52 protein-coding genes and 1 riboswitch (2 of these 53 running past the window's edge) are annotated in these 57,671 nt (G+C 45.5%); of the genes, 42 read left to right on the top strand and 10 right to left on the bottom strand.

The features are described from left to right. Positions 1-11: the final stretch of a hypothetical protein gene (locus tag IGI82_RS17715; protein ID WP_015510628.1), read on the top strand. The gene continues 289 nt to the left of window position 1, outside the view; the window shows 11 of its 300 coding nt (coding positions 290-300); its start codon lies off the left edge, out of view; its stop codon occupies positions 9-11. Positions 12-146: 135 nt separating this feature from the next. On the opposite strand, the gene IGI82_RS17710 is transcribed toward IGI82_RS17715, so the two are convergent. Further along, positions 147-659 (bottom strand): type 1 glutamine amidotransferase domain-containing protein, encoded by a 513-nt coding sequence (locus IGI82_RS17710; protein WP_010748853.1) that lies wholly within the window; start codon positions 657-659, stop codon positions 147-149. A gap of 124 nt (positions 660-783) precedes the next feature. Here IGI82_RS17710 and IGI82_RS17705 point away from each other — a divergent pair, with 124 nt between their 5' ends. The 3 genes from IGI82_RS17705 to IGI82_RS17695 all read left to right on the top strand — a co-directional run bounded on the left by IGI82_RS17705 (position 784) and on the right by IGI82_RS17695 (position 2,725). After that, a complete protein-coding gene (locus tag IGI82_RS17705) occupies positions 784-1,335 on the top strand; it encodes a hypothetical protein (RefSeq protein ID WP_334203805.1) in 552 nt (183 codons plus the stop codon). Between the two features lie 182 nt (positions 1,336-1,517). Next, a complete protein-coding gene (locus tag IGI82_RS17700; protein WP_060791861.1) occupies positions 1,518-1,961 on the top strand; it encodes a hypothetical protein in 444 nt (147 codons plus the stop codon). A gap of 8 nt (positions 1,962-1,969) precedes the next feature. Continuing rightward, positions 1,970-2,725 (top strand): DUF6681 family protein, encoded by a 756-nt coding sequence (locus IGI82_RS17695; RefSeq protein ID WP_005230266.1) that lies wholly within the window; start codon positions 1,970-1,972, stop codon positions 2,723-2,725. 56 nt (positions 2,726-2,781) lie between these two features. Here the strand turns inward: IGI82_RS17695 and IGI82_RS17690 are convergent, their stop codons facing one another. Beyond that, positions 2,782-3,189: an Hsp20/alpha crystallin family protein gene (locus IGI82_RS17690; RefSeq protein WP_005230267.1), complete on the bottom strand. Its 408-nt coding sequence runs from the start codon at positions 3,187-3,189 to the stop codon at positions 2,782-2,784. Between the two features lie 174 nt (positions 3,190-3,363). Between IGI82_RS17690 and ispE the strand changes: the two genes are divergently transcribed. Further along, on the top strand, positions 3,364-4,215 hold the full coding sequence (ispE, locus tag IGI82_RS17685) for a 4-(cytidine 5'-diphospho)-2-C-methyl-D-erythritol kinase (RefSeq protein WP_005230268.1): 852 nt from the start codon (positions 3,364-3,366) through the stop codon (positions 4,213-4,215). A 171-nt stretch (positions 4,216-4,386) separates the two neighbouring features. Here the strand turns inward: ispE and IGI82_RS17680 are convergent, their stop codons facing one another. Further along, on the bottom strand, positions 4,387-4,566 hold the full coding sequence (locus tag IGI82_RS17680) for a hypothetical protein (RefSeq protein ID WP_005230269.1): 180 nt from the start codon (positions 4,564-4,566) through the stop codon (positions 4,387-4,389). A gap of 306 nt (positions 4,567-4,872) precedes the next feature. Here IGI82_RS17680 and IGI82_RS17675 point away from each other — a divergent pair, with 306 nt between their 5' ends. From IGI82_RS17675 to thiT, 7 genes are all read left to right on the top strand, one after another. Next, the gene (locus IGI82_RS17675; protein WP_034696266.1) at positions 4,873-5,832 is read left to right on the top strand and encodes a metal ABC transporter substrate-binding protein; all 960 of its coding nucleotides are present in this window, start codon (positions 4,873-4,875) and stop codon (positions 5,830-5,832) included. 12 nt (positions 5,833-5,844) lie between these two features. Then, positions 5,845-6,525: a metal ABC transporter ATP-binding protein gene (locus IGI82_RS17670; RefSeq protein ID WP_005232967.1), complete on the top strand. Its 681-nt coding sequence runs from the start codon at positions 5,845-5,847 to the stop codon at positions 6,523-6,525. Next, positions 6,498-7,328: a metal ABC transporter permease gene (locus IGI82_RS17665; protein ID WP_005230272.1), complete on the top strand. Its 831-nt coding sequence runs from the start codon at positions 6,498-6,500 to the stop codon at positions 7,326-7,328. The genes IGI82_RS17670 and IGI82_RS17665 overlap by 28 nt, the downstream gene beginning before the upstream one ends. A gap of 151 nt (positions 7,329-7,479) precedes the next feature. Next, on the top strand, positions 7,480-8,304 hold the full coding sequence (purR, locus tag IGI82_RS17660; RefSeq protein WP_005230273.1) for a pur operon repressor: 825 nt from the start codon (positions 7,480-7,482) through the stop codon (positions 8,302-8,304). 179 nt (positions 8,305-8,483) lie between these two features. Then, positions 8,484-9,857 carry a bifunctional UDP-N-acetylglucosamine diphosphorylase/glucosamine-1-phosphate N-acetyltransferase GlmU gene (gene glmU / locus IGI82_RS17655; protein WP_005230274.1) on the top strand — a complete coding sequence of 458 codons (1,374 nt, stop codon included), beginning with the start codon at positions 8,484-8,486 and terminating at the stop codon, positions 9,855-9,857. Between the two features lie 115 nt (positions 9,858-9,972). Next, positions 9,973-10,947 carry a ribose-phosphate diphosphokinase gene (locus tag IGI82_RS17650; RefSeq protein ID WP_005230276.1) on the top strand — a complete coding sequence of 325 codons (975 nt, stop codon included), beginning with the start codon at positions 9,973-9,975 and terminating at the stop codon, positions 10,945-10,947. A gap of 181 nt (positions 10,948-11,128) precedes the next feature. After that, a riboswitch (TPP riboswitch) is annotated at positions 11,129-11,230 on the top strand. A 52-nt stretch (positions 11,231-11,282) separates the two neighbouring features. Further along, a complete protein-coding gene (gene thiT, locus IGI82_RS17645; RefSeq protein ID WP_015510621.1) occupies positions 11,283-11,855 on the top strand; it encodes an energy-coupled thiamine transporter ThiT in 573 nt (190 codons plus the stop codon). Positions 11,856-11,910: 55 nt separating this feature from the next. On the opposite strand, the gene IGI82_RS17640 is transcribed toward thiT, so the two are convergent. Then, a complete protein-coding gene (locus tag IGI82_RS17640) occupies positions 11,911-12,699 on the bottom strand; it encodes a hypothetical protein (protein WP_010748859.1) in 789 nt (262 codons plus the stop codon). Between the two features lie 231 nt (positions 12,700-12,930). Here IGI82_RS17640 and IGI82_RS17635 point away from each other — a divergent pair, with 231 nt between their 5' ends. The 18 genes from IGI82_RS17635 to gor all read left to right on the top strand — a co-directional run bounded on the left by IGI82_RS17635 (position 12,931) and on the right by gor (position 33,002). Continuing rightward, entirely contained in the window at positions 12,931-13,647 is a 717-nt protein-coding gene (locus tag IGI82_RS17635) for a class A sortase (RefSeq protein ID WP_005230283.1), read from the top strand. A gap of 75 nt (positions 13,648-13,722) precedes the next feature. Continuing rightward, complete coding sequence (locus IGI82_RS17630; protein ID WP_438842583.1) at positions 13,723-15,387, top strand: patatin-like phospholipase family protein; 1,665 nt, start codon at positions 13,723-13,725, stop codon at positions 15,385-15,387. Next, complete coding sequence (locus IGI82_RS17625) at positions 15,380-15,595, top strand: YdbC family protein (protein WP_005230288.1); 216 nt, start codon at positions 15,380-15,382, stop codon at positions 15,593-15,595. Before IGI82_RS17630 ends, IGI82_RS17625 begins: the two co-directional genes overlap by 8 nt. A gap of 27 nt (positions 15,596-15,622) precedes the next feature. Beyond that, entirely contained in the window at positions 15,623-16,507 is an 885-nt protein-coding gene (locus IGI82_RS17620) for a YicC/YloC family endoribonuclease (protein ID WP_010748861.1), read from the top strand. A gap of 13 nt (positions 16,508-16,520) precedes the next feature. After that, entirely contained in the window at positions 16,521-16,802 is a 282-nt protein-coding gene (locus IGI82_RS17615) for a hypothetical protein (protein WP_005230307.1), read from the top strand. A gap of 124 nt (positions 16,803-16,926) precedes the next feature. Then, complete coding sequence (gmk, locus tag IGI82_RS17610; RefSeq protein ID WP_005230308.1) at positions 16,927-17,541, top strand: guanylate kinase; 615 nt, start codon at positions 16,927-16,929, stop codon at positions 17,539-17,541. Between the two features lie 5 nt (positions 17,542-17,546). After that, entirely contained in the window at positions 17,547-17,852 is a 306-nt protein-coding gene (gene rpoZ, locus IGI82_RS17605) for a DNA-directed RNA polymerase subunit omega (RefSeq protein WP_005232977.1), read from the top strand. A 128-nt stretch (positions 17,853-17,980) separates the two neighbouring features. Further along, positions 17,981-20,383, top strand: coding sequence for a primosomal protein N' (gene priA, locus IGI82_RS17600; RefSeq protein WP_128432790.1), 2,403 nt, complete (start codon positions 17,981-17,983; stop codon positions 20,381-20,383). Positions 20,384-20,393: 10 nt separating this feature from the next. After that, positions 20,394-20,885 (top strand): peptide deformylase, encoded by a 492-nt coding sequence (gene def, locus IGI82_RS17595; RefSeq protein WP_005230314.1) that lies wholly within the window; start codon positions 20,394-20,396, stop codon positions 20,883-20,885. Beyond that, a complete protein-coding gene (gene fmt, locus IGI82_RS17590) occupies positions 20,878-21,831 on the top strand; it encodes a methionyl-tRNA formyltransferase (RefSeq protein WP_010748863.1) in 954 nt (317 codons plus the stop codon). Before def ends, fmt begins: the two co-directional genes overlap by 8 nt. Continuing rightward, a complete protein-coding gene (rsmB, locus tag IGI82_RS17585; RefSeq protein ID WP_438842582.1) occupies positions 21,821-23,179 on the top strand; it encodes a 16S rRNA (cytosine(967)-C(5))-methyltransferase RsmB in 1,359 nt (452 codons plus the stop codon). The genes fmt and rsmB overlap by 11 nt, the downstream gene beginning before the upstream one ends. Before the next feature lie 14 nt (positions 23,180-23,193). Then, positions 23,194-23,934 (top strand): Stp1/IreP family PP2C-type Ser/Thr phosphatase, encoded by a 741-nt coding sequence (locus IGI82_RS17580; protein WP_005230317.1) that lies wholly within the window; start codon positions 23,194-23,196, stop codon positions 23,932-23,934. Further along, on the top strand, positions 23,931-25,934 hold the full coding sequence (pknB, locus tag IGI82_RS17575; RefSeq protein WP_438842581.1) for a Stk1 family PASTA domain-containing Ser/Thr kinase: 2,004 nt from the start codon (positions 23,931-23,933) through the stop codon (positions 25,932-25,934). Before IGI82_RS17580 ends, pknB begins: the two co-directional genes overlap by 4 nt. 229 nt (positions 25,935-26,163) lie before the next feature. Then, entirely contained in the window at positions 26,164-26,631 is a 468-nt protein-coding gene (locus IGI82_RS17570; protein ID WP_005230319.1) for a CtsR family transcriptional regulator, read from the top strand. Positions 26,632-26,636: 5 nt separating this feature from the next. Then, the gene (locus IGI82_RS17565; protein ID WP_010748867.1) at positions 26,637-29,117 is read left to right on the top strand and encodes an ATP-dependent Clp protease ATP-binding subunit; all 2,481 of its coding nucleotides are present in this window, start codon (positions 26,637-26,639) and stop codon (positions 29,115-29,117) included. A gap of 269 nt (positions 29,118-29,386) precedes the next feature. After that, entirely contained in the window at positions 29,387-30,307 is a 921-nt protein-coding gene (locus tag IGI82_RS17560) for a peptidase U32 family protein (protein WP_074934236.1), read from the top strand. Positions 30,308-30,320: 13 nt separating this feature from the next. Next, positions 30,321-31,562, top strand: a complete 1,242-nt coding sequence (locus IGI82_RS17555) for a peptidase U32 family protein (RefSeq protein WP_008381725.1) — start codon at positions 30,321-30,323, stop codon at positions 31,560-31,562. A 93-nt stretch (positions 31,563-31,655) separates the two neighbouring features. Then, positions 31,656-33,002 carry a glutathione-disulfide reductase gene (gor, locus tag IGI82_RS17550; RefSeq protein ID WP_428215340.1) on the top strand — a complete coding sequence of 449 codons (1,347 nt, stop codon included), beginning with the start codon at positions 31,656-31,658 and terminating at the stop codon, positions 33,000-33,002. 118 nt (positions 33,003-33,120) lie between these two features. Here gor and IGI82_RS17545 read toward each other — a convergent pair whose 3' ends face one another. Beyond that, entirely contained in the window at positions 33,121-34,476 is a 1,356-nt protein-coding gene (locus IGI82_RS17545; RefSeq protein ID WP_260663563.1) for an aldehyde dehydrogenase family protein, read from the bottom strand. A 211-nt stretch (positions 34,477-34,687) separates the two neighbouring features. On the opposite strand from IGI82_RS17545, the gene IGI82_RS17540 reads away from it, so the two are divergent. Then, the gene (locus tag IGI82_RS17540; protein ID WP_438842580.1) at positions 34,688-35,476 is read left to right on the top strand and encodes a helix-turn-helix domain-containing protein; all 789 of its coding nucleotides are present in this window, start codon (positions 34,688-34,690) and stop codon (positions 35,474-35,476) included. 75 nt (positions 35,477-35,551) lie between these two features. Here the strand turns inward: IGI82_RS17540 and IGI82_RS17535 are convergent, their stop codons facing one another. The 4 genes from IGI82_RS17535 to IGI82_RS17520 all read right to left on the bottom strand — a co-directional run bounded on the left by IGI82_RS17535 (position 35,552) and on the right by IGI82_RS17520 (position 39,675). After that, on the bottom strand, positions 35,552-36,538 hold the full coding sequence (locus IGI82_RS17535) for a polyprenyl synthetase family protein (protein WP_164890366.1): 987 nt from the start codon (positions 36,536-36,538) through the stop codon (positions 35,552-35,554). An 11-nt stretch (positions 36,539-36,549) separates the two neighbouring features. After that, positions 36,550-37,110, bottom strand: a complete 561-nt coding sequence (locus IGI82_RS17530) for a Gx transporter family protein (RefSeq protein ID WP_005232987.1) — start codon at positions 37,108-37,110, stop codon at positions 36,550-36,552. A gap of 10 nt (positions 37,111-37,120) precedes the next feature. After that, positions 37,121-37,528, bottom strand: coding sequence for a NusG domain II-containing protein (locus IGI82_RS17525; RefSeq protein WP_010748871.1), 408 nt, complete (start codon positions 37,526-37,528; stop codon positions 37,121-37,123). Positions 37,529-37,734: 206 nt separating this feature from the next. Beyond that, the gene (locus IGI82_RS17520) at positions 37,735-39,675 is read right to left on the bottom strand and encodes an NAD(P)/FAD-dependent oxidoreductase (protein ID WP_438842579.1); all 1,941 of its coding nucleotides are present in this window, start codon (positions 39,673-39,675) and stop codon (positions 37,735-37,737) included. Between the two features lie 270 nt (positions 39,676-39,945). Here IGI82_RS17520 and pplA point away from each other — a divergent pair, with 270 nt between their 5' ends. The 3 genes from pplA (at position 39,946) to menA (ending at position 43,190) form a co-directional block, all read left to right on the top strand. Then, a complete protein-coding gene (pplA, locus tag IGI82_RS17515) occupies positions 39,946-40,884 on the top strand; it encodes an extracellular electron transfer flavoprotein PplA (protein ID WP_016608361.1) in 939 nt (312 codons plus the stop codon). 263 nt (positions 40,885-41,147) lie between these two features. Further along, positions 41,148-42,224 carry an FAD:protein FMN transferase gene (locus tag IGI82_RS17510; protein WP_005230331.1) on the top strand — a complete coding sequence of 359 codons (1,077 nt, stop codon included), beginning with the start codon at positions 41,148-41,150 and terminating at the stop codon, positions 42,222-42,224. 12 nt (positions 42,225-42,236) lie between these two features. Then, positions 42,237-43,190 (top strand): 1,4-dihydroxy-2-naphthoate polyprenyltransferase, encoded by a 954-nt coding sequence (menA, locus tag IGI82_RS17505; RefSeq protein ID WP_347483139.1) that lies wholly within the window; start codon positions 42,237-42,239, stop codon positions 43,188-43,190. Positions 43,191-43,526: 336 nt separating this feature from the next. Here menA and IGI82_RS17500 read toward each other — a convergent pair whose 3' ends face one another. Beyond that, entirely contained in the window at positions 43,527-44,489 is a 963-nt protein-coding gene (locus IGI82_RS17500) for a biotin--[acetyl-CoA-carboxylase] ligase (protein WP_142974312.1), read from the bottom strand. Between the two features lie 433 nt (positions 44,490-44,922). Between IGI82_RS17500 and rpoB the strand changes: the two genes are divergently transcribed. The 8 genes from rpoB to IGI82_RS17460 all read left to right on the top strand — a co-directional run. After that, positions 44,923-48,540 carry a DNA-directed RNA polymerase subunit beta gene (gene rpoB, locus IGI82_RS17495; RefSeq protein WP_008381746.1) on the top strand — a complete coding sequence of 1,206 codons (3,618 nt, stop codon included), beginning with the start codon at positions 44,923-44,925 and terminating at the stop codon, positions 48,538-48,540. An 87-nt stretch (positions 48,541-48,627) separates the two neighbouring features. Continuing rightward, entirely contained in the window at positions 48,628-52,278 is a 3,651-nt protein-coding gene (rpoC, locus tag IGI82_RS17490; protein WP_301388535.1) for a DNA-directed RNA polymerase subunit beta', read from the top strand. A gap of 243 nt (positions 52,279-52,521) precedes the next feature. Next, positions 52,522-53,988 (top strand): BglG family transcription antiterminator, encoded by a 1,467-nt coding sequence (locus IGI82_RS17485; protein ID WP_438842578.1) that lies wholly within the window; start codon positions 52,522-52,524, stop codon positions 53,986-53,988. 2 nt (positions 53,989-53,990) lie between these two features. Then, positions 53,991-54,488, top strand: a complete 498-nt coding sequence (locus IGI82_RS17480; protein ID WP_005230355.1) for a PTS sugar transporter subunit IIA — start codon at positions 53,991-53,993, stop codon at positions 54,486-54,488. A gap of 16 nt (positions 54,489-54,504) precedes the next feature. Further along, on the top strand, positions 54,505-54,819 hold the full coding sequence (locus IGI82_RS17475; RefSeq protein WP_005230357.1) for a PTS fructose transporter subunit IIB: 315 nt from the start codon (positions 54,505-54,507) through the stop codon (positions 54,817-54,819). A gap of 46 nt (positions 54,820-54,865) precedes the next feature. Continuing rightward, complete coding sequence (locus tag IGI82_RS17470) at positions 54,866-55,945, top strand: PTS fructose transporter subunit IIC (RefSeq protein WP_252708839.1); 1,080 nt, start codon at positions 54,866-54,868, stop codon at positions 55,943-55,945. Positions 55,946-55,962: 17 nt separating this feature from the next. Next, complete coding sequence (locus IGI82_RS17465; RefSeq protein WP_252708838.1) at positions 55,963-56,817, top strand: class II fructose-bisphosphate aldolase; 855 nt, start codon at positions 55,963-55,965, stop codon at positions 56,815-56,817. A 21-nt stretch (positions 56,818-56,838) separates the two neighbouring features. Beyond that, a protein-coding gene (locus IGI82_RS17460) for a ketose-bisphosphate aldolase (RefSeq protein WP_252708837.1) crosses the window boundary here: on the top strand, positions 56,839-57,671 show its 5' portion. It continues 67 nt past the right edge of the window; 833 of the gene's 900 nt are visible here — the first part of the coding sequence; it begins with the start codon at positions 56,839-56,841; the stop codon falls past the right edge of the window.

Below are 57,671 nucleotides of genomic sequence, written 5' to 3'. Positions count from 1 at the left end.
CTGACGAGTAACGGGGAAAGAGCCATTCACTGAAAACTGAAAAGCTACGCAAGAAAAAACCGCTCAGCTGCAGCTCGATCGATACGAAGGATCGAACGCTGCAACTGGCGGCTTTTTTTCTCTAAGAAACCAAGTCTTATTCGTGGTTAATTCAATGCCTCGGTAATGGCTTGATTGAAGGCATCTAGATCATCTGGGTTTCGGCTGGTGATCAACCGATAGGTTTCGTCGATCACGACGGGCTCATCTTTGACGGTGGCACCTGCGTAGGCTAAATCTGGTCGCACAGAATCATAAGCCGTCAAGGTCAAATCTTTTGTCAGTCCTGTTTGGATAAACAGTTGTGGGCCGTGGCAAATGGCAAAGACGGGACGATCAGATGTCAAAAAGTCTTTCGTCAATGACACATAGCGCTCATCGGTCCGTAATTGGTCAGGGGAGAAACCGCCTGGGATCAACAAAGCATCAAAACTTGCAGGATCGATCGTATCAATGGTCGCATCGACGGTAAATGTTCCACCTTGTTTGCCTTCGACGGTCTCGGCGCCTTCATTACTAATAACGACTACTTCGTGTCCAGCCGCTTCCAGTGCTTCTTTTGGTGACGTCAACTCAACATCTTCAACTAGATCAGTGACAATAACAGCAACTTTACTCATTCGATCTCCTCCTTATTACTTGATGAACAATTTGTTCACCTGCTATTATTTATGCTAACGAAGATTTTCGCTGTTGACAAATCATCTGTTTGTCCGCAGCTTGAAAAAGAAAGAAGGCAACGCCATGGCAACGATCCAACTATTTATCTCTGATACCCCCCTTTGCTTTGAAAAAGCGGAATTCACTTTTATGGAAGAAACATTTGTCATCGAGAAACAGCAATTATTTGAAAAAGTTGATGCGGTGATGCATCAGGAGGTATCCTCGGCCTTGGTTTCATTGGTAGAAAAAGCCCTTTTGACGCTAGAAGCGATCGGGGAAGAAGAGGATTATTTCGACCTGCTTTATTTGACCTATGAGAATACCCGCCATTCCCTCAGCGGACAGCAATTACTCGCGCAGCCGTTTCCAGCTGTAGAAGCAGCCTTGCAGCCAGTCTTTGATGAGTTGGCAGAACCGATCGTAGAAAAGTTTTATGAGGAGCTGACCAATCAGCTAGAAGAAGTTGCTGATGATGAACTGTTTAGTTCTTATTATCTGGATGAGGAAGAAGCGGTGATCCAAATCGATGCCCCGATCCAACATGAAGAAGTGATCGCTTTGCCTACCCTTTTACGGGATTACCATGGCACGTTGCGGCTGACCTTTGAAAAGTTTTATGAATACCTTGTGTAGCGGCGGCAACTGCCGTCGTTGTTTTTTTGTGAAAACAGTTACATGTTTAGTTTTTTTTAAATCCTGCGACAGAAGCCTCTGGAATCTTGACCCTTTTGTCAGAAACGATTATAAAGGTAAGAAGAGGCTGAAGGAACCGAGGCTGCCAATGGGTAACATCGGGTAAGAAAAGGATGAGAATCATGCGAAAAGTCCCGCCTATTTTAAAACCAATTGCACTTTTAACGATATCAACGATCATTGCCACTGCCACCGGCGTGGTGAATTCAGGCAGCTACCGCCAACCAAGTCGTGCGACGGAAACGACAGAGACGACAGAAACGACCGAACAAGCACCAAGTGAAAGCACACCCTCTTCGATGACAGAAGACAGTCAAAATCAGACACCTGCTAGCACGGACTCACAACCGACGAACGATGACCAGCAGACAACACCGTCATCCAGCAGTGAACCAGCAACACCAGCAACGACTCCGTCTTCTTCGGTGCCTGCAGAAACGACGCCATCAAGCGATGCCAATGTTTCACCAGCACCATCGGAAAACAATCAGGAAACACCTTCTTCAAGTGAAGAGACCACGCCAGATCCACAAGGGATCATGGATGAGAATCAAGGAAATGAGTAGGTGAGAAAATGACGCTTATTTTAGATTTAATCAACGGCATCCATAAATTTTTGGGCTATCTCGATATCAGTCCTAAATATTTGAACCGTGCCTATACCATCCTCAGTATCATTCCAACGGCGTATATTTTGCGGATCGTCTACGGGATGTTTGCGAACCAAAACTATTTTCAAGCGATCCTTTATACGGTCGGCTTTTTGGTCTTAGTCTACTTCTGGGTACTGAATATCTTCTATTATTTCTTAAACAAAAATATGAAGTTCGATGTCACTCAGGCCTTTGTCAAAGTTTTACCAGACGAAGTCTTCAATATTGAAGGAGAAACCATCAGCACCACCGACATTGATCGTTTGACGACTGAAAAAGCGGTGATCCATTTTGAAGAAGACTATCAGCTGGTATTGGCGAATCATTTGCAGACCTTGATCGCTCAAGAAGAATTGGCGATCAAACCGTCATCCAACGGCTTTACGATCCCGAAAAACACCTTGTATCCTTACTATTTTGTCAAACAGCAAGGGGAAAATGAGTACGCATTGCAGATCGGTACTAGCTACACGGAGATGACGAAAGTCGGCACGATCCAATGGACAGGCAAACAGCCCTTAGAGCCAGTGGGCTTATTTATCACTGGCGGTGATTTTATCAAAAATGATGTGAAATACCATGAACCATACAGTTTGAAATTGTACGTCAAAAAAGAGATTTCTGAAGAAGAACCACAGACCTCAAGACAGGCGTATCGACGACAAGCACGCAAATAAGAAAAGGCAGTTCCCCCAGAGCGTTCTCTGAAGGGACTGCCTTTTTGGTATCTCGGTTATTCGATCGGAATATTTTTTGCGGGTGCATCTTTGTAGCTGGCTTTTGGTAACGTCAGGGTCAAAACGCCGTCTTCAAACACTGCTTTAATGGACTCGTCATCAATGTCTGTGATGGTGAAGGTCCGTTGATAGGCACTGCTAGAGCGTTCTTTGCGCAAATAATGTCCGAAATCCTCCTCGGTTTCCGTGGTCTCTGTTTGAGCCGCTGAAATCGTCAGCGTGTTGTTGACGTAACTGACGCGGATGTTTTCTTTCTTGATGCCGGGTAAATCTGCTTGAACGAGATACTTGTCTTCGTACTCTTTAATGTCCGTATTCATTTGCCGTTCTTGCCAAAAACTGTTCATTAATTTGCCTAATAGTTCTTCGCCGCCTGCGAAATCTCTTGGAATCAAATTTGCCATGTGGTTCCCCCGCTTTCTTTTATCTATTGAGTTGGTACTTCTATTTTACGAGGAACCAAGCCAAAGGGCAACCAAAATGGCAACAATCATAAAAACAAGAGAAATCACTCAACTATCTTATAAGAATCTGCTATGATAGAACTAAATAACTATCAGATGATTGGATGAATGAAGATGGAGATTATTGAAAAAGCGCCAGCTAAGATCAACCTCGGTCTCGATGTGTTAGAGAAAAGAACAGACGGCTACCATGAGTTGGAAATGGTGATGTCTAGTGTTGATCTAGCCGACCGTCTGATAATGGAAGAGATAGCAGAAGATAAGATCATTATAGAAACCAACAAAGCCTTTTTGCCGATCGACAAACGCAATAATGTCTATCAAGCCGCCAGTATCTTAAAAAAACGCTACGGCATAAAAAAAGGCATCCGTATCCGCATCACCAAGAATATCCCGGTGGCAGCTGGGTTAGGTGGGGGCAGTACGGATTGTGCGGCAGCGCTGCGGGGGATGGTTCGCCTCTGGGATTTAGACCTTTCCATGGCAGAGCTGATCGATATTGGTATGGAAGTCGGCACCGATGTTCCCTACTGTCTTTATGGGACCACTTCCCATATTGCAGGAAAAGGGGAGCTGGTGACGCCGCTGCGGCCGATGCCGCAATGTTGGGTCATCTTGGTTAAACCTCGTTTGAGTGTTTCAACGGGGAAAATCTTTCAAGAAGTCGAGCTAGACCAACTGCACCATCCAGATATCGCAGCATTGTCGGCCGCCGTCTTAGCCGAAGATTATCCAGCAATGATCGCTGCCATGGGCAATAGCCTAGAAGCCATCACGATCCCGAAGTATCCGATCGTCCAACAGATCAAAGATCGCATGATGAAATACGGCGCAGATGTTGCCTTGATGACCGGCAGCGGACCGACTGTCTTTGCTCTTTGTCAAAAATATTCGCGGGCACAGCGGGTCTATAATGCCTTAAAAGGATTCTGCGATGAGGTTTATCTTGTACGTACATTGAAATGAATGAGTCAAGGACACAGGCTGAATTCGCCTGTGTTTTTTTGTATGCCTTCTATTTCAATAGTAAAGAAAAAGGCAGCTGAAGTGGGGAAGGAAGCATCTAGAAGCTGCCCTACAAAAAAGTCCCCGACGAAAATAAGGCGTCGGGGACTGATTCTTTACGTAAAGCAAAGGCTATTCTTTTTGGTGCTGCTTCTTTGCGGATTTTTTCTTTTTGTCTTCTTCATACAATGGTTTGTCGATCGTTTTGCGGATTTCTTCGGTTTGCTGCGATGCAGGATCTTCTGGTAAGACGATTCGAGTCAACAAGTCGCTGTTGTTTACAGTTGGCGGCACAGTTACAAATTCGTTCATCTTCGTTTCCTCCAAGTGCTTTTAGGTTATTATCCTACATACTCTCTAATTTTTCAAGCTGGTACAGCAGGGGCGCATGGCGAATGGCGTAAAATATGGCTAAGTTCCTGAGAGAAGAATCCGCTTCAAATGAACGTTTTCTCCTATGTTTTCCGATTTATCTCGAAATAAAAGTTTTAAATCGTAAAACGTACGATTTGTCTTGACGAACCGGAAATCATTTGATAGAGTAACTTTTGCTAACAAAACGGAGTTGTTCCGTTTTAAAATAAAAAGAAGAGCCAGCAAATGGAAGGGGAAATCCCGATGAAAAAAATCTTACTTACTACAGCACTCCTTTTAGGGGGCGTGCTTCTTGGCGCTTGTGGGCAGCAAGAAGCGACAAGCCAATCGAGTGACACAGAGAAGCTGTCGATCGTCACGACGTTTTATCCAATGTACGAATTTACGAAAGAAGTCGTAGGCGATGCAGCAGAGGTCTCCTTGTTGATCCCTGCAGGAACCGAACCTCATGACTATGAGCCAAGTGCCAAAGATATGACCAAAATCATGGATGCAGATGCCTTTGTCTACAATAGTCCTGAGCTAGAAACTTGGGTCGCTAGTTTGACGGATTCCGTCGATCCTGAGCAAACAGCCGTGATCGAAGCGGCCAAAAACATTCAGTTGGTGGAAGGCACAGAGGAGGAAGATCATGACGCGCATGATCACGAAAGCGAAGACAGCCATGAAGGCCATGATCATACGTACGATCCTCATGTTTGGACCGACCCAGTCTTAGCGATCCAAGAAGTAGAAACGATCCGCGATGACTTGATTGCGAAGTTTCCTGAGCAAAAGGCAACTTTCACGGAAAATGCAGCTGCCTATATCGAAAAGCTTTCTGCTTTAGATGAAGCCTACCAAGCGGCGTTAAAGGATGCGACCCAACGAACCTTCGTTACGCAGCACGCAGCCTTTGGCTATTTGGCACGGCAGTATGATTTAGTCGAAGAATCGATTTCGGGCATTTCACCCGATCAAGAACCAACACCAAGTCGGTTGGCTGAGCTGAAAGAATATGTAGAAGAAAAACAAGTCAAAGTTATCTATTTTGAAGAAAACGCGTCATCGAAGGTGGCTGAGACCTTAGCGTCTGAAACAGGAGTGGAGCTGGCGGTCTTGAATCCATTAGAAAGCTTGACGCAAGAGCAGATGGATAACGGCGAAACATACCTGTCTGTAATGGAAGACAATTTGGCAGCATTACAAAAAAGTATTCACTAAGGAGGCGCCTGCGTGCGTTATATCGATGTAAAAGATTTGACCTTTTATTATGATGATGAGCCCGTCTTGGAAGACATTTCCTACTTTGTCGAAGACGGCGAATTCGTGATTTTGACTGGCGAAAATGGGGCGGCAAAATCTACTTTGATCAAAGCAACCCTTGGTTTGTTGAAACCTTCTAAAGGAGCAGTCACCTTGGCGACCAAAAATGCTGCTGGTGAAAAATTAAGCATCGGCTACATTCCTCAGCAGATTGCTTCCTTTAACGTCGGGTTCCCCAGCACCGTTTTGGAATTGGTCCAATCGGGCCGCTACCCAAGAGATCGCTGGTTCAAGCGCTTGACGAAACGAGACCATGAACATGTCCGCCGTGCATTAGATGCCGTCGGGATGTGGGACGTGCGTCATAAACGGATCGGCGAGTTGTCCGGTGGCCAAAAGCAGCGGATCAGCTTGGCACGGGTCTTTGCCACGGACCCTGATTTATTTATTTTAGATGAACCGACTACGGGGATGGATGAACAATCCCGCAATCTGTTTTATGAACTGCTACGGCACAATGCTCATGACCACGGCAAGTCGATTTTGATGATCACCCATGATCATGAAGATATCAAAGAATACGCGGACCGTCAGATCCGTTTAGTGCGGAAGGAGGATTCACCATGGCGTTGCTTTCATATGAATTCATGAGAAGAGCTTTTCTTGCGGCGATTTTTATTGCTGGTATCGCACCGATGCTGGGGGTCTTTCTAGTGATTCGGCGACAGTCATTGATGGCTGATACGCTGTCCCATGTCTCTTTAGCAGGGGTGGCACTGGGCTTCTTTCTAAATCTAAATCCGAGTTTGACGACGCTATTGATCGTAGTCATTGCCGCAATCATTTTGGAATACTTGCGAACACTGTACCGCAGTTATTCAGAGATCTCGATCGCCATTTTGATGTCTGGCGGCTTAGCGTTAGCCCTCGTCTTGATGAACCTTAGCGGGGGGAACTCCGCAACGAGTATCCAATCGTATTTGTTTGGGTCGATCGTTACGATCACACAAGAACAAGTCTGGATCTTAGGCTTTTTGTTTTTAGTCGTTTTTGCTTTATTCTTCTTATTCAAACGGCCCATGTACATTTTGACCTTTGATGAAGATACCGCCCATGTCGATGGCTTGCCTGTGCGAGTGATGTCGATGCTCTTTAATGTTTTGACGGGGGTGGCAATCGCCATGATGATCCCGATTGCGGGTGCATTGTTGATCTCTGCGATCATGGTTTTACCAGCTGCCATCAGTATGCGTTTAGGCAAGAGCTTCAATGCCGTGATTTTGATCAGTGTCGTGATCGGCATGATTGGGATGATGTCTGGTTTGACCAGTTCCTTTTATTTGGACACACCACCGGGTGCGACGATCACGCTGGTTTTTATCGCTCTTTTCTTAGTGATCAATTTGATCAAACGCATCGTGATCCTCGTCCAACGAAAACAACGCCTAAAATAAAGGGCTTTATGAAAAAGAAACGAAGAATTTTCGTTTCTTTTTTTTAAACTCTAATCAAAACCGAACAATATAAGCAATATTTTAGATAATGCTCGCATTTATCCCGAAAAAGCCTTATAATAAGGCGAATAAACTAAAGGAGTTGTCCGGTGTGAAAATACGTCGAAGTGAACGACTGATCGATATGACACATTACTTGTTGAATCATCCCCATGAATTGATTTCATTGTCCTTCTTTTCTAAACGATATGCCTCTGCAAAATCATCGATTAGCGAAGATTTATCTATTATCAAAAAGACCTTTAAAGAACGAGGAACAGGCATTCTTGATACCGTGCCAGGCGCTGCTGGCGGTGTTTTTTTTGTGCCTGAAATTTCTGAAGAAGAAGCGTATGCGTACGTCGAAGGGCTGGCAGAACGCCTGTCTGAGCAAGACCGTTTGTTGCCTGGCGGCTATGTTTATCTATCTGACTTATTAGGCGAACCGGAATTGCTGCGCCAAGTCGGCCGCATCATCGCTTCAAAATATTTAGGCGAACAAATCGATGCGGTGATGACCGTTGCTACTAAAGGAGTGCCGATCGCTCAAGCAGTCTCTTACTACTTGAATGTTCCCTTCGTGATCGTGCGTCGTGATTCCAAGATCACTGAAGGCTCGACCGTGAGTGTCAATTATGTCTCTGGTTCTTCAGAGCGCATCGAAAAAATGGAATTATCCAAGCGCAGCTTAAAGCGCGGCTCTAGAGTATTGGTGGTCGATGACTTTATGAAAGGCGGCGGCACGGTCAATGGGATGAAGAGCTTGATTGAAGAATTTGAAGCCGAATTAGTCGGTATTACGGTTTTTGCCGAAACGAAATTCAAAGGCAAGCGGGCCATCAGCGATTACAGTTCTCTGCTGTATGTTGAAGATGTCGATACCCAGACCAAAACGATCTCGGTAGTACCGGGAAATTACTTTGAGAAAAAAGCCTGATTTTTTGTGGCTCTTAGACTGGCGCAAGCAGCTGTTTTTTAAACGGCGGCCGCCAGTCTTTTTTTTGATTGGTCTAGGTGGGGATTCCTTAAATCGTTGAAATTTACAAGTACTTGGGCTAAACTGTTTATAGGAAATTCAATGAACAAAAATCGTTCAGATTGATAGGAGTGGAATACGTGGACGCACGTTTTGCAATAATTTTAGCGGCTGGAAAAGGCACGCGCATGAAATCGAAGTTATATAAAGTGTTACATCCCGTCTGTGGCAAACCAATGGTGGAGCACATCATGAATCGAGTGGTGGAAACAAATCCTGAAGAGATCGTGACGATCGTCGGTCACGGGGCAGAAATGGTCAAAGAGCAACTGGGGGATCGCACCAACTATGCTTTACAAGCCGAACAATTGGGTACGGGCCATGCTGTCGTTCAAGCCGAATCATTTTTAAAAGGCAAAAAAGGGACGACCTTAGTGATCAGTGGGGATACACCGTTATTGACGACGGAAACCTTGAATAACTTGTTCGATTACCACCAAGGGAAAAATGCGTCGGCGACGATCTTAACTGCGCAAGCGGCAGACCCAACAGGCTATGGCCGAATCGTGCGGGATCGTGTCGGTATCGTGGAGAAAATCGTTGAGCAAAAAGATGCGTCGATCGAAGAAGCGCTGATCCAAGAAATCAATACAGGGACGTATTGCTTCGATAATGAATTGTTATTTGACGCCTTGGCAAAATTAGATACGGACAATGCCCAAGGGGAGTACTACTTGACTGATATCATCGAGATCTTAAAGGAAGACGGCAAAATCATCGCTGCTTATCAAACCGAAGATTTTCATGAATCATTAGGAGTCAATGACCGCATCGCCTTAGCCGAAGCCAATCGCTTGATGCGTCAGCGGATCAATCGTCAGCACATGCAAAATGGCGTGACCTTGATCGATCCGGCAACGACTTATATCGACGAAGGTGTTGTGATCGGCTCAGATACTCTGATCGAAGCCGGTGTCACCATCAAAGGGAAGACGACGATCGGAGAAGACTGTGTCATTACGGCAGCTTCTGAAATAGAAGACAGCAAGATCGGCAACCAAGTGACGATCAAGGCATCGACGATCGAGGAGAGCATCATTCATGATGGCGCCGATGTCGGTCCCAATGCCCATCTTCGTCCCCATGCGGAAATTTTGGCCCATGCCCATATCGGGAACTTTGTGGAGGTCAAAAATGCGACGATTGGTGAAGGCACCAAAGTCGGACACTTGTCTTATGTTGGCGATGCGACCTTAGGCAAAAACATCAATGTCGGTTGCGGCGTAGTCTTTGTTAATTATGACGGCAAGAGCAAATTCAAAACGACTGTCGGCGACAATTGCTTTATCGGCTCTGGCTCCAATCTAGTTGCACCATTGACCATCGAAGAGGAAACGATGATCGCTGCTGGCTCAACGATCACCAAAGATATTCCTAAACACAGTATGGCGATTGCCCGCGCCCGTCAGGAAAATAAAGCGGATTACGCGAAAAAGTTGCCTTATCTAAATTAGAAATAGCGAAATGACTTGATTTCTTAAGGAAAAATGACTACTATTTATTAGGAAGAAGATTCTAGTAAAAGGAGTCATTTTTTTCTAGATGAACGCAAAGAAAGTGGAGGTTCTCATGTCAAATCATTATTTTGATCCAAGATTGAAGATTTTTTCTCTGAACTCAAATCGTCCTTTGGCGGAAAAAATCGCAGCTGCAGTAGGTGTTGAATTAGGTAAGTGTTCAGTCAAACAATTTAGCGATGGTGAAATCCAAGTGAATATTGAAGAAAGTATTCGTGGTGCCCACGTCTACGTGATTCAATCAACCAGCAGCCCTGTAAACGATAACTTAATGGAATTGCTGATCATGATCGATGCTTTGAAGCGCGCCAGTGCGAAGACGATCAATGTAGTAATGCCTTATTATGGTTATGCAAGACAAGACCGCAAAGCGCGATCAAGAGAACCAATCACCGCAAAACTTGTAGCAAACATGATCGAAAAAGCCGGTGCGAACCGCATGGTTACACTGGATTTGCATGCCTCACAGATTCAAGGGTTCTTTGATATCCCAGTTGACCACTTGATGGGTGCACCATTGATCGCCAACTACTTCTTGGAAAGAGGCATTCAAGGCGATGACGTCGTCGTCGTTTCACCAGACCACGGGGGCGTGACTCGTGCCCGTAAATTAGCTGAGTTTCTTAAGTCACCAATCGCGATCATCGACAAACGTCGTCCGAAAGCCAACGTAGCAGAAGTCATGAATATCATTGGTCATGTTGAAGGCAAAACTTGTGTCTTGATCGACGATATGATTGATACTGCTGGTACCATCACATTGGCTGCGAATGCGTTGAAACAAGCAGGTGCTAAAAGTGTTTACGCCTCATGTACCCACCCTGTCTTGTCAGGACCTGCCTTGGAACGGATCGAAGATTCTGCCATTGAGCATCTAGTTGTGACAGATTCGATTCACTTGCCAGAAGACCGCAAGTCGAAAAAAATCGATGAGATCAGTGTCGGTGCCTTGATGGGCGAAGCGATCAAACGAATCCATGAGAACAAACCAGTCAGTCCACTGTTTGAATCAAAATTATCAATTTAATCGTGTCTCATAAGCATGAGAACAACAGCCAATGGTCGGTCTTTAGTCGCTCATGGGCTGTTTTTTTCTGAGGAGTTTCAGGATGTTTTTAGAAAAAACGATCGCAGTCATGTTTCTTTTCACCAATTTATGGTATTCTTGAAAGTGACTTGCGAAATGCAAGCAAAAAATAAAATAGAATCTAATCACAAAGGGGAGTCTGCAAAGGCTGAGAATGAGAGTACTCTAAACCCTTCGTACCTGTTTCGATCATGCGAACGTAGGAATTGTGACGAGTTGAAGTGTCCAACACTTCTCCTTTGTGAATTGTGATGATTCTAAAGGAGGAGTTTTTTTTGAAACGAAAAATGTCGCTGCAGGTCTGGACGGAAGGAACGATGATCGCTGCGATTGGGGTCGTCTTGTCGTATATCCCGATCCAGACAGCCAATTCCAGTATCGACTTGTCTCTAGGTCTCGTGCCCTTGGTCTTGTATTCGTATCGTCGCGGAGTGCTGCCGGGAATGACAGCTGGATTTATGTGGGGCTTGCTGAATATCTTGATTGGTAGCGCCATGCGTAACTTTATCACCGTTCCACAGATTATCTTTGAATACCCCTTTGCCTTTGCTTTTGGCGGGATGGGCGGCTTGTTTGCTAATAAAATCCAGCAAGCGATCCGTCAAAACAGCAAAACCGTTACGTGGTATGTCGTCTTAGGGGGCATCGTGGCGGTGATCAGCCGTTGGTTTTGGCATTATTGGGCTGGGGTCTTTGTCTGGGGAATGTACGCACCGCCAGGACAAAGTCCGTATCTGTATTCCTTGATCTTTAATGGATCATCGGTCATTATCAATATCGTTTATGTAGGGGTCGTCCTAGGTCTCTTAGTCAAGGCAGCCCCGAAATTATTTGTCCCGAAAGCTTAGTTTTAGAAATGGAACCATCAAAAAATGTCTTGATGCTCTTTGAGAAAGAGAAGCATCAAGACATTTTTTTGTCGATAAAGCCAAACGCTAGATCTTCTTGGTCGATTTCCAACGACCAGCTTTTTTTGCTGGCTGAATAGCGTAAAACAGCGATTTGATCCAGCTCTTTTTGATTGACCAGCGTGTTTTTTAAGCCAGCATCTTCTGACAGATAGATCGGGATCGTATAGGTTCTGTCGATCAATTGTTCTTGTGTTAGACAAAAGACGATGCCTTCTTGCATGATTCCCCGCAATTCTTTCAGCAAATTAAAATCGAGCTTTTCCACCGGTGTTGCTTTTTTAAAAAAGGAGAGGCGATCATTGATTTTTTCTAAGACGATGCGGGTGATCCGATCCGCCAAGATCCGATAATATTCATCTAAATAGCGATAATAAACGCGGGAACGTGCATCTTTTAAGTCAAAGAAAACAAAGTTATTTTGCAGTTTGTAAAAGAAAGGGGAGTGGAGGTGTGTCTTCATGTGGCCAAAATATAACAACTCGGAGATCTCTAAAGGCGTCAATTCTTTGACCATCTCGTAATCATTAAAATCGATCCACTTCATTTCTTCGGCAACACGACCTTTGTTGACCTGCTGAAAAAACAGTTGGACGTCTTCCATTCCGCGTATCACTTTTAAGCCTGTATGACCGTCGAATTCGCCGAAATCACTGGAAGGATCAAGCAAGAGCAAATTCTTGGGCTGATGGACGATGCTCTTGTTAAAATCTTGGGGGGCAAGCCCGCGGGTCAAGACGGCATTGCTGGTTGTATCAATATGTACGTAAATCGTGTTAGACATGCCGATCGATCCCTCCTATATACTAAGTTCATTCTACAACAAAGCGCTGAAAATTGCTTGTATCTTTTCGTTTAAAGTTATATTACAAAATAACAGAAAAAACAATTTTTAAGTTCCCTTTTTCGACAAAAAAAGGCAAATCTTGTCTTTTCGTAAAAAAACTGGCCAAAATTGGCGTCTTTATGAGGATTTTGGTATGATAAAAGAAGAAACTAATGGAGACGAAAACCTATGAGAAAAAAGAAACGCAGACTTTCGAATTGGCTGAGCAATCTCTTTTTGCTTTTGCTGTTATTGATTGGTTTAGCATTGATTTTTAATAATCAAATCAAAAATTATTTTATTAAGCAAACAGGTGAAGCTTACGCAGTCGGCACCATTGATCGCAGTGATGTGGAAAAAAATATGGAAGCGGAAGCGACCTTTGATTTTGATGCCGTGGAGCCGGCGAGTTCAGAAGCAGTCTTACGGGCGCAGCTGAGCAACAAAGCCTTGCCAGTGATCGGCGGCGTGGCGGTTCCTAGTGTAGGGATCAATCTGCCGATTTTTAAAGGCTTGGCCAACGAGGCCTTGCTGTATGGTGCTGGTACGTTAAGTCCCACCCAAAAAATGGGGGAAGGCAATTACGCACTAGCCAGCCATCGCGCTCAATCGCCAGAGCTTTTGTTTACACCATTGGATGATGTCGCCATCGGGGCGGCTATCTATGTGACCGATCTGGAAAATATTTACACGTATACCGCGACTTCTTCTGTGCGGGTCGACCCGACCGATGTCTATTTGCTTGACGAAGTGGAAGGCCGTAAAATGATCACGCTGATCACCTGTGGCGAAATGGGCGGTGTCACCCGTCGTGTGATCCAAGGTGATCTGGAATCTGTAACGCCTGTCGACGAAGCAACGGATGAGATGCTGGCGGCATTCAACATGGCACAACGAACATTTTAATCAAAAGAATAGCTCGAGTGGTACGGCAGCTGGCGTGTCATTCGTCTATTCTTTTTTGCTTGAGGAGGCGTCTTGATGAAAGTGAAAAAACTGACTTCGATCGATTTTCTTGCACAAAGGGCAGGATTTCAAGAATGCCGACTCGTCTTTTCCTTTTTTGAGTCGCATTCAAAAGCGCGACGAGCCTTTCTAGCCGATATAGCGCAGCATGGCTGGCAGATCGACAGCCGTTACGGACGTCTTTACCTTGCTGGGCAGTTTGATTTTGACCAAAAGACACTGACTATCACCAATCTGCTGGTGGAAGCGGCCGCCGATTTTACTTGGAAACAACTGCTAGCCGTGACAGAAAGCTTTGCTCGCAGTCGTTTTGTAGCAGCTGTCTTGTGGCAGCTTCCTCATCGAACCCCTTTGGCTGAGTGGTTTATCCAGCAAGGGTATCAGGTGGTCCCTCAAGGGTATCAAAAAGCGCTAGCTTATCAGACGGCGCTGGTTTTAGGCGGTGGCGGTGCTCACGGGGCGTATCAAATCGGTGTTTGGCAAGCGCTGCAAGAACGGGGCATCACCTTTAAATGGATCACGGGAACTTCCGTCGGTGCCTTGAATGGCGCCTTGATTTTAATGAACGATGTGGAAGCGGCCGTCGATTTATGGGCAAATATCTCTAACGAGCAAGTATTGCACTATCCGCTTGCTTCGGTACGTGCCCAAACGCTGCGAGATTTGATGAATCAAGCCAATTCGCTGGTCCGCGAAGCGGTCAAAAGCAACGGTGCCAGTACCGAACCGTTGGCAAAGCTTTTGCAAAAGACCTTTGATCAAGAAAAATTCAGCCAAACCGCTTGTCGTTTGCTGATCTGTACGACTCGTCTGCCCGATTTCAAGGAGACGGTTTATGCCTTTGATCCATCCGCAGTAGAGGAAAACCTACATTGGTTGTTGGCATCCGCTTCATTTTATCCAGCGATGCAGGCGCAAAAAATTAACGACGCTTATTACATCGATGGCGGCTATCGCAACAACCTGCCCATCGATGTCGCTGTCCAGCAAGGGGCAACGGAATGTATCGCCGTGGATGTCCAAGGACCTGGCATCAATAAAAGGACGGTTGTGACGGAAGAAACTGCGCAGCTTTCGTTGGGGTCTCCTTGGTCCTTAGGCAGCTTTTTGGTTTTTGATGCCCAGCGTTCGCTGGATAATATGACCTTAGGCTATTTGGAAACCTTGAAAGTGTTCGGCAAATACCAAGGCCATTGGTATACCTTTGAAAGGACGGTTGATTTTCAGCCGTTATGGCGGGGCTTTTTGAAGGAGCTGCGCCAGACAGACCCGCTGCTTTATCAGGAACTAAAGAAAAAAGAATTTTGGAAAAAAATGCGTAAATTCTATCAACAGGATGTGCCATTTGAGCAGTGGGGGCGTATACTGATAGAGTGTACCGCGAAAGTATTGTATCTAGCGCCTACAGTGATTTATGAGCAGGAAACGATTCTAACGGCTTTAGCTGAAAAAATTGCGCTAAAGGCAGTGGAAGAAGCCGATGCCTGGTCGATCACCGAGTGGCTGAGCTATTATCGCGACCGTTTTTTTGTCTTGTCCGAGCAAAACCGCTTTTTCTTTTTTTATCGGACGCAGCAATTGAATCTGCCCGCCCTTCAGCAGATTCGTCGGCGTTACCCGCTGACTGCTTTAATGGCAGCGTATAGTCACTATCTTTTGAAAGGAGCAGAAAATGGATAAATTTTCGTATGAAATCGTTGAAGAGATCGCCGTGCTTTCGGAAAATCAAAGAGGCTGGCGCAAAGAATTGAATTTGGTGAGCTGGAATGGGCGTCCGCCAAAATTTGATCTGAGAGATTGGGGCCCAGAGCACGAGAAGATGGGCAAAGGCGTGACCTTATCCAATGAAGAATTCGCAGAACTAAAAAAAGCCCTGCTTTCCATGTAAGAAAGCAAAACGGTGAGGAGTGATCAAATGAAAAGTATGACTGGTTTTGGCAAAGGCAGTGCAGAAACGCCAGATGTGCAGATCGAAATTGAGATCAAAAGTGTCAATCAGCGCTTTTTGGACCTGCAGCTGCGAATGCCCAAACAATTGAATCCTCTAGAAGGTGCTTTACGGCAGTCGATCAAGCAGACCCTCCAGCGAGGACGAATCGAATTGTATGTGACGTTAAAAGAAAAAACCACAAATACGAAACAGATCGAGATCCAATGGGACTTGCTGGAACGTTTCATGCAGGAGATCGATACCGAAGCCAAAGACCGTTTTGACCTAGCAGAGCTGCCAAAAGCAGCATTGCTGGAACAATTCCTGCTCCATGAGGCCTTTCTAACGATCTCTGATCAAGAGCCAGAAGAAAGCACCTTGGCCGATGGCGTGATGGAAGCATTAGATCAAGCGCTGGCAGCGATCGATCAAAGCCGCTGGGTGGAAGGGCAAGGTATTTTGCAGATCTTGCAAGAAAACCAGCGACAGCTGCAGGAAAAGCTGACAGAACTCAAACAATTCGTGGCCCTCTATGAGGCGGACTACCAAGAACGCTTTGAAAAGAAACTGACTGCTTATTTAGGGGAAGAAGTCGATCGCGATCGTTTACTGACAGAGTTAGCGATTTTATTAGAACGCGGCGATATCCACGAAGAACTGGATCGTTTAAGTATCCATTTAACGACGATGACGGAGCTGCTGGCAGCTGAGACACCGATAGGTCGAGAGCTGGATTTCTTGATTCAAGAGATGAACCGAGAAGTCAATACGATTGGCTCAAAATCAAGTCCGATCCAAATCAAAAACAGTGTCGTCCAAATGAAGACGATCATTGAAAAAATCAGAGAACAAGTTCAAAACATCGAGTAGGAGGAATGAACCAATGAAATATTACGATATCACCTTTCACGAACTAAGCGGAAAAAATGTCATCAAGCGCAGTATTCCTTCTGACAAAGAGAATTTCTCTGCGTGGGAAGATGCTTGCGTAGCCATCGAGCCAGATTTTCTCCATCTATTAGTTGATGGCGTAGCTGTTTCTTTAAATCGTCGGTACATCGTACGTATCGATTGCCAAGAAGTGACGGATCCTACTGAAAAAGCGATCACCGCTAAAGACGAATTGGCAGGGGTCATCAATACCTTAAGCAACATGGGCTTTTAAGAAAGCGGCCAAAGTGTAGACTAGCAATTTCATGAAATTCCCATTATAATAAAGTAGTTCTTGAAAGTTGCTGAAAAAAAGTGCAAAATAGACGTTAAGCAAATGTCAGTGAAAGGACGTCATTATGTCAGAGCGAGGATTACTTATAGTTTTATCAGGACCTTCCGGAGTAGGGAAAGGGACCGTGCGCAAAGCAATTTTTGAGAGTGACGACAACGATTTTCAATATTCCGTTTCAATGACCACTCGTCAAAAACGCGAGGGGGAAGTGGAAGGGGTCGATTACTATTTCCGCACGCGTGAAGAATTTGAAGCCTTGATCGAAGCCGGTGAAATGCTGGAATACGCCGAATATGTCGGCAATTATTATGGAACCCCATTATCTTATGTCCAACAGACACTGGATCAAGGAAAAGATGTGTTTTTAGAGATCGAAGTGCAAGGGGCAAAACAAGTAAAAGACAAAGTTCCCGATGGTGTGTTTATTTTTCTGACGCCACCTGATCTGGCAGAATTACGCTCTCGTATTACAGGAAGAGGAACCGACTCTGCCGAAGTGATCGATGAACGGATGCGTGTCGCCCGTGAAGAAATCGAAATGATGGCTTTATATGATTATGCCGTTGTCAATGATGAAGTACCTAAGGCAGTCCAACGAATTCGCGAAATTATTTCGAGTGAACATTTTCGCGTTGACCGAGTGATCGGAACCTATATCAAAATGTTAGAGGAGCTGTAAGAAATATGATGTTAAAACCTTCAATCGATTCTTTGTTGGATCGTGTCAATTCAAAATATTCATTAGTGATCTTAGCGAGCAAACGGGCGCATGAACTTGATGCCGGTGCGCAAGCAACACTAGAAAACTTTGATTCAGTGAAAAGCGTGGGTCAAGCACTTGAAGAAATCGAAGCGGAATTAGTCGTTAATGATCCGCATCCAGAAATCAAGCGTGCCCGCTTGAAAATGGAACAAGAAGAGCGCAAAGCGCAAAAAGACCAAGAACAAAAAGAATTAGAAGCGCGTATCCGCGACGAACAAAAGCTATAGACAAAAGCAAGCTAGAGCACGCCTGTGTTCTGGCTTTTTCTTTTGAATGATGATGGTTAAATTTTTGTAAGGGGTACAGACAAACCCCCACCCATTTAGTAAAATAGAACCTAAAAGGAGGAGAAGAAATGGCGTACATAGCAGAAGTGATCGTGGATGTTCCCACGATGCAGACCGATCAGCCTTTTACCTATCTGATCCCATCAGAATTACAAGCCGCCATTGAGACAGGGATGCGGGTCGAAGTGCCATTTGGCAAGGGCGACCGCCATATCCAAGGGTTCGTCGTCGGCCTTTCAGAAGTTGCCGAACCGCAGCAGACCTTAAAACCAATCGTTCGTTTGTTGGATTTGTCGCCTGTCGTCAATGAAGAACTTCTCCAATTAGCCGACTACATGAAGGAAACGACCTTTGCCTTTAAGATCACTTGCTTGCAGACGATGCTGCCTAGTGTGATGAAAGCCGAGTACCAAAAGCAGATCGTTTTGCTGGAAGGAAATCATCCCATCAAAGAATATTTTCCCGAAAACGGCATCCTCAGCTGGCAAGACGCCGAAAGTGCCGGGCTGTTGCCGCAGTTGAAGCCTTTGCGGGAAGCCGCAGTAGTTGAATTGCAGTATCTCGTGAAAAATAAAAACAAAGCGAAAATGACCCGTTACATTGAACGCAAGATCGATCCAGCAGAAATCCCCGCCGTCCAGCAACAGCTGCGCAAAGGGTCCAAACGCAAGCTGGAAATCTTACAGATTTTGACAGAGGAAGCCCGCTTGCCGGTTTCCTTTTTTACCGAACAAGGGATTTCCACCGCGGCTTTGAACCAAGCGCAAGAAGCTGGTTGGCTGACCTTTACGGAAGTTGAAGCCTACCGCGATCCTTACAAAGACCGTCAATTTCAAAAAACGGTCCCGCTTGAATTAAATGAAGAACAGGCAGCTGCAGTAGCGCAAATCACTGCTTGTGCGGATAACCAAGAGGCACAGACTTTTTTACTGGAAGGGATCACCGGCAGTGGAAAAACAGAAGTCTATCTGCAAGCGATCGCCCAATTGCTGAAACAAGGCAAAACCGCGATCATGCTCGTGCCAGAGATCGCATTGACCCCGCAAATGGTCGAACGCTTTAAAAGCCGTCTCGGCGACGCAGTGGCTGTTTTACACAGCGGCTTGTCCCAAGGTGAAAAATACGATGAATGGCGTAAGATCGAACGTGGGGAGGCGCAGGTGGTGGTTGGCGCCCGCTCGGCGATTTTTGCTCCGTTGAAAAACATCGGGGTCATCATCGTCGATGAGGAGCACGAAGCCTCCTACAAGCAAGATGAAGCCCCTCGTTACCATGCGAGAGATTTAGCGATTTGGCGCAGCCAGTACCATCACTGTCCAGTGGTGTTAGGCAGTGCGACGCCGTCATTGGAATCTCGTGCCCGGGCGCAAAAAGAAGTCTACCGCTTATTGAAATTGAATCAGCGGGCAAAAACCAGTGCGCAATTACCGCAGATCGAAGTCGTGGATATGCGTACCGAATTTGCCAATAAAAAGTATCAAACCTTTTCTCGTCCGTTACAGGAAAAAATTACAGACCGCTTGGCCCGCAAAGAACAGATCGTCTTGCTGCTGAATCGGCGCGGCTACTCTTCCTTCGTGATGTGCCGCGATTGCGGGTATGTTTTGCCTTGCCCAAATTGCGACATCTCCTTGACGCTGCATATGGATACCAAAACGATGCGCTGTCATTATTGCGGACATGAAGAACACATCCCCCATCGTTGCCCCAACTGCAATGCAGACAAGATTCGGTATTACGGAACGGGCACGCAAAAAGTGGAAGAAGAGTTGAAAGAACTGTTTCCCGAAGCGCGGGTCTTACGGATGGATGTCGATACCACCCGCAAAAAAGGCGCCCATGAAAAAATCTTGACCTTGTTTGGGGAGAAAAAAGCGGATATTTTGTTAGGGACTCAAATGATCGCCAAAGGCTTGGATTTCCCTGATATCACACTGGTAGGGGTCTTGAATGCCGATACAGCCTTGAATTTGCCAGATTTTCGTTCAAGTGAACGGACGTTCCAGCTGTTGACTCAGGTCAGTGGTCGAGCAGGTCGGGCGGAAAAAACCGGCGAAGTGGTGATCCAAACATTCAACCCTGAGCACTACGCTATCCAATTGGCGCAGTCGCAAGATTACGAAGATTTCTATCAAAAAGAGATGTGGATGCGGCACCAAAGCGGCTATCCACCGTATTATTTCACCGTCAAAATCACCTGCAGTCATCCCGAAGAGCAAGTCGCAGCTCAGAAGATGTTTGCGATCGCGCGGGATCTGCAGCAGGAGCTGTCACCGCAGAGTATTTTGTTGGGGCCGGCACCCAGTGCGATTTTGCGGGTGAAAAACCGTTATTACTACCAATTGATCATTAAATACAAAAATGAACCGCAGCTACCTGCTTTGTTGACCCGTCTGTTGGATCAAAGTCAAATCGATCAGCGCAAAGGATTGTACGTGTCGATTGACCAAGAGCCGTTGAATTTTATTTAGAGGAGAAAATATGCGTTATCCTATTATTATCACCCCCGATGAACGTCTTCGTCGGCAAGCAAAACCCGTCAAAGTTATTACCGATGAGCTCGTTCAGCTACTAGACGACCTTTATGAAACGATGGTCGCTCATGACGGGATCGGTATTGCCGCACCGCAAGTCGGCAAAAATCTGCAAGTGGCGATCGTGGAAGTCGAAGAAGACGACCGCTTTGAAATGATCAACCCTGAGATCATCGCTTCTTCTGGTGAATCCCTTGATGTGGAAGGCTGCTTGAGTATTCCCCACACCTTTGGGACCGTCAAACGAGCAGACGAGATCACTGTCCGCTATTTCGACCGAGAAGGAGAGGAAATGGAAGTGGAAGCATTCGGCTACTTGGCGCGTGCGATGCAGCATGAGATCGATCATTTAAATGGCGTGCTGTTTGTCGACAAGCTCGTCGAACGCATTCCTGAAGAAGACTTAGAAAAGTATATGGAGGAACATGAAAATGACTAAAATCGTCTTTATGGGTACCCCGGCGTTTTCCGTCCCAATTTTAGAAGGCTTGCTTGAAGCTGGCTATGAAGTGGCAGCAGTCGTGACCCAGCCGGATCGTCCTGTCGGTCGCAAAAAAACCATCACTCCGACCCCCGTTAAAGAAGCGGCGATGAAGCATGGCTTGTTGGTTTTACAACCAGAAAAAATCAGTGGGTCACCAGAAATGGAGCAGATTCAAGCTTTAGCACCTGACCTGCTGATCACGGCAGCTTTCGGCCAATTTTTACCTAGTGCGTTACTAGAAGTACCAAAGCATGGCGCTATCAACGTTCATGCGTCCCTACTGCCGAAATACCGTGGCGGAGCACCTGTGCATTATGCCATCATGGAAGGGGAGCAAGAAACGGGTGTAACCATCATGGAAATGATCAAAAAAATGGATGCTGGCGGTATTTTTGCTCAAGCTCGCTTGCCGATCACGGCCCAAGATGATGTGGGGACGATGTTTGATAAGTTGAGCCTATTAGGCAAAGACTTGCTGCTGGAGACTGTGCCGAAAATCTTGTCGGGAGAGCTGCAGCCTGTCCCGCAAGAAGAAGCAAAAGTCACCTTTTCACCAAATATCAGCCGTGAACAAGAAGCCATCGACTGGCAGAAAACGGCGGTGCAAATCGATGCCCAAGTCCGAGGCATGCGACCATGGCCGATCGCCTTTACGACACAAAATGGCAACCGCTGGAAACTTTGGCAAGTAACACCGCTGGAGCAAACGACGACAGCCCAGCCAGGAACGATCATTGAACGGACGAAAAAAACGTTGCTGATCGCTTGTGGGGAAGGCACGGTATTGGCTATCGATGAATTGCAGCCAGCTGGAAAAGGCCGACAAGACATTGCTGCATTCTTAAACGGCAGTGGACAACAGATTCAAAAAGGGGATCAGGTAGGTACCTATGAAGCGTAATCTTGGAGACATACAATATACAGTGCGTTTTGTGGCACTAGAAGCGTTGTTGCGAATCGAAAAAGGCGGCGCTTATTCCAATCTACTGCTGCGGGAATTGATGAATCAAGGGCGTTTAAATGACAAAGACGGTCGCTTATTGACTGAATTGGTGTACGGCACCATCAGTCGTCAGCTTTTATTGGATTATTATTTGGATCGGTTTATTAAAAATGCCCGCAAAGTTGACCCGTGGGTCAAAACGCTGCTGCGGCTTTCCTTGTATCAGATGCTGTATCTCGATAAAGTACCCGCCCATGCCATCATTCATGAAGCCGTGGATATTGCGAAAGCCAAAGGCAATCCGGGAACTGGAAAATTCGTCAATGGCGTCCTGCGCACGATCCAACGACAAGGAGTGCCAGACTTGGCATTGATCAAAGACCCAATGGAACGTTTAGCAACGGAAATCAGTTTGCCCCTGTGGCTAACGAAGAAACTAGTCAAACAAATTGGGATCGAAGAAACCAGTGAGCTGGGCTATGCCCTATTTGAACCCAATCATGCCAGTGGTCGTATCGATCTGCAGCGCATCTCGCAAGCAGCAGCGATCGAACGGCTACAAGAAGAAGGCATCGACGCACGACCATGTGAGCTTTCCCCCTATGGGGTTGTGGCTGACAAAGGCTTTATGGCGGGCTCGTCCCTCTACAAAGAAGGTTTACTGACGATCCAAGATGAAAGTTCGATGCTGGTTGCCCCCGTTTTACAAGTAGCCCGAGACCATCAAGTACTGGATGCCTGCGCAGCACCAGGAGGCAAAACGACCCATATCGCTGCCTTCTTGTCTGCCGCAGAGGGCGGCAAAGTGACAGCATTGGATATCCATGCCCATAAGGTTAAGCTGATTCAGCAAAATGCCCAACGTTTAGGCGTCGAAGCAGTTGTGGAGACCCGCGTGATGGATGCGCGGGAGACGGCTCAAACCTTTGCACCCGAACAATTTGATCGCATCTTAGTGGATGCCCCTTGTTCTGGATTAGGGTTGATGCGCCGTAAACCGGACATCAAATACAGCAAGACGGAAGCCGATTTCCAACGCTTGCCGCAGATTCAGCGAGAGATTTTGGAAAGTGCCGCCCCAACCTTGAAAAAATCGGGTATAATGGTCTACAGCACATGCACGATTCTAGCGGAAGAAAATCAACAAGTCGTGGCAGCGTTTCTCGCTGACCATCCTGAATTTGAGCAAATGCCTCTTGCGGTAGGACCGCTGGCAGCCGAAGCGGTTCAAGAGGATATGTTGACGATCTATCCGCAAGATTTTATGACAGATGGCTTTTTTATCAGTTGTCTACGCAAAAAGTAACGAGGTGAAAGAAATTGGAGATTCGTTTTCAAACAGATGTCGGCAAACGTCGCAACACAAACCAAGATTTTGCAGCAACCTATGTAAATAAAGCCAATGTGACATTGGCCTTGCTTGCCGATGGCATGGGGGGCCACCGGGCCGGAGATGTCGCTAGCCGTCAAGCAGTCAGTGAGATCGGCACCGCTTGGGAACAGACAGAGCTGACAGACAGTGAAAAAACTGCCCAATGGCTGATCCAAAAAATCCAAGCGGAAAGCCAAGTGATTTTCCAAAAAGGACAAGAACAAGAAGAACTTAGCGGCATGGGCACCACGATCATTGCTGTGGCCTTATTAGGCGACCAGTTTACGATCGCCAATGTCGGGGACAGCCGTGCCTATCTTTTACGCAATCAAGTGCTGACTCAAATCACAGAGGACCATTCACTGGTCAATGAATTGGTGAAGTCGGGACAAATCACGGCAGAAATGGCCTTGAATCATCCTCGCAAAAACGTTTTGACCCGCTCGATCGGTATGCCAAGCGAAGTCGAAGTCGATGTGGCGATCCACTTTATTGCAGACGGGGATTATTTGCTGCTGTGTTCAGACGGATTGACCAACATGGTCTCAGATGAAGAGATCACAGCAACGATCCAAGAAACCCCTGTGCTGGAAGAAGCAGTGCAATCATTGATCGATCAAGCCAACGAACGCGGCGGTGTCGACAATATCACGGTATTATTGATTAAAGTTGGAGGAGAGCGCCCATGATCGAAATTGGGAAGAAGATAAACGGCCGATACAAAATCATCGGCAATATCGGCAGCGGCGGAATGGCAAATGTGTTTTTGGCGCATGACTTGATCTTAGACCGTGAAGTGGCAATCAAAGTGCTTCGTTTTGACTTCCAAAACGACCAAAGTGCGATTCGGCGCTTTCAACGAGAAGCCTTGGCGGCGACTGAGCTGGTTCATCCAAACATCGTAACCGTTTATGATGTCGGCGAAGAAGACGGCATGCAGTTTTTGGTGATGGAATATGTCAAAGGGATGGATCTCAAGCGCTATATCCAAACGCACTATCCCGTACCTTATTTGCAGATCGTTGATATCATCCAACAAATTTTATCAGCGGTGGCATTGGCCCATCAGCACCGCATCATTCACCGGGACCTAAAGCCCCAGAATGTGCTGATCAATGAAGACGGCGTGGTGAAAATCACCGATTTTGGGATCGCGATCGCCCTATCAGAAACATCGATCACCCAAACCAACTCGATGCTAGGCTCGGTGCATTATCTTTCACCAGAACAAGCACGAGGCAGTATGGCCACCAATCAATCAGATATTTATGCGATTGGGATCATCCTCTATGAAATTTTAACCGGCAAAGTACCCTTTGATGGCGAATCAGCCGTAACGATCGCCTTGAAACACTTCCAAGATGAGATCCCTTCGATTCGGATCTATGACAAAAATGTTCCGCAATCGCTGGAAAACGTCGTATTGAAGGCGACCGCCAAAGAACCGGCGGATCGGTACAAAACTGCCGATGAAATGCGAGCGGACCTTGATACCGTGTTGTCTCCTGACCGACTCAATGAACCGAGATGGGAACCTCATGCCCTGATGGATGAAACGAGAGTGCTGACCCCTGTGGAAGCAGCCCAAGTCGAAACGCCGCCAGTGGAAGAACCCGTAGAAGATAAGGTTGCGGATCAAGCTGAAGAAGCGGCGCAGCCGAAAAAGAAAAAACGCAAACGGTGGCTGCTGCTGCCCATCATTATGGTGATCGCACTGCTAGGCATAGGCAGTTACTTCCTATTCGGCGGTGGTCGGGGAGATGTGGCAATTCCTGAAGTCAGTGGCCAGACAGAAGCAGCTGCCCGTGCCGAGCTGGAAGCTGCTGGTTTGCAAGTGGCAGACGAGGTAGAAGAAATTGAAGACGATGAAGTCGAAGCAGGCAATGTCGTCAAGACCGATCCGCCAGAAGGCAATGAAGTCAAAAAGAATTCCGTCGTGACTCTTTATATCAGCAGCGGAGCCAAGAAAATCACTCTTGATGATTATGAAGGTCGCTCCTTTGATGATGTCAAAAAAGAGTTGATCGATTTGGGCTTTGATGAAGACAGAATCAAAGAAGAGCTAGAGTCGTCAGATGATGTCGATGAAGGGGATATTATCAGTCAATCACCAGCAGCAGGGCGGGAAGTTTCCCCAGCAGAAGACGAAATCACCTTTAAGGTCAGCTCCGGACCAGATAGCTTCGCAATGGACAACTATTATGGCATGACAGAGGCAGATGCACGAGCAGCATTAACTTCTCGCGGTGTCGACCGATCACAGATCGAAGTAAACTATCAATCCAGCAGTCAACCATCAGGCACGATCATCGCTCAAGCACCAGCAACAGGTGAAACAGTGGTGACTTCACAAACGACCATCACTTTGACGGTCAGCAGTGGGCAGGAAATGGTCAATGTACCGAGAATCGTTGGCAAAAGCCAAGCCGATGCAGAAGCAGACTTGAATGAAGCAGGATTAGACTCAACTTTTGAGGAAGAGGACGGCTATAATGATTCGGTGCCAGCTGGACATGTTGTCCGTGTCTCTCCAGGTGCTGGAACCTCCGTCGAAGTTGGCTCTACTGTAACGGTCACAATCTCTAGAGGACCTGAACCAGATGATTCGTCCTCATCGACGCCAAGCAGTAGTTCAGATGACTCCTCTGATTCAACGGCTACGAGCGAAAGCAGTTCCGAAAGTGATTAGAAACTAGCTAAAACCCAATATTTTAACCAAGCAGCCTTCGGGGACCAAAGAATTTTCTTTTTGTTCCCCGATGAGTTGCTTGTTTCTTTTTGTAGCTAAAAAAGCTGAAGTGAGGGATAAGTGTCTTTAAAATTTCCTTTAGACCTTCCTTTTGTGCAAGCGTACATCTTTCCAAGGATTCAAAAATTGGGTATAATGAAGGTCAGAATTAGTCAAGGGAGGGAATGAATTGAGTCATCACAACACTTCCGATTTGATTGAAGCATATTTGAAGAAAATTCTTGAAGACAGTGAAACCATTGAGATTCGTCGCGCAGAAATGGCAAATTTGTTCAACTGCGTGCCCTCACAAATAAATTACGTGATCAATACCCGCTTTACCGTTCAAAGAGGCTATGCGGTTGAAAGTAAACGCGGCGGGGGCGGCTATATTCGGATCGAGAAAGTCAAAATTACTGACAGCCACCACTATTTAAAAGAAATGAATCAACTATTCGATGAAACCATCTCGGAAAAAGATGCGTATGCAATAATCCAGAAACTTTATGAGGAAGGAATCCTGTCCAAGCGAGAAGGCAATTTATTGTTGACCGTCATCGCGAAAGCAGTTCTAGGACGTTCTCCTTATGAAAATAGAACACGAGCTGATTTGCTCCATGCAATTCTAGAACGATTAAGTTACGAAGACAGGAAGTGAAAGAGATGGATGAATTATTCACCCAACGCGCGAAAGCCGTTTTGGCTATCGCCCAAGAAGAAGCAAAATACTTTAAGCACCAAGCGGTAGGTTCTGAACATATTCTATTGGCACTGGTCATTGAACAAAACGGGATCGCTGGCAAAACGTTACGGGAAATGAATATCACAGAAAACGATATTCGTGAAGAAATCGAACATTTAACAGGGTATGGCACCGTTCGTCAATACCCAGAAAACGCCTATCTCGCGTATTCACCACGAGCAAAACATACATTTGCTTATGCAGGGGATGAAGCCAAGCGTTTAGGGGCACCACAGATCGGTACCGAACATCTATTATTAGGCTTATTAAGAGACGAAGACATTTTGGCTTCACGAATCATGCTGAATCTCGGCTTGAGTCTCGCGAAAATGCGTCAGCTTTTGAAGAAAAAAATGGGCTTCAATGAAAGCAAAACCAACGGAAGTGCTGGTCGTCGTCGTCCAGCCCAAGCCAAAGCGCAGCAAGGAACACCGACCTTGGATTCCTTAGCCCGTGATTTGACCAAATTAGCCCGTGAAAAACGGCTAGATCCTGTTGTCGGTCGTGCCAAAGAAGTCAAACGGCTGATCCAGATCCTTAGCCGTCGGACCAAAAACAACCCTGTTCTCGTTGGGGAACCTGGTGTTGGGAAAACCGCGATCGCCGAAGGCTTAGCCCAAAAAATCATCAATGGGGAAGTCCCAGAAGACATGCAAAACAAACGGTTGATGATGCTGGACATGGGGGCTTTAGTTGCTGGAACGAAATACCGTGGAGAATTTGAGGACCGAATGAAAAAAATCATCGATGAGATCTATCAAGACGGTCAAATCATCTTATTCATTGATGAATTGCATACACTGATTGGGGCCGGCGGAGCCGAAGGGGCGATTGATGCCTCGAATATTCTGAAACCAGCCTTAGCCCGTGGAGAATTGCAAACCATCGGTGCCACGACATTAGATGAGTACCAAAAATACATTGAAAAAGATTCTGCGTTAGAACGCCGTTTTGCCCGAGTGCAAGTCGACGAACCAACACCAGAAGAAGCGGAAGAAATTTTGCGCGGCTTGCGTCCTCGTTATGAAGAACATCATGGGGTGGAAATTTCTGATGATGCGTTACACGCTGCTGTGCAATTGTCCGTACGTTACATCAATTCGCGCCAATTACCAGATAAAGCCATCGATTTGATGGATGAATCAGCAGCCAAAGTGCGTCTAGACAAAACCGATGAAAGTTCGGAATTGGCAGATCTACAAAACGAGATCGCTAACTTGATCGAAGAAAAAGAAGCAGCCATTCGCCAGCAAGATTTTGAAGCAGCAGCTCGTCTGCGAATCAAGGAAAAGAAATTGACCCAACAACTGACGGAAGTGGCGTTTATGGAAGTCAAAGAAGCGTCAGGCTATGCCGATAGTGTTACTGCAGAAGATGTTGCTACGGTCGTTTCCCAATGGACCGGTGTACCTTTGCAACAGATGGAGAAAAAAGAAAGCGAACGCTTGTTGGATCTTGAAAAGATCTTGCATCAACGGGTAGTTGGCCAAGAAGAAGCGGTCAAAGCAGTCGCTCGTTCGATCCGCCGCGCCCGCAGTGGGTTGAAAGACCCCAACCGCCCAATTGGTTCCTTCATGTTCTTAGGCCCGACTGGTGTCGGGAAAACCGAGCTTGCTAAAGCCTTAGCGGAAGCGATGTTTGGCAGTGAAGATGCCTTGGTTCGTGTCGATATGTCCGAATTTATGGAAAAATACAGCACGAGCCGTTTGATCGGTTCACCGCCAGGCTATGTCGGCTATGACGAAGGTGGGCAATTGACGGAAAAAATCCGTTCAAAACCTTACTCCGTCATCTTATTGGACGAGGTAGAAAAAGCCCATCCCGATGTCTTCAATATCCTCTTGCAAGTGCTAGATGATGGACATTTGACGGATGCCAAAGGTCGGAAGGTCGATTTCCGCAACACGATTTTGATCATGACTTCTAATATCGGTGCCCAACAAATCCGCGAAGAAAAAAGCGTTGGATTCAATGTCACTGATTTAACGAAAGATCACCAAGCGATGCAAAAACGGATCTTAGAAGAGCTGAAAAAAGCCTTCCGTCCAGAGTTCTTGAACCGTGTGGATGAAACAGTGGTCTTCCAATCCTTAGGTGAAGGGGAGATCCACGAAATCGTGAAGATTATGAGCAAAGCGATCATCAAACGGCTAAGCAACCAAGACATCCAATTGAAGATCACGCCATCTGCCATCGATGTGATCGGTAAAGCTGGTTTTGATCCAGAATATGGGGCACGGCCGATTCGTCGAGCATTGCAAAAAGAAGTCGAAGACCGTTTAAGTGAAGCACTCCTATCAGGACAAATTCATTTAGGTGACAAAGTGACGATTGGTGCTTCCAAAGGATCGATCACTCTCAATGTCAAAGAGGGACAAGCACGGGTCTTGCAACAAGTTTAAGTCGAGCCAATAACGGCAGCGGCGTTTCTATGGTCGAGTAATCGGCACCCATAGAAACGTCGCTTTTTTGTCTTGCTATGTCTAGTAGTGATCAAGTGATCTCTATTAATTATGATTGATGATTCACAAAAAAATATCCTTCTAAATAGCTTTATGACAACGGTTGATTAACGGAAAAAGCGATATTCGTGAAAAAAAGAGTAACGAGACCTCTTGGAAAGAATCCTGCTGTGTGATACTATGAATGAGTTGAAAAAAGGAGGAGTATTATGGTTGAGATTATCGCCACGGTGGAATCGATCGAGCAAGCACAGCAGCTCATCCCTTATGTTGATACATTGTTTTTTGGAGAAGAGACATTCGGGCTGCGCCTACCGGCCTCTTTTTCTCGTGAAGAGCAAATCAGACTGATCGACATGGCCCACGAAGCTGGAAAGAAAGTGACGATCGCAGTCAATGGCATCATGCATCCAGAAAAAATGAAGCGGATTCCAGAATACCTAGCATTTCTGAAGACCAATCAAGCCGATCAAATCGCTCTCGGAGATCCTGGGATCATTTACCGCATGAAGCAAAATCCAGAATGTGCCGTGCCATTTATTTATGCAGGGGAAACCTTAGTAACGAGCGCTCGTCAAATCAATTTTTGGGGACAAAAAGGAGCAAAGGCAGCCGTTTTAGCGCGAGAAGTTCCTTTCGAGGAAATGAAAATCATGGCACCACAACTAAATATTCCTGTGGAAGTATTGGTTTATGGTGCGACCTGCATTCACCAATCGAAGCGTCCGCTTTTACAAAATTATTATAACTATACCCAACAATCGGAAGAAAAGAACCACGACCGTGGGTTGTTTTTATCTGAACCGAAAAAAGAAGAAACTCACTATTCCATTTATGAAGATAGCCACGGCACGCACATTTTTGCCAATAACGACATCAATCTGATGCTGCAGCTGGGGGAATTAGCCGCAACAGGCTTTCAAACCTGGAAGCTGGACGGAATCTATACACGAGGGGCTGCCTTTGTGGCAATTGCTAAGCTGTTTGCCCAAGCCAAGAGCCTTGTGGAAAGTGGGAAGTGGCAAGCAGAGCAAGCAACTGTGCTCAGTGAACAAGTTGCCCAACTTCATCCAGCAGAACGTGGGTTGGACACTGGATTTTATGCCATCGATCCTGACGATATCAAGTAAGGAGCAAGAACAAATGACCGTTAAACAAGCATTGAAACGACCAGAAGTGTTAGCACCAGCTGGTACGTTAGAAAAATTAAAAACAGCGATCCACTATGGCGCTGACGCTGTCTATATCGGCGGCAATGCCTATGGTCTACGGAGTCGCGCGGGAAACTTTACCTATGAAGAAATGGCGGAAGGGGTGGCTTTTGCCAAAGCCCACAACGCAAAAGTCTATGTAGCAGCCAACATGGTGACCCATGAGGGCAATCAAGAAGGTGCAGGGGAATTCTTTCGGGAATTGCGAGATGTCGGTATTTCGGCAGTGATCGTTTCTGATCCCGCTTTGATCCAGATCTGCGCAACAGAAGCGCCAGGTCTACCGATCCATTTGTCCACCCAAGCCAGTGCCACGAACTATGAAACATTGGAATTTTGGCGGGAAGAAGGCCTAGAACGGGTCGTTCTCGCCCGAGAAGTGTCCATGGAGGAAGTCGCTGAGATCCGCAAAAATACTAGCGTGGAGATCGAAGCCTTTATTCATGGCGCCATGTGTATTTCTTATTCTGGCCGTTGTACTTTGTCCAATCATATGTCGATGCGAGACGCCAATCGCGGCGGCTGTTCGCAATCTTGCCGCTGGAAATATGATCTGTTTGACATGCCCTTTGCAACGGAACGAAACAGTTTGACTAAAAACGGGACAGTGGAAGAAGAGTTTTCCATGAGTGCTGTGGATATGTCGATGATCGAACATATCCCGGATTTGATTGAAAACGGCGTGGATAGTTTCAAAATCGAAGGCCGCATGAAATCGATCCACTATGTTTCAACCGTGGCGAACGTTTATAAAGCAGCCGTGGACAGTTACATGGCCGATCCAGAGAACTATGTCTGCAAACAAGAATGGATCGATGAACTGTGGAAAGTTGCGCAGCGAGAGCTTGCGTCAGGCTTTTACTACGATACCCCAAGTGAAAATGAGCAGTTGTTTGGTCCGCGTCGGAAAATTCCGCAATACAAATTTATTGGGGAAGTCATGGCGTATGATCCGGCAACAAAAACAGCTACGATTCGGCAACGGAACCACTTTTCCGTTGGCGATGAAATCGAATTTTACGGTCCCGGATTCCATCACTTTCACCAAACCGTCGAAGTCATGTATAATGAAGACGGTGAATCCATCGATCGTGCACCAAATCCTATGATGCTGTTGACGATGCCGGTCAAAGAACCGGTGGAAGTCGGAGACATGATTCGGAAGAAAAAATAAGGTCGAGAGTTTCTCTCGGCTTTTTTTGTTGAATCAATCCAGCCAAAAAGGATCGATGAGAACATAGACAATCTTAAGGAGGAAACAACAAATATGGAAACATACGACTACATAGTAATTGGTGGCGGCAGCGGCGGAATCGCCTCAGCCAATCGGGCAGGGATGCACGGCGCCAAAGTATTATTGATCGAAGGCAATGAATTAGGCGGCACCTGTGTCAATGTCGGTTGTGTACCGAAAAAAGTCATGTGGCAAGCTAGTGAGATGTTAGAAATGATCAAACGGGACGCAACTAGCTACGGCATTTATCCACATGTGGATAAATTTAATTTTACTGAGCTTGTGGATAACCGTGAAAAATACATTGATTTTTTACACACAGCCTATCAAAAAGGCTTAGACAGTAACAATATAGAAGTTATCCACGGTTATGCACAGTTTGTGGATAACCACACGGTTACCGTCAATGGGGAAAACTACCATGCAGCAAACATTTTGATTGCCACCGGTGGAAAACCTAGCGCGATGAATATTCCCGGCGGTGAGTACGCCATTGACTCGAATGGTTTTTTTGCGTTGCGAGAAGCACCAAAGCGTATGGTCGTCTTAGGGGCAGGCTACATCGCAGCCGAAATCAGCGGTGTCAGCCAACAGCTGGGCAGCCAAGTGGCTTGGGCGTACCGCAAAGAGCGGCCATTACGAACCTTTGACAAGATGCTTGCGGATAATCTCGTGGAGATGTACCAAGAATCAGGAATCGAAACTTATGCAGGCTACGTTGCCTCTCGTATCATTAAAGAAGGTGACGAGTATCTCGTTCACTTTGAAAATGGCGAAACCTTGACCGGCGATTGCGTCCTTTTTGCTGGTGGTCGCGTGCCGAATACGGATAAGTTAGGTCTGGAAAACACCGATGTCCAATTGGATGAAAAAGGGTTTATCATTGTGGACAAATATCAAAATACCACAGCTGACTCGATTTTTGCGGTGGGCGATGTCATCGGAAAATTGGATTTAACCCCGGTTGCGATCGCCGCCGGTCGTCGCTTGTCTGAACGCTTGTTCAACGGTCAAAGCGATGCGTACTTGGATTATCACTTAGTACCGACGGTCATCTTTACGCATCCACCGATTGCCACGATTGGTTTATCCGAAGAAGCAGCCTTGGCAAAATACGGCCAAGAGCAGATAAAGGTGTATCGTTCGCGCTTTACACCGATGTACTTTGCTTTAAATGAGTATCGCCAAAAATGTGAGATGAAACTGGTGTGCTTAGGAGAAGAAGAAAAAATCATCGGTCTGCACGGCATCGGGATCGGTGTCGATGAAATGCTGCAAGGCTTCGCTGTAGCCATCAAAATGGGTGCTACAAAAGCAGACTTTGATCAAACCGTTGCCATTCATCCGACGGGGTCAGAAGAATTTGTGACGATGCGTTAACTAGTAAATAGAAGAAAAAACGAGCAGGGAAAAACGAATGGATCGTTCTTCCCTGCTCGTTTTTATGAAAGGAAGGGGCTGTATTGTTCAGCCGCTTATCTTGAAGCACCTAGGTTCTTTATTTTTCGACATCGTAAGCGATGTAGTGCGTGTTTAAAAGCTGTGCGACATGGATATTTTCTGAAGTACTGCCGCCTCCATGGGACCCGCAACCTAGAGTCAAGGAAGGATTTAAGTTCGTGGTGCCTCCAATGGCTCCTAAAGCTGCTTGGGTATTGACTAAGATTCGGGCAGAAGGGATCGCCAGCCCAAATTCACGAACAAAGGTATCGTCTTTGGTATGAACGACAGCGGTGTGTCCAGCACCTTGGATCTTTAGCAACTCTTGGCAAAAACGAATGCCTTCCTCGGCATCAGCCACGGTATAAAACGCGAGGATCGGCGAAAGTTTCTCCCGCGCATAGGGATTGTCTTTAGCGATGACCGTCTGTTCCGAAACGAGGATTTTCGTATCACTTGGGACCGATAGACCGCTCATTTCGGCAATTTTAACTGCTGGCTGACCGATGATCCGGGGATTCAGACCGCCCTCAGCCGTGGTGATAAAATCAGCCAGCCTTTCAGACTCTTCTTGATTCAAAAAGTAGCCGTGATTTGCTTTCAATTCAGAGATCACTGTATCTTTGATTGATTGCTCAACGACTAATGCCTGTTCAGAGGCGCAGATCGTCCCATAATCGAAGGTTTTGCTACGGATGATCTGATCAACGGCTTTCGCGATGTCTGCAGATTTTTCTAGCAGTGCAGGGGTATTACCAGGGCCGACACCGATTGCTGGATTGCCCGAAGAATATGCGATTCGAACCATCGCTTTACCACCAGTAGCCAAGATTAGATCGGTATCGGGATGTGCCATCAATTTTTGGGTATCCTCAATTGTCGGTTCTTCTAGTAATTGAACCAAATCGATCGGCAATCCGCATGCTTGCAGCACCTCTTTAAAGAGGGACACGGTCTCCTTGATTGCCTGCAGCGCTCGGGGGTGAGGGGACAAGATGATTGCATTTTTCGTTTTCAATGCCAAAAGTACTTTGAAAATCGTGGTGGATGTAGGATTGGTGGAGGGGATCAAAGCAACTAAGACCCCCAATGGCGCAACGATTTTTAGCATCTTTTTCTCAGGAATTTCTTCTACGATTCCAACCGTCGGCATATCTTTGATACTGTTATATAATATTTCACTGGCAAATAAATTTTTGATGTTTTTATCTTCTGCGTTTCCAAAGCCGGTTTCTTTCTGTGCCAATTTTGCTAAGTGCATCGAGTGGCTGGTCAGTTTCTCTGCAGCTTTTCCCACCACGTAATCAACCGTTTCTTGCGAGGCAGTACGATAAAGTTCTTGGGCGTCTGACGCTTGTTTCATTAAGGAATCAACCAGTGTTAAGGGACTGTGCATCTTTGTCTTTGTCATCATATCAATCATCCTCCTTGTTTTTTATACTTTAATTATATGCGAAAGTAAGCGTTTTCTTTAGGAGGGTTCTATGCTGTTTCAGGACAATTTCATCCAAGATTGTTATATTTTTAACATGTGTTTTTATTGTTCATAAAAAGAAATAAACTTAATGATAAATGATTAAATATGGTATAATTTGAAAAAGAGAACACGGAAAGGAGCTGCTTTCATGTGCTACATTTTAGTTTCCACCCCAGATGAAAAGGAACGAAATCAGATAAAACAAGTGGTCAGAAAAGATTTTTTTAACGCCACGCTCTTGCAAGATTCTTGGACAATGGCTGAAATGGTAGCGATCGCTGGGAAAGTACACGTTGATATCCTCATCTTGTCAATCTCTAATGAGGCCGAAGATCCTTTTTATTGGACAGCCGAAGTCATGAAAAAACAGCCGAACATCAAACTGATTTTGATTGATGAGACGAAGAACTTTGACAATCTTCATCGCTCACTGCGCTGCGGAGCCATCGATTACTTAGTGCGGCCTTTAAGCAAGCAAGAGCTTCAGCACAGTATCCACCGTAGTATTCTCTCGTTGAATCAAATTTCCCTATTGCACTATTCCACGTCAGCGATCACTGATAATATTGCTGAACAAGTCAATCAGATCATTGAATACATCCATCTCAACTATCAAGAGCCGATCACCTTAGATGTCCTTGCTGCTTTCAGCCACATGCATCGCAACTATATCAGCCGGATTTTTAAAGAAGCCACTGGGATGACTTTTACTAAATATTTGACGTTTTATCGAATAGAACAAAGCAAAAAGCTGCTGGTTACTACGGAGGATTCCATTGCTGCTATCGCTGAACAAGTGGGGTATGATGATGCGGGTTATTACGCCCGGATCTTCAAACGTGAAACCAGCTATACACCAAACCAATACCGCAAAACCTTTACCTCTTCCTATGTTGCTGCAGATTTAGTGTTTGCCCAAAGAGAAATGAGTTCATGAGGGATTCCCTTGCTCAACTAAAAAAGCATGATCGCTTTTGTCTGCGACCATGCTTTTTGGTGTTCGTTCATTAGATCAATTGCTTCGCCCTAGGATCTGAGCAGTGATCTGGTAAAGATACGTTTTGGTTTCATCTTTGGTCTCAGGTAATTTCTGGATCGCCTGCAAAGCTTTTTTCGTATAGTCGGCTGCGAGTTTCTTGGCTTCCTCGATCCCAGCACTTTCTTGGACGATCCGATAGACTTCGTGGGTGTCGGTGTCCGTCATGGCGTCTTGTTTTTCCAACAATGGGAGCAGCTGTTGGCGGTCACTTTTCAATGCCATCAACAGCGGCAGGGAATAGACGCCTTGCCGAACATCTTCCAATACTGGTTTTCCTAAAGCAGCCGCATCTTGGCTGTAATCTAAGACGTCATCCATGATTTGAAAGGCAAGGCCAATGGCTTCACCGATCTCACGGGCTTGATTGGCAAAGCGCAAGGAGGTGCCGCTTTCGTAAGCCCCGATGAAGCAGCTTAAAGCAAACAACTCAGCGGTTTTGCCGCGAATGTTTTCTAAGTAATCCTCGACAGTGACGGACAAATCGTATCGTTTGCTCATTTGTCCTAATTCGCCGGCCAGGATTTTTTCCATACTACGGGAATTCATCTGCAAGCTTTTCATGGAGCTGGCATAATCCGCCATCAATTTAAAGCAGCAGACAAAGAGGTAATCACCAGCATAGACAGCGACATCGTTGCCAAATTCGGAACGAATGGTCGGCAGCTTGCGGCGGGTGTCCGCATGATCGACGATATCGTCGTGGATCAACGAGGCAGTGTGGAGCATTTCGATCGAGGCCGCCAATGCGACGGCTTTTTCACGATCTTTGTCGCTGCCATAAGCAGAAAAGAGCAGCTGATAAGCAGGACGCAGCAGTTTCCCACCTGAATGGATCATGGACAGGATCGCTTGTTCGACCTCTTTGTTTTTTAGTTTTAATGATTTTTCCATCAATTGCAAGGAGGCAGATAAGTCAGCTTGCAGTGCTGGATACTCTTGCCACATGGAATGAAGTTTCATAATTAACTCCTTTATTCTGAATCCGAGCGCCATTTGACTTTGGTCTGGCGTTCATAATCAATTTGAAAACGGCGCAGTGTTTCGACACGGCGCAGCAAGTAGTTGGCGGCGATTCCGATAGCGATCCCGGACAAGATCCCAAAGAAAGACAGGACCGGCAAGTAGAGCATCACGCTCCAGGATTGAGCGATCCATGAGGCAGTGATCAACTGTCCGACGTTGTGTAAGAACCCGCCGGCCGCACTAATGCCGATGATACTGACACGCTTAGGCCCCAACTGTTTCACCAAAGACATCCCAAAGTAGCTCAATAAGGAACCGCTCATACTATATAAGAAGGTCGAAACCGTTCCTCCTAGTAACGTCGTTAAGATCAGTCGTAGCCAAATCAAGAGAAAGCTGTCTTTTTTTGGCATGGTGAACAAAGCAATAATGGTAATTAAATTTGCCAAACCTAGTTTCGCACCAGGCGCAAAGGCAAATGGATAAGGGATCATATTTTCAACTAAACCAATCACGACCCCTTGGGCGACCAGCAGTGAGATGAAAATTATTCGTTGTAATCGACTCATAAGCAAACGATCAATAGATTAGATCGTCGGTCTCACTCCCATCTGCGGCTTGGATTTCGATCACCAATTTATGAGGCAGACAGACAATGGTTTCCCCATTTTTACTGGCCCAGCCACGGCGGACACAAATCTGGTCGCCGCAATCGGCTTCCTTGATTCGGATCCGATCCCCTTCGATCTCCAGTAAATTGGTATCGCCATCTTCATCTTCATAAAGATAGGTGTACGTTTTTTGACCTTCAACTAAGTCAAAACGCTTGATTTCTGTCCCATCGACCCGCAAGACGGCTTCTTTGTCCGCTGTTTGCGTTTGGCCAAAAATAAAAATCGGTAAAAAAGAGCTGAGGATCAAAACAAGTATGATGACGCCATCCCATGGTTTTAAATGGGCATCGCGGATAAATTCTTTTAATTTCATCAAAAAAGACTCCTGTTCTTTCATGTGATGTGTCTCATTCTAGCATAAGAAGACAAGATTCTACTAGCTGAATCCTCAATAATCCACCGATTTCTGTGCAAGGACGATCAAGAAAAAGTTCTGTACTTGGAAAGAGACCAAGACACTGATTGAAAATCAGAATGTCTTAGTCTCATGAAGTCGTACAGGTATTCTATTTTGCTGGCTTATTTATTGCCGTATAAGGAGCGAGGGGTACCGTACCACCATTTTCCAAGGGTACGTTGCAACCATGGGATTACCCAACGGTCTAAACCGACTGCGCGTCCTGAACCGTTCATCAAGGCAAATGCAACTGGAATGAACCAGATGTTTACCCAGTAGAACATACCAGACATACAGAAAGTCAACACTAAAACGATAGTCGTTGCGTTTACTAACCAAGTGAAGAAACCAGCCATCAATGCAAGAGCTAAAGCAATTTCAAAGAAGACCATGAATTTTTGGAAGAACATTGCAACGTCGTTGTTTGGCATGATAAATTGCATAACTTTTGTGAACCAGTCAGGTGATTTTTCAATCACGATCATTGGTTGCTCACCGTAGGCATAGCTCAAACCGAAGTGTGCGGCTTGTGTCGCTGCATCGGCTGCTTCACCGGCACCACTAGCGGCACTTGCTGCATCGGCTGCTTCACTAGCACCACTTGCTGCATCAGCGACTGTTTGATATTCCCAAGTCCAAGGGAATACGCTGTTGCCTTGGAACCAAGAACCTTCACCGAACCAAGTACCAGGTTTGAAGACTTCCCCATTCGTACCTAAAATTTTCTTGAAGGCTTCAACGAACCAGACAAGACCATAGAAAATACGAAGCGGAACACTCCACAAGACGTTACCGTAACGAGACGTGTGACCACGGGCTACTGTCCGGTCATCTTTGATGTGGAAGATTTCATGCATCAAGTATTGGAACATGTAGTAACCAGAACGAATATCAAAGAAGTATTTCAAGTTAACGATGTGTTTCATAATGATCGCTAAGAAACCGCTCAGGTGAATCTTATTGAATAAGTTCGCCACGCCCCATTTGGCACCGATGGAAACCATAAATCCTTGGTAGTTTCCTTTGAATTTATGTTTTTCGCCGCCTTTGATGGCTGAAACGATGTTCGTTGCTGCAGTGTGACCTGTTTGTTCAGCTGCTTGCACGATTTGTGGTGTTGGTGTATTCGGGAATTCTTCGAAGTAAACCAAGTCACCAATAATATAGATGTTTTTGTCTTCGTAGCCTTTTGCTTCCATGTACTCATTGGCAACTAGACGGAAACCACGGGCTGTTTCTAAACCGAAATCAGCAGCATCACTAGTTCCTTTGACACCGGCAGTCCAGATCAATGTGTGGGTTGGGATCGTTGAACCATCTTTTAGTTTGATGTGGTCAGGTGCCACTTCAACGATTGGTGCATTCAAGACAAGATCAACATTGTTTTTCTTCAAGTAGCGTTCTGCTTTGGCTGCATCGTTACGATCAAGCATGTTCAAGATCGTTGGCATTGCTTCAACGACTTTCAAGCTGATTTCACTTGGGTCCAATTTATAATCGGAAGCTAAACGATCTTTCCAATCGATCAGTTCACCGATCATTTCGATCCCGGTAAATCCAGAACCACAAACGACAAAGGTCAACATTGCTTTGCGTAATGCTGCATCTGGTTCGATCGCTGCTTTTGCGACAGTTTTTTCAATGTGTTCGCGAATGCGGACAGCATCGTCAAATGACCATAGAGTAAAGCCATTTTCTTTGACACCAGGTGTACCGAAGTCATTCGGTTCGCCACCCATCCCTAAGATCAAGTAGTCAAATGAATAGCTGCCTAATTTTGTTTGGACGGTTTTATTTTCTTTATCGATCCCAGTTACTGTATCGGTTACTAAACGAACATTTTTCTTGCGTGAGAACAAGCGCTGCAAGTCATATTGAATTGCGGTAGGTTCTACACGTCCTCCAGCGACTTCATGCAGTTCAGTCATCATCGTATGATAAGAGTGACGGTCGATCAATGTTATCTCAACATCATTGTCTTTTTTCAATTTCTTTGCCATGTACTTCGTAGCAGAAACGCCTGCATAACCGGCACCGACAACGACAATGTTTTTCTTTGCCATTGCAAATCTCTCCTTAATAAAAATAATCTATGATAATAATTACACAATCGTTCCTATTATATAGACAAATGGTTCATTTGTCTAACGATTCTGATGAAAAAAACGCATATTTCCTGAAATTCGTGAAAACTTGCGAAAATCAAAAAATAAGTCATTTTTTATTGAAAAAGCGGAAAGGAAGCGGTTGACATCTCGTAAATTTACTTTACAATGTTAGATGTATCACAAACTTTTTTGTGGGGAAAATAAACAAGTAAAAGGTGGATAATTATGAAAGCAAAGAAATTGATTGTAGGTATGGCGGTATTTTCATTCGCAGCATTATTGTTAGGGGGATGCGGAGCAGACGACAACAATACAGGTTCTTCGTCAACTAGTGAAAGTACATCACAAACTTCTGCAAGCGATTCTGCAACTACAGAAAGCTCAGAAGCAACCGTCGTTGCAGGCGAGCCAATGCAAGATGGTACGTATCGTTTAGAAGAAAAGAACTATAAAAACGACTACCGTGTCACATTTGAGATCACAGTCAAAGACGGCAAAATCGTTGAATCAAAATATGACAACGTCAATGCGGATGGCGAATCAAAAACAGAAAACACTGAATACAATGAAACAATGAAAGAAAAAGCAGGCATCAGCCCAGAAGAATTTATTCCTAAATTCAATGAAGAGTTAGTTGCCGCACAAAGCCCTTCTTCAATCGAAGTAGTTTCTGGCGCGACTCATTCCTTTGATTCCTTCCAAAACTATGCACAACAATTGATTCAAGCGGCGCAAGCAGGCAACACGGAAACCATTGAAATCGACAATGGTGCAGACTTGAAAGACGGAACCTATACATTAGAAGAAAAGAACTACTCAAACGGTTACCGCGTAGTCTTCTCAATGACTGTAGCTGACGGCAAAATCTCTGAATCAAACTACGACTACCTAAACGAAGCAGGCGAGTCGAAAAAAGATGATGCATCATACAACGAAAACATGGAAGCAAAATCTGGTACAAGTCCAGAAGAGTTCATTCCAAACTTCAATGAAGCCTTTGTTTCTGCAGTCAATGCCGAAGACGGCTCTGTGGCAGACATGGATGTTGTTTCAGGGGCAACCCACAGCTTCCACAGCTTTGTTATCTATGCACAACAATTGTTGAATGCCGCTGAAAAAGGCGACCAAACAACAATCGAAGTGGATAACTTCGTTACTGAATAATCACAACTTCTTTCCATCAAGAGGACAGCATTCGTTTTGAGTGCTGTCTTTTTTTCGTGGGCAACAAGGTCAAAAAAGCAAGTTCGTGCAAAAGAAAGCAATCTGGTGGGAAGGTTTTTTAAAAAAGAATGGTTTTTTACAAAGAAGAAAAGGTTCGATTAAGGATTCCTAAAATACGTTGAGGAATCACGGAATGCCCCTTTTCATTCTGCCAAAAAAAGGCTATTATATGAAGGTTGAAGATAATAGAAAAGAGGAAAATCATGAAAAAGAAAGTAACGTTTTTTCTGATGTTTGTTTTTTTAGGCACAATGTTGGCAGCCTGCGGCAGTGATCAGGAAGCAACGACGCTGCGAGAAGAACCATATTTTCAAGAAGAATTTTTATTAGGCACGTATACTCGGATTCGCATTTATGATGAAGGCAAAGAGGACGCTATGAAGCCTGCCTTTGACCGCATCAGAGAGTTAGGCGATAAAATCACCATCAATCAAGCAGGGTCAGAGATCGATGAAATCAATGCGCAAGCTGGCATCAAGCCAGTGAAGGTCTCAGATGATATCTATTATTTGTTGAAAGAAGCCTATGATTATAGTGTGAAATCAGAAGGCGGCTTTAATATGGCCATCGGTGCGATCACCCAATTATGGCGAATCGGCTTTGATGATGCCCGCAAGCCAGAGCAATCTGAGATCGATGAAGCGTTGAAACATATCAATTATGAACAAGTCGAGTTTAACGACGAAGACCACACGGTGTATTTAAAAGACAAGGACATGATCCTTGACCTTGGGGCGATCGCCAAAGGCTACATCACGGATGAAGTCGTCAAAGTGCTGAAGGACAATGGCGTGACTTCCGCGATCGTTGATTTGGGCGGGAATGTCTATGTGTTAGGTCATAGCAACCGCGGTGCAGATGAGCCATGGAATGTCGGAATCCAAGATCCAAACAAATCTCGCGGCTCGATTATCGGCAGTATCAAAGAAACCAATAAAACAGTAGTTACTTCAGGGATCTACGAACGCTACTTAGAAGTAGACGGCAAAACGTATCACCATATTTTTGATTCTGAGACTGGCTATCCTTACGATAGCGATGTAGCAAGTGTGACTGTGATCACTGACAAATCCATCGATGGTGACGGGTTGACTACGGTGGCGTTTGATAAAGGAGTCAAAGAAGGCTTGGCTTATATCGAACAGCATACCGAAAAGGGAACCGATGCGATCTTTATCACAAAAGAAGATAAAGTGTACGTAACAGACGGCATCAAAGATACCTTTGAGCTTTCAGAGGAATCAGGCTACACGATGGGTGATCGTGCTGATTTAGAATAGGAGGAGTGAAAGATGTCTCTTTCAGTGTTTTTAGAAGTGGTGGAGATCCGCACCAAGGTGGCGAGTGTCTTCCCCTTCATTATGGGTGTGTTGTTCTCGTTGGTGTATTTTCATGAATTTCATCCGTTGAATACTGTAATTTTTTTTCTGGGGATGCTGCTGTTTGATTTGACGACGACGTCCATCAACAATTATATGGATTTCAAAAAAGCCAAATCAGAGACCTACAAATACCAGCACAATGTGATCGGGCGCGAAAACATCTCAGAAGCTACTGTTCGCAATCTGATTTTTGCGATGCTGGCAGGAACCTTACTGATCGGTCTTTACTTGACCTTTGTTACCGGCTGGCTGCTGCTAGTGATGGGGCTGGTGGTTTGTTTTATCGGGGTCTTTTATACCTTTGGCCCCATTCCGTTATCGCGGATGCCTTTAGGCGAGGTATTCAGCGGTGTAACGATGGGATTAGGGATTTTTGCCATCACGATCTATATCAATACCATTGATCAAAAAGTTTTTTATCTGGCACTGGATTTTGCGAACGGAACCTTTGGCTTAGTGGGGAATCTCTGGGCTGTGTGTGCCATCGTGTTGGCATCCTTGCCATTGATTTTCACGATTGCTGACATCATGTTAGCCAATAACTTACGGGATCTGGAAGCCGACATCGAAAACCATCGCTACACGCTGGTGTACTACATCGGTCGCGAAGCAGGTATCCGTCTGTTTCAAGGCATGATGTTGGCGTCTTATGCCGCTATTTTATTGGGCCTCTTGTTTGGCCTCTTTCAATGGCCGATTTTGCTCGTGTTTCTGACACTGCCAAAAATCCGTCAAAACTTGAAAGAACATCAAGCCAGCCTGCCCCACCCACGTAGCTTTGGCTATTCGATTAAGAACATGATTTTATTCAACAGCAGCTATGCCTTGGGCTTACTTTTGTGCCTGATGTGGCAATTGCTGTAAAAGAAAAGATCGACCGGCTCTTGAAAGAGCAGGTCGATCTTTTTTATGTGGGGAATGAAATAGCACATAAAAACTGTAGAAAAGACATGATAAAAGAACAAGCATCCTACTTATTATGAAAAGATGAGGCTCGCTTTCTCTGCGATCCTGATTGCAACAGTAAAGTTTTGGTGACAGTGGCTAAACCCGATAGAAAGGGGAGCTGCCTAGGTTGTTCTTTTGTATGACCCCTCGGAATAAGCAGGTCTGTTTATGGAGCATGTGTGCTCGCGATTGCTTTGACTGATTCCCTGCGAAAGCAGCGAATCAGCAAGCGGATTTGCGACTTTTGCAGCATCAATACCGTTCCAAACTGATTTCTCCAGAAGAAAGCACCTTGCGCTCCGTTGCTGTTTCCACCACTAATTCACCGGTGTTAGTAATGTCTTTGGCGATTCCTTCATAGGTCACACCTTGTTGTGTAAACTGAACGGTGCGGCCCAAAACGAAGGATTTCTGCCTATAGCGGGCCATATAATCCATGTCAGGCAGCTTTGCCAATAATTGGAAGAACCGACGCCAAATTTCTTGGATCAAGGTTGCCCGAGAAAAGGTTGGATACTCTTCACCAGGAAAGAGTGAGGTCGCTTTTTCCCGAATCTCTGCTGGAAACTGCTGTTGCGGAATCGAAAAACTGATGCCGATACCGATCACAACCGAGGTAATGCGGCCTGTTTCAAAGTCACTGGTTGCTTCAGACAAAATACCGCAGATTTTTTTTCCATCTAAGTACAGATCGTTGACCCACTTAATGGCCGTTTCCTTCATTAGAAGGGCATCGATGGCTTCTGCGACTGCCACCGCAGCCAAAACGGTATATTGCGGCAATTCTTGAAACGCTTGGTTGGGTTTTAAGAGCAAGCTCATGTAGATCCCTTGTTTTTTCGGTGAGAAAAACGGTCGTTCGAAGCGGCCATGGCCGCCTGTTTGCGTTTCGGTCAAAAAAAGGGCGGGGGTTGCCAGTCCACTGTCCAAAGCGGCGATCTTGGCTTCTTTCATAGTAGACTCAACAGCATCCTTGATTTGAATCGTGGGGATCATCGGCAAGGCGGCTGCAAGTGCTGCTTGATCGTAGCGGTCAGCGGAGACAAAGCGATAGCCGTTGGCCAAGTGTTCGAAATGATAGCCTTCTTTCTCAAGTTCTTTAATGGCTTTCCAGACTGCTGTACGAGAGATCGACAAGGCTTGGGCTAGTTTTTCTCCGGACAGTACAGTATCTTCTTTTTGTAATAAGGTCAGTATTTTTTCTTTTGTCGTCATAAGGATATCCTTCCTAATGTTTCACGTGTAACGTTTTCGTTAGCATAGCAAGAAATCGGCAAAAAGCAAAGTAGTTTCTTACGAAAAACAGTCCTCACCAGCCTTGTTTTTTTCTTTAGAAAATCTTAGGAAATGGGTGCGTCAGAAAAGCATTGTAACTTCCAATGAAAGCTTGACAGAAAAGTACTTCATCTGTATAATAAGGAGTTGCAAAAACTATCTGAACGAAAAAAGCAGAAACGAAATATTGTCCGTTTCGGCTTAGGAATAAGGAAACAAAAGTAGAAAATGCCCAATGCATCCGTTCTATTTTTGGTTTTTTTTTGCCTAAAAGCCGCAAAAAATGCTTTCTGTAACCTATATTTAATATTTGTTACAGTTTTGTAAATAATCGGATAGCCTTTTTGAAAGACTTTATGAAGAGGTGAAGAGCTTGGCTGGACACGTAGTAAAATACGGAAAGCATCGCGAACGTAGAAGTTTCGCACGGATCAGTGAAGTATTAGAATTACCGAATTTGATTGAAATTCAAACCGACTCTTACCAATGGTTCCTAGATGAGGGCCTAAGAGAAATGTTTGAAGATATTTTGCCAATCGAAGGATTCAACGGTAACTTGTCCCTAGAATTTGTGGATTATGAATTGAAAGAACCAAAGTATACAGTAGAAGAAGCACGTGCCCATGATGCAAACTATTCGGCACCATTACATGTTACTTTGCGTTTGACGAACCGTGAAACCGGGGAAATCAAATCCCAAGAAGTATTCTTTGGTGATTTCCCATTAATGACTGAACAAGGAACCTTTATCATCAACGGGGCAGAACGGGTTATCGTTTCTCAGTTGGTCCGCTCTCCGGGTGTATATTTCCATGGCAAAGTCGATAAAAACGGCAAAGAAGGCTTTGGTTCAACTGTTATCCCTAACCGCGGTGCGTGGTTAGAAATGGAAACTGATGCCAAAGATATCTCTTACGTACGGATTGACCGTACCCGTAAAATTCCTTTGACGGTCTTAGTCCGTGCCCTAGGGTTTGGTTCTGATGACACGATCTTTGAAATTTTCGGCGACAGTGAATCATTGCGCAACACGATCGAAAAAGACTTGCATAAAAACGCAAGCGATTCTCGTACCGAAGAAGGATTGAAAGATGTTTACGAACGTCTTCGTCCAGGCGAGCCAAAAACAGCAGACAGCTCACGTAGCTTGCTGAACGCACGTTTCTTCGATCCAAAACGTTACGACTTAGCAAATGTTGGTCGTTACAAAGTAAACAAAAAATTAGACTTGAAAACACGTCTATTGAACTTGACCTTAGCAGAAACCTTGGTTGACCCTGAAACAGGCGAGATCATTGTTGAAAAAGGCACTGTTTTGACTCACCAAGTCATGGAAACACTAGGCGCATTTATCGATAATGGCCTAAACAGTGTAACGTACTATCCATCAGAAGATGGGGTCGTGACCGAACCAATGACCGTCCAAGTCATCAAAGTCTTTTCACCAAAAGATCCAGAACAAGAAGTCAACGTGATCGGTAATGGCTATCCAGATACTGCTACACGTACGGTTCGTCCAGCAGACATCATTGCTTCAATGAGCTACTTCTTCAACTTGATGGAAGGCATTGGCAATGTCGATGACATCGACCACTTAGGAAACCGTCGGATTCGTTCTGTTGGTGAATTATTGCAAAACCAATTCCGGATCGGGCTTGCTCGGATGGAGCGTGTCGTGCGTGAACGGATGTCGATCCAAGACACCGAAACCTTGACACCGCAACAATTGATCAATATTCGTCCGGTTGTCGCAAGTATCAAAGAATTCTTTGGTTCTTCTCAGTTGTCACAGTTCATGGACCAAACAAACCCACTGGGTGAGTTGACCCATAAACGTCGTCTATCTGCCTTAGGACCTGGTGGTTTGACCCGTGACCGTGCCGGCTATGAAGTCCGAGACGTTCACTATTCCCACTATGGCCGTATGTGTCCGATCGAAACGCCTGAGGGACCAAACATCGGGTTGATCAACAGCTTGGCCTCTTATGCCAAAGTCAACAAGTATGGCTTCATTGAAACACCATACCGTCGAGTTGACCGCGAAACAGGCCGTGTTACTGACAAGATCGATTACTTGACTGCCGATACCGAAGACCACTACGTTGTGGCCCAAGCAAACAGCTTGTTAAATGAAGACGGCTCTTTCGTAAACGACGTTGTTATGGCGCGTGCTACTTCTGAAAACTTGGAAGTTTCGATCGATAAAGTCGACTACATGGACGTATCACCAAAACAAGTAGTCGCAGTCGCAACCGCATGTATTCCTTTCTTGGAAAACGATGACTCCAACCGTGCCTTGATGGGTGCCAACATGCAGCGGCAAGCTGTACCATTGATCAATCCGAAAGCACCTTGGGTTGGTACTGGTATGGAATACAAATCAGCACATGACTCAGGAGCTGCTTTGTTATGTAAACATGATGGAATCGTAGAATACGTGGACGCAGCCGAAGTGCGCGTTCGTCGTGACAATGGCGCATTGGACGTTTATTCTGTTACCAAATTCCGTCGTTCAAACTCAGGAACCAGCTACAACCAACGTCCATTAGTGGCACTTGGTGAAAAAGTCGAAAAAGGCGACATCTTAGCAGATGGCCCATCTATGGAACAAGGCGAAATGGCACTAGGACAAAACGTCTTAGTCGCATTCATGACTTGGGAAGGGTACAACTATGAAGATGCCATCATCATGAGCCGTCGTTTGGTGAAAGATGATGTTTACACTTCTGTCCATATTGAAGAATATGAATCAGAAGCCCGCGACACAAAATTAGGACCTGAAGAAATCACTCGCGAAATCCCGAACGTTGGGGAAGACGCATTGAAAGACCTAGACGAAATGGGGATTATCCGCATTGGTGCGGAAGTCAAAGATGGCGATCTGCTTGTTGGGAAAGTCACGCCAAAAGGGGTAACGGAACTTTCAGCAGAAGAGCGTTTATTGCACGCAATCTTTGGTGAAAAAGCCCGCGAAGTGCGTGACACTTCTCTACGCGTGCCTCACGGCGGCGGCGGAATCGTCCACGATGTCAAAATCTTTACCCGCGAAGCTGGCGATGAATTGTCACCAGGTGTGAACATGCTGGTTCGCGTTTATATCGTTCAAAAACGGAAAATCCATGAAGGGGATAAAATGGCCGGACGTCACGGAAACAAAGGGGTCGTTTCTCGCATTATGCCAGAAGAAGACATGCCTTTCTTACCAGATGGCACACCAGTCGACATCATGCTGAACCCATTAGGGGTACCTTCTCGGATGAACATTGGACAAGTATTAGAGTTACACTTAGGAATGGCTGCGCGTCAACTAGGCATTCACGTGGCAACACCAGTCTTTGATGGTGCCAGCGATGAAGATGTTTGGGCAACGGTTGCTGAAGCAGGAATGGCCAGCGATGCCAAAACAGTGCTTTACGACGGACGTACCGGCGAACCATTTGATGGCCGCATCTCCGTTGGTGTCATGTACATGATCAAATTGGCCCACATGGTCGATGATAAATTGCATGCCCGTTCCATTGGACCTTACTCATTGGTTACTCAACAACCATTGGGAGGAAAAGCCCAATTTGGTGGACAACGTTTCGGAGAGATGGAAGTTTGGGCACTGGAAGCATACGGTGCTGCTTACACCTTGCAAGAAATCTTGACCTACAAATCAGATGACGTGGTTGGTCGTGTGAAAACATACGAAGCGATCGTCAAAGGGGAACCAATTCCAAAACCAGGTGTACCAGAATCATTCCGCGTATTAGTAAAAGAATTGCAATCACTGGGTCTAGACATGCGTGTCCTAGATATCGATGATGCAGAGATCGAACTACGTGATATGGATGATGACGATGATGATTTGATCACCGTTGATGCCTTAACAAAATTTGCGGAGCAACAAACAGCCCGTGAATTAGAACAAAAAGCACAAACAGAAGCTAAAAATGCCGCCGACGCGTTGAACCAACAAATCGAGACAGCAGAAGATCGCTTGCAATAATAGACGGCCCTCGCTATTTCCGCCACTAGCGGAAATAGCCCCCGTTCTATCGGATATGTCCATGAAATGAAATGGAGGGAACCTTTTTTGATCGATGTAAATAAATTCGAAAGTATGCAAATCGGTTTGGCTTCTCCTGAAAAAATCAGAAGCTGGTCTTATGGTGAAGTAAAAAAACCAGAAACCATTAACTACCGTACGTTAAAACCTGAACGCGAAGGGTTGTTTGACGAGCGTATTTTCGGTCCAACCAAAGACTGGGAATGTGCTTGCGGCAAATACAAACGGATCCGCTATAAAGGCATCGTTTGTGACCGTTGCGGCGTGGAAGTAACACGTTCAAAAGTGCGTCGTGAACGCATGGGACACATTGAACTAGCAGCACCAGTATCACACATTTGGTACTTCAAAGGCATTCCTTCACGGATGGGTCTTGTTTTAGACATGAGCCCACGTGCATTGGAAGAAATCATCTACTTTGCTTCTTACGTAGTGATTGAACCAGGAAACACCAGTCTTGAGAAAAAACAACTATTGACTGAACGGGAATACCGTGAAAAACGTGACCAATACGGTCAAGAATTTTCAGCAGCAATGGGTGCCGAAGCCATCAAACAATTATTAGATGGCGTTGATCTTGAAGGCGAAGTTGCTGAATTAAAAGAAGAATTGAAAAACGCGACTGGTCAAAAACGGACCCGTGCGATCCGCCGTTTGGATATCTTAGAAGCATTCCGTGCTTCAGGAAACAAACCAAGCTGGATGGTCATGGACGTTATCCCAGTTATCCCGCCTGATTTGCGTCCAATGGTGCAATTAGAAGGTGGACGTTTTGCCACAAGTGACTTGAACGACTTGTATCGTCGTGTAATCAACCGTAACAACCGTTTGAAACGCTTGTTAGATTTGAATGCACCAAACATCATCGTTCAAAATGAAAAACGGATGCTGCAAGAAGCAGTCGATGCCTTGATCGATAACGGTCGTCGCGGCCGTCCAGTTGCAGGGCCAGGGAACCGCCCATTGAAATCTCTTTCTCACATGTTGAAAGGGAAACAAGGTCGTTTCCGTCAAAACTTGCTAGGAAAACGGGTCGACTACTCAGGTCGTTCAGTTATCGTCGTTGGTCCATTCCTTAAAATGTACCAATGTGGTCTGCCAAAAGAAATGGCGATCGAATTGTTCAAACCATTCGTGATGCGGGAACTTGTTTCTCGTGAAATCGCGTCAAACATCAAAAATGCCAAACGCAAAATCGAACGTCAAGAAGACGAAGTTTGGGATGTCTTAGAAGATGTCATCAGAGAACATCCAGTGCTATTGAACCGAGCACCTACGCTTCACAGATTAGGTATCCAAGCATTTGAACCCGTCTTAGTTGAAGGCCGTGCCATTCGTTTGCACCCACTTGTTTGTGAAGCCTACAATGCCGATTTCGATGGAGACCAAATGGCCGTTCACGTACCATTGAACGAAGAAGCGCAAGCAGAAGCACGTATGCTGATGTTAGCAGCCCAAAACATTTTGAATCCAAAAGACGGAAAACCAGTTGTAACACCATCTCAGGATATGGTCCTAGGGAACTACTACTTGACGATGGAAGAAGAAGGCCGTGAAGGGGAAGGCATGATCTTCCGTGACATGGACGAAGCAGTTACGGCATGGCGCAATGGCTACGTGCATTTACACACACGGATCGCTATCAATCCAAACACTTTAGGGGACAAACCATTCACGTCTGAACAAAAACAACGCTTGATGGTAACAACGGTGGGTAAAGTGATCTTTAACTCGATCATGCCACCAGAATTCCCATTCTTGAACGAACCGACAGACTACAACTTGACGGTTCAAACACCAGACAAGTACTTTATTGAAGCTGGTACAGATGTGCCTGCCTTCATCAAAGAACAAGAGCTTGTTGGCCCATTCAAGAAGAAAAACTTAGGAAACATCATTTCAGAAGTCTTCAAACGTTTCCGCATCACTGAAACGTCACGCATGCTTGACCGCATGAAAGACTTAGGATACAGCCACTCAACAATGGCGGGTATCACCGTTGGTATCGCTGATATCATGAACTTGCACGAAAAACATGACATCATCGACAATGCCCACAAGCAAGTAGAAACGATCACGAAACAATTCCGTCGTGGATTGATTACCGATGACGAGCGTTATGAACGAGTTATTGGTGTTTGGAATGCAGCCAAAGATGAAATTCAGTTAAAACTGATGGAATCATTGGAAGCGAAAAACCCAATCTTCATGATGTCTGATTCCGGTGCCCGTGGTAACATCTCCAACTTTACTCAGCTTGCTGGGATGCGTGGATTGATGGCCGCGCCTAACGGACGAATCATGGAATTGCCGATCATCTCAAACTTCCGTGAAGGTCTGTCTGTCTTGGAAATGTTTATCTCGACCCATGGTGCCCGTAAAGGGATGACCGATACCGCCTTGAAAACAGCCGATTCCGGTTACTTGACACGTCGTCTCGTTGACGTTGCCCAAGATGTCATCATCCGTGAAGACGATTGTGGTACTGACCGTGGTTTAGACATTCAAGCAATTCGCGAAGGAAACGAAATCATCGAATCCTTAGAAGAACGTTTGATTGGACGTTACACACGTAAATCAGTGATCCATCCTGAAACTGGCGAAGTCCTTCTAGGGGTCAATGAATTGATCACTGAAGATTTAGCTAAAGCCATCGTGGACGCTGGTATCGAAACAGTATCCATTCGCTCTGTCTTTACATGTAACACCAAACATGGTGTATGTAAACATTGTTATGGTCGCAACTTAGCCACTGGTTCTGAAGTTGAAGTTGGGGAAGCAGTCGGTACCATCGCTGCCCAATCAATCGGTGAACCTGGTACTCAGTTGACCATGCGTACCTTCCATACCGGCGGGGTTGCCGGAGACGATATCACGCAAGGTCTCCCTCGTGTCCAAGAAATCTTTGAAGCCCGTAATCCGAAAGGACAAGCGGTCATTACCGAAGTTACCGGAGAAGTCATCGATATCTCAGAAGACCCTTCAACTCGGACCAAAGAAGTGACTATCAAAGGGGAAACCGATACGCGTACGTATACCGTTCCTTATACTGCCCGGATGAAAGTAGCAGAAGGCGACTTTATCCATCGTGGTGCGCCATTGACGGAAGGTTCGATCGATCCCAAACAACTGTTACAAGTTCGCGATGTCTTGTCGGTTGAAAACTACCTATTACGGGAAGTTCAACGCGTTTACCGGATGCAAGGGGTAGAAATCGGCGACAAACATATCGAAGTAATGGTTCGTCAAATGCTGCGTAAAGTCCGCGTCATGGATCCAGGTGATTCAGGCATCTTGCCAGGAACATTGTTGGATATCGCCGACTTTAAAGACCGCAACTACGACACATTGGTAGCCGGCGGCGTTCCTGCAACTAGCCGTCCAGTCCTACTAGGGATCACGAAAGCATCTTTGGAAACCAACAGCTTCTTGTCTGCTGCGTCCTTCCAAGAAACCACTCGTGTGTTGACCGATGCAGCGATCCGCGGCAAGAAAGATCCACTTCTTGGATTGAAAGAAAATGTTATCATCGGTAAGATCATCCCAGCTGGTACTGGTATGCCTCGTTACCGTGAAATGGAACCAAAAGAAGTAACAGTTGCCAGCGAAAATGTCTACAGCATCTCAGACATCGAAGCACAAATGGCTGCTGAAGACGCATTGAATAGCCAAAACTAATCAATGCCCAGCACCTGATTGACTCAGTGTGACGGAAAAGCTTGTCATTCTTCGGAATGGCAAGCTTTTTTGTTTAGCAAAAGGAAATATCACGAAAATGAATGCGCCCTTCTTTCATCCTAGAAAAGGGGCATTTGGGACGATTGATGAAAGCGTTATTTTTAAAATGTCCAAATCAGTGGACATCGATTAAGAATTACTAGAGACAAAGAAGGCTATAGTAAAGATACGGAGGGAGACAGTATGAAGCTGAGCAAGAGAGAAACACGTTTGATTGAGCAGTTTATGATACAGGGGATGAATTTGACCGCTAATGAACTAGCCACAGCTGCTAAGGTTTCAACAAAAACCATTTATCGGACGATCAAGCGGATCAATGAGGCTGCTGGTTCAGAAATCATTCGGTCTGAAATCGGCAAAGGATTTTGTTTGGACTATGAAGCGTATCTAAGAGGCACGATTGAAAATCAAGAAACGGATCAATATGATGAGCCGCTTGAGCGGCGTCATGCGATTGCACTGCATGTATTGTTTAAATCACCAAAGCGTTTAATGATCAAAGAGTTGTTCGCCCCTTACTATTTGAGTGAAGCAGTGATAAGTAGTGATATCAATCGACTTGCGGAATATTTTCAGTACTTTGAACTCCAGTTGATCCGATCCGATAAGAGAATTGCAGTGATTGGTACCGAAAAAAATATCCGTCGCTGTGTCAATGATCTCTTTACGAAAAACCATGTGTGGAATGAAGAAATGGTCGCGCAAAAATATCCCATCAATGCCTTTGATATCAACTTTATTACCTCCATTCTTGAATTCATTGAGCGAAAACTCGCGAACAGTATTGCGTATCCTTACAATATGAATATTTTCTCGCATCTGTATATTCTGATTTTACGAATGAGGGAAGGAGAAATTGACCGCGAAGAGATAATTGAGGGTTTAGATGAGGAAGAACAGCATTTGATTGAACAGCACCAAGAGTTTTATCAAATTGCCAAACAAGTGATTGAAAAAATCAATGCCTATCTCGTGACGGAGCTACCAGAAAGTGAGGTATTTTATCTCTACCAGTATCTAGTGTCTTCCAGAGTGGAAAACAAACCCTTGGCAATGACCAATCTGACAAAAGAAGCCAGCGAAATCACGGAGTTTTTTACTAAGCGGATGGAAAAAGCACTGGGTATCAAATTGAACCAGCAAACAGACAAGACCAATCTACTTTGCCATATCCAGCCGATGCTCTATCGGCTAAAAAATAAAATCATCGTGAAAAATGGGCTGCTAAATGACATTCAACTAGAGTACCCAAGGATTTTTGAGCAAGTGGCACAAGTCAGCAAGGAAGTGGAGCAAACCTATGGAACGAATCCCATATCGGAAGACGAGATTGGTTTCTTGGTTCTGTATTTTGTGAAATTTAAAGTCATTCGTCGGCGCAGACAGCGAGTCTTAATCATGTGCAGCAGCGGCGTAGGGACCTCTGAACTGCTGAAAGTCAAAGTCCAACGGGCATTTCCAGAGTTGGATATCGTGGATGTGCTTTCCGCTCGGATGTATCGAAAGCATGCGCAAGACTACCAGGATATCGATCTGATCTTAACCACCATTAATTTGCCAGTAGAAACGAAGGTGCCGACGATTTTAGTCAATTCGGTATTTACCAAACAGGATGAAAAGCGAGTCAAACAACTATTAGGAGAGATGTAAAGATGAAAAACGAAAGCCAAACGATCCAAACGTTCAGCATCGCAGATGTAATCAATCCCAATCTTATCAAGATGGAAATGGAAGCGAATTCAAAAGAAGAAGCGATCACTGAACTGTCTGAACTTTTATATGAAAACCAGATAATTACCGATTTAGCAGGGTTCACCCAAGATGTCTTTGCCCGAGAAACGGAAGGAATGACCGGTATCGGACATGGCTTAGCAATCCCACATGGAAAGTCAGACAGTGTGAAAAAGACTTCTTTAGTGATCGGAAAAACCAAGCGTCCGCTTGAATGGGAGTCCATCGATGAAGCGCCCGTTCAAGTAATTATCTTGTTTGCAGTCAAAAATACCGATGCCAATACGATGCATATCAAGTTGCTGCAAAAGGTAGCGATGCTACTAGCGGATGAATCGTTTATTGATCGTCTCGTTGCGTCAGGGACCAAGGATCAAATGATGGCCTTGCTTGCAAAAGATCCAATGGCAGAAAACTAAGAAAGGGGGAGAAGAGATGAAAATCGTTGGTGTAGCTGCTTGTACTTCAGGAATCGCTCATACGTATATCGCTAAGCAAAAAATCGAAACAGCTGCGAAAGAACTTGGTCATGAAGTCCATATCGAAACCCAAGGAACCATCGGGACGGAAAGTGAATTGACGGAAGCAGCTATTCAGGCAGCTGATGTTGTCATTATTGCGGCAGATATTAAAATCGGCGGCAGAGACCGCTTTGAAGGCAAGCGAATAGTAGAAATTCCAACTAGTATGGTGATCAAAGCGCCTAAGCGTTTGCTTGAAACGATTGAAGAAAAATTAAATCAGGGATGAATCAATAAATGTTCTGACAATTCAAATTTAAAGGGGGATGAAACAAATGATGAAACAGCTGCAGTTGAAAAAACATGCCTTAACCGCCATCTCGTATATGCTGCCGGTCGTTGTCACAGCCGGACTTTTGATCGCTATCGGAAATCTTGCCAACGGCACGGTCATTGAAAATTACGATGCTGCCTATACGATCCCGGATGCACTGGTCTCGCTGGGTGTTTTAGGGATGGGGCTGCTGGCGCCAGTGATCGCTGCCGCGATCGCCTATTCCATTGCTGATCGTCCAGGAATCGCTCCTGGTCTTTTTATGGGACTGATTGCCAATGCGATTGGTGCAGGCTTTTTAGGGGGAATGTTAGGAGGCTATCTCGCAGGTTATCTGGTCTTATTCTTAGTAAAAAACCTTAAAGTACCACGTTGGGCACAAGGTCTGATGCCAATGATGATCGTACCGGTCTTGTCGACACTGATCGTTGGTGCTTTGATGTTCTTCGTCATCGGTGTACCGATCGTGTGGGCTACGGAGGCGTTGACTACCTTCTTAACGAATCTGCAAGGCTCGGGAAATTTCTTATTTGGCGCGATTGTCGGTGGTATGGCTGCCTTTGATTTTGGCGGCCCCATCAACAAAGTCGCCTCGCTATTTGCTGATGGGCTATTACTGGAAGGCATTCAAGAACCCGAAGCCGTGAAAATTTTAGCCTCAATGGTGCCGCCATTTGGTGTTACGATCTCTTGGGTTCTCTCTCGTCTCTTACGCCGACCCAAATATTCTACGGAAGAAGAAGACAACATCAAGATCGCTTTTCCAATGGGTCTTTGTATGATCACAGAAGGGGTGATCCCGATCGCTGCGGTTGATCCGTTTCGCGTCATTTTTTCTTGTACGGTCGGAGCAGCCGTCGGCGGTGGTCTAAGTATGATTTGGGGTGTCGGTTCACCAGTACCATCCGGTGGGGTCTTCATCATTCCTGCCATGACGGATCCACTGAAATTTACCATTGCGCTACTGATTGGTTCTGCCATCACCGGTGTTTTGCTGTTTGCCTTGAAAAAGGCACCCGTTGAAACGCCGATCGTCGAAGAGGAAGAAGAGGTTGATTTTTCGTCGATTGAAATTTCTTAAGAGAAGGAGCGAAGAAAATGTATGTATCAATGAAAGAGATGCTGCAAAAAGCCAATCGAGAAAACTATGCGGTTATGGCGATCAATTGTTTTAACTTGGAAACCGCTAAAGCTGTAATCGATGCCGCTGCAGAATCACATGCACCCATTATAGTTGACTTGCTCCAAGACCATTTAAAGACCCATCTGGATCATCGTTACTTAACCCAGCCGATCATTCGAATGGCGGAAAATGTCAATGTGGAGGTTGCCATCAATCTGGATCATGGACAGGATATTGCCTTTGTCAAACAATGTCTCCACGAAGGGTTCTCAAGCGTTATGATGGATGCCTCTATGCATCCTTTAGAAAAAAATATCGCCATCACCAAAGAGATCGTGCAATTTGCGCAAGCCTATAATGCTAGTGTCGAAGCAGAAGTTGGGGACATGGGAGCAGTGGCTGGGGATCAGTATACCAGCGATGGGATGTATACCGATCCAGAGGAAGCCATCCATTTTATTCGAGCAACCGGGGTCGACTGTCTCGCTCTTTCTTACGGCTCCAGTCATGGGGATTATCCAGCAGGGTACCGCCCGGCATTTCGCTTTGATATCGTTCAAACCATCAAAGAAGCCACTGACCTGCCGCTGGTTTTGCATGGTGGCTCGGGAGCCGGCAGAGAAAATATCTTGCGTTCCGTGGCACTAGGAATCAATAAAATCAATGTAGGGGCTGATTTTATGAAAGCCCAAAGAAATGCCCTGCACCAACAGCTGGATGCTTGTCCCGAGAGCGATTATCCGACCCTGATCCACCAAACCATTGAAACAGGAAAAGCAGTCGTTAAAGAGTATATCGAATTATCTGGATCAAAAAACAAATCACTTTAAAAAAGAATGGAGCACACTTATATGTTGATCAATATGAAACAATTACTGACCGTTGCCAAAGAAAATCAATTTGCTGTTGGTGCCTTTAATGTCGCAGACAGCAACTTCTTACGCGTCGTTATCGAAGCAGCGGAAGAAAACGATGCACCAGCCATCATTGCGGTCCACCCAACAGAATTGGCCTTTACAAAGGATGAATTTTTCCACTATGCGATTTCCAGAGCGAAAAACAGTTCTGTGCCAATCGTGATCCATATGGATCATGGTGACAGTCTGGCGAGTATTATGCGGGCGATCCATTGCGGGTTCAGCTCAGTGATGATCGATGGGTCGTTGCTGCCTTTTGAAGAAAATATTGCTCTGACAAAACAGATTACCGAGATTTGCCATCCGATTGGGGTATCTGTCGAAGGCGAGCTGGGGACGATCGGCAATACGGGAACCTCCGTGGAAGGGGGCGTCTCCGAAGTGATTTATACTCGTCCAGAAGATGCACAAGAATTCATTGAGAAGACAGGCATTGATACACTAGCAGTTGCGATTGGAACTGCCCATGGTATTTATCCGAAAGATATCAAACCGGAATTAAAAATGGATGTCTTGCAAGAAATCAAAGATCGTGTCGATATCCCATTGGTGTTGCATGGTGGATCGGCCAATCCCGATGAAGAAATCGCTCAGGCCGTGGCAATCGGTATCCAAAAAGTAAATATCTCCTCTGACTATAAATACGCCTTTTATAAAAAATGCCGCCAAATCTTAGCAGAAACGGAATTGTGGGATCCAAATGCCATTTACCCAGAATGTATTGAGGCAGCCAAAGCAGTGGTTACGCAAAAAATGACCCTCTTCAA

The sequence above is a fragment of the Enterococcus sp. AZ067 genome (assembly GCF_051715005.1).
Lineage (GTDB): Bacteria > Bacillota > Bacilli > Lactobacillales > Enterococcaceae > Enterococcus_D > Enterococcus_D casseliflavus.
This window is presented reverse-complemented; position numbering and strand designations above follow the sequence as displayed.

Coding starts and splice junctions, on each gene's coding strand:
- IGI82_RS17675 (WP_034696266.1), top strand. CDS start 4,873: ATGAAAAAAATCTTACTTACTACAGCACTCCTTTTAGGGGGCGTGCTT.
- IGI82_RS17480 (WP_005230355.1), top strand. CDS start 53,991: ATGAAAAACGAAAGCCAAACGATCCAAACGTTCAGCATCGCAGATGTA.
- priA (WP_128432790.1), top strand. CDS start 17,981: ATGGCGTACATAGCAGAAGTGATCGTGGATGTTCCCACGATGCAGACC.
- IGI82_RS17565 (WP_010748867.1), top strand. CDS start 26,637: ATGGATGAATTATTCACCCAACGCGCGAAAGCCGTTTTGGCTATCGCC.
- IGI82_RS17500 (WP_142974312.1), bottom strand. CDS start 44,489: ATGACGACAAAAGAAAAAATACTGACCTTATTACAAAAAGAAGATACT.
- IGI82_RS17545 (WP_260663563.1), bottom strand. CDS start 34,476: ATGATGACAAAGACAAAGATGCACAGTCCCTTAACACTGGTTGATTCC.
- IGI82_RS17520 (WP_438842579.1), bottom strand. CDS start 39,675: ATGGCAAAGAAAAACATTGTCGTTGTCGGTGCCGGTTATGCAGGCGTT.
- gmk (WP_005230308.1), top strand. CDS start 16,927: ATGTCAGAGCGAGGATTACTTATAGTTTTATCAGGACCTTCCGGAGTA.
- IGI82_RS17635 (WP_005230283.1), top strand. CDS start 12,931: ATGAGAAAAAAGAAACGCAGACTTTCGAATTGGCTGAGCAATCTCTTT.
- IGI82_RS17680 (WP_005230269.1), bottom strand. CDS start 4,566: ATGAACGAATTTGTAACTGTGCCGCCAACTGTAAACAACAGCGACTTG.
- rsmB (WP_438842582.1), top strand. CDS start 21,821: ATGAAGCGTAATCTTGGAGACATACAATATACAGTGCGTTTTGTGGCA.
- IGI82_RS17465 (WP_252708838.1), top strand. CDS start 55,963: ATGTATGTATCAATGAAAGAGATGCTGCAAAAAGCCAATCGAGAAAAC.
- IGI82_RS17620 (WP_010748861.1), top strand. CDS start 15,623: ATGAAAAGTATGACTGGTTTTGGCAAAGGCAGTGCAGAAACGCCAGAT.
- IGI82_RS17470 (WP_252708839.1), top strand. CDS start 54,866: ATGATGAAACAGCTGCAGTTGAAAAAACATGCCTTAACCGCCATCTCG.
- fmt (WP_010748863.1), top strand. CDS start 20,878: ATGACTAAAATCGTCTTTATGGGTACCCCGGCGTTTTCCGTCCCAATT.
- IGI82_RS17525 (WP_010748871.1), bottom strand. CDS start 37,528: ATGAAATTAAAAGAATTTATCCGCGATGCCCATTTAAAACCATGGGAT.
- IGI82_RS17475 (WP_005230357.1), top strand. CDS start 54,505: ATGAAAATCGTTGGTGTAGCTGCTTGTACTTCAGGAATCGCTCATACG.
- pplA (WP_016608361.1), top strand. CDS start 39,946: ATGAAAGCAAAGAAATTGATTGTAGGTATGGCGGTATTTTCATTCGCA.
- IGI82_RS17535 (WP_164890366.1), bottom strand. CDS start 36,538: ATGAAACTTCATTCCATGTGGCAAGAGTATCCAGCACTGCAAGCTGAC.
- IGI82_RS17705 (WP_334203805.1), top strand. CDS start 784: ATGGCAACGATCCAACTATTTATCTCTGATACCCCCCTTTGCTTTGAA.
- IGI82_RS17560 (WP_074934236.1), top strand. CDS start 29,387: ATGGTTGAGATTATCGCCACGGTGGAATCGATCGAGCAAGCACAGCAG.
- IGI82_RS17650 (WP_005230276.1), top strand. CDS start 9,973: ATGTCAAATCATTATTTTGATCCAAGATTGAAGATTTTTTCTCTGAAC.
- IGI82_RS17615 (WP_005230307.1), top strand. CDS start 16,521: ATGAAATATTACGATATCACCTTTCACGAACTAAGCGGAAAAAATGTC.
- IGI82_RS17700 (WP_060791861.1), top strand. CDS start 1,518: ATGCGAAAAGTCCCGCCTATTTTAAAACCAATTGCACTTTTAACGATA.
- IGI82_RS17555 (WP_008381725.1), top strand. CDS start 30,321: ATGACCGTTAAACAAGCATTGAAACGACCAGAAGTGTTAGCACCAGCT.
- menA (WP_347483139.1), top strand. CDS start 42,237: ATGTCTCTTTCAGTGTTTTTAGAAGTGGTGGAGATCCGCACCAAGGTG.
- IGI82_RS17625 (WP_005230288.1), top strand. CDS start 15,380: ATGGATAAATTTTCGTATGAAATCGTTGAAGAGATCGCCGTGCTTTCG.
- IGI82_RS17630 (WP_438842583.1), top strand. CDS start 13,723: ATGAAAGTGAAAAAACTGACTTCGATCGATTTTCTTGCACAAAGGGCA.
- IGI82_RS17485 (WP_438842578.1), top strand. CDS start 52,522: ATGAAGCTGAGCAAGAGAGAAACACGTTTGATTGAGCAGTTTATGATA.
- IGI82_RS17540 (WP_438842580.1), top strand. CDS start 34,688: ATGTGCTACATTTTAGTTTCCACCCCAGATGAAAAGGAACGAAATCAG.
- IGI82_RS17640 (WP_010748859.1), bottom strand. CDS start 12,699: ATGTCTAACACGATTTACGTACATATTGATACAACCAGCAATGCCGTC.
- IGI82_RS17690 (WP_005230267.1), bottom strand. CDS start 3,189: ATGGCAAATTTGATTCCAAGAGATTTCGCAGGCGGCGAAGAACTATTA.
- IGI82_RS17530 (WP_005232987.1), bottom strand. CDS start 37,110: ATGAGTCGATTACAACGAATAATTTTCATCTCACTGCTGGTCGCCCAA.
- rpoZ (WP_005232977.1), top strand. CDS start 17,547: ATGATGTTAAAACCTTCAATCGATTCTTTGTTGGATCGTGTCAATTCA.
- IGI82_RS17665 (WP_005230272.1), top strand. CDS start 6,498: ATGGCGTTGCTTTCATATGAATTCATGAGAAGAGCTTTTCTTGCGGCG.
- IGI82_RS17510 (WP_005230331.1), top strand. CDS start 41,148: ATGAAAAAGAAAGTAACGTTTTTTCTGATGTTTGTTTTTTTAGGCACA.
- gor (WP_428215340.1), top strand. CDS start 31,656: ATGGAAACATACGACTACATAGTAATTGGTGGCGGCAGCGGCGGAATC.
- pknB (WP_438842581.1), top strand. CDS start 23,931: ATGATCGAAATTGGGAAGAAGATAAACGGCCGATACAAAATCATCGGC.
- IGI82_RS17695 (WP_005230266.1), top strand. CDS start 1,970: ATGACGCTTATTTTAGATTTAATCAACGGCATCCATAAATTTTTGGGC.
- def (WP_005230314.1), top strand. CDS start 20,394: ATGCGTTATCCTATTATTATCACCCCCGATGAACGTCTTCGTCGGCAA.
- ispE (WP_005230268.1), top strand. CDS start 3,364: ATGGAGATTATTGAAAAAGCGCCAGCTAAGATCAACCTCGGTCTCGAT.
- IGI82_RS17710 (WP_010748853.1), bottom strand. CDS start 659: ATGAGTAAAGTTGCTGTTATTGTCACTGATCTAGTTGAAGATGTTGAG.